Origin of the sequence: Micromonospora sp. NPDC005220, from assembly GCF_040607895.1 — a bacterium.
Taxonomy (GTDB): Bacteria; Actinomycetota; Actinomycetes; order Mycobacteriales; family Micromonosporaceae; genus Micromonospora.
The window spans coordinates 1-55,643 of record NZ_JBEXHP010000033.1 but is presented as its reverse complement, the minus strand read 5'-3'; the positions used below and the strand labels follow the sequence as shown (position 1 = coordinate 55,643).

The following is a 55,643-nucleotide window of genomic DNA, read 5'->3' as shown; positions in this document are numbered from 1 at the left end:
CGCTTTGCCACCGCCTGACCGCCGCGACGCCGCCCAGTCGACAGGCCGGACGACGTGTCACCCAACACCGCGAACGTTCGTGGTCACAGCACTAGGCGGGCGGTGGGGCGAGCCAATCCTTATCTCGCATGACGTCCAGCGCTTTGTGAACCTGGCCTGACGTGAACAGGCGGGCTTTGCGTTTGCTCCATCGACGTACCGCCGAAGTGATGTCGTCATCCGTTCGGCCGGAAGCCTCGGGCTGTGCTGCCACCCAGTGCACCGTCGCTAAAAGTTCCAGGGAGTTGCTTGACTCAAAACCGCTCGTCAACTCCATAACTCGATCGATGCGTTCGAGCGTTGCGTCCCTCTCGTCAAGGATCTCCCATGCCGCCTCCTTGGCGCCCGGAAGTAACCGGAAGGGCTCGCTGACTTCGATGCGTTGACTGCCGTCACCGAACCCCTCAAGGTAGTGCCCCTCAACATCTCTCAGGACGGCTCGTAGGTTGTCCGCGTAAGGACCGTAGAAGTTCCGCTCGTAGCGAAGTCCGAGATCTTCTCCAGCGGCCTGCAAGAAATACATTAGTTTCTGCACTGCGATGGGTGTAGCACCTTCTAATGCCATAAACGAATACCGTCGGATGACCTCGATCAGCGCTGCCCGCCCTGCCGTCATGCGTGGTTTCGGACCTGCAGTGTGCATATCGGCGGCCGTCGGTGCACCTGCCGGCGGGTAGATCCGAACGTCTACGTCACGGAGTGGTTCGAGTTTGGCACGGATGAGAGGCTCCACCTCTGCCCAATCCAAGCCTCCATGGCCACAGCCAAGCGGAGGGACAGCTATCGATTGAATCTGCTCCTGCTTGATCACCGCGACCAGATCGTCTAACCCCGCCTCGATGTCGGCGAGCTTGGAGCCTGCGCGCCAGTGCCGCTTAGTTGGAAAGTTTATGAGAATCCTCGGGCCATCGAGTTGGCCGGTGTGCCAAACATGCATGCGACCAATAGCTACATCGCCACGCTTTGCTGCAGACGCGTAGTCCTTGAACATGGCCGGGTAGGCGCGTTTGAACTGCAGTGCGATACCTTTACCCATGACGCCAATAGTGTTCACTGTATTCACCAGGGCTTCGACTGGAGCGTCGAGTAGGTTCCCATTCGCGACAGAGATCATTGGATCCTTCTCCATGTCCTAGAAGTACCAGTCACGATTGACAATGATCGGCGGGGAATGATGCAGCCCGTCGATCAGTTCTTCGACCGCTGCGCGAGTCTTGCTAGTCTTAGTAACAAGGACTTCTACGGCTTCCCACGGGACCCATTCATGAACGAGAAATTCTGCGGCTCGGAGGTCGGCCCCGTCCGCAAAATCCGGCCAGTACCTGGCTTCGATGACCTCCCAGCTGATGTGGCTTGAGAGTTCATGCTCATCGTCGGTGAACTCCGCCAACTTCAGCGCCGCGTTCCGGTCTGAGGCCACCCACTGACCGCCCAGTGCAATGAGCCTAAGAACGTTTGAGACGAGGTAAACGACTTCGTCGAATCCCTCTTGGAATTCGTAGTTGTTCCGACTGAGCGTAAACATCATTGGGCTGCGTGGGCCGAAGTACCACGGCACGTAGTCACCGACACAGCCACCCGGGCCGACGTTGCCGACAGGTAGCTGCAGTCGCCGTTCCCTGATGCCCGCCGAGCCTACTTGAACTTGCGTAAGTCCTTCCCGTCGACAACTGGCATCCGACCGCAGCCCATCCTGAAAAATTCCTGGGAGGTTGCGGAGGTGGGTGAAGTGGTAGACGTTGATCGGGTCAGGTGGTGCGGCCAAGTGACCTCCAGTCGCTGTTGCCTTCAAGGCGTGTCGAAAGCGGTCCAGTCAGGATCGCCCGTCCCCCCGTGGGGTTAGCATGTCACGTCGGTGTCCGCTAGTGCCGTGACCACGAACGTTAGCGGTGTTGGGATCAGGCTGCGCGTGTGGCGGCTGGCCTAGCGTCGTTGTCGTCGGCTGCGGCTGCGGCTGCGGCTGCGCGCACGTTCGCGGCGTTGGGCGGCCAGGACGTCGGGCTGGTTGGCGTGGGCGTTGCGCCGGCGCAGGTAGGCCAGCAGTTTCAGGTGTCAGCACGGGGTGGTTTCGGGTGGTTCGAGCCGGCGATGACTAAGGTGCGTAGTGGCCCGAAATGGGGCCTCGACGGGGTTGGCCCAGGAGACGTAGGCCGGGGTGAAGCCGAACTCGACCTTGTTCCGAGCGGCCCATGCACGGATCTTCGGGCCGTTGTGCGCGGACAGATTGTCCAGGGATCAGAGAATCTGGCGGGTAGGCGGCGGCTCCGTCTGAGCCGCTATGCGAAGGCTGACAGCGAGGGCGGCACGATACTGCCGATCCGGGACGCCGGGCCATGCGGGTTCAGAGCCGGTGAGCACCGAGGATTCGCGCGAGAAGGACGTCGTGCTCTTGGTACACCGCTGCCGTTGCGGAAGTGAGCGCGTTGGGCGGCTCACCTTCGCGCTGCCTGGGCGAGGGTATAGCCGGCGGGTGATGTCGAGCTTCGGAGGCGGTGTCGTCGTCCATCGCAATCAATTCGGCGCCATAGGTCGATGCGACGACGGCCGCGATCTGTCTGCCCGCGGTGTCGATGTCGCCGGCGTATCGCAGATGCACGCCGTGCGTGAGAGCGAGTTGAAATAGCACATGATCGATCGCGCGTAACTGGCCGCTGGTGCAGGCGATCGGTTGTCGCACTCCGGCCGTGAAGGCGATCTCGATGACCGACGGGTTCTCCACGACCGTCAGGGTTTGCGGTGCGAGAACAGGCGGGTGTTGTACGAGGTCGAGCAGGGTGAGCGCCACCGGGGCCGGTGAATCGCGCAGTCGCCGGTCGATCGGTCCGTCGCCGATAGCCTCGACGTTGAAGAGCAGGACGGTCGCGGAGAGTCGGTCGGCGATGACACCCACGCTGGCCAGCAGCGCGCGTACAAGATCCGGTCGATTCGGCTCGGTTTGGCCGGCGCGTTCGGCGATTGCAGCCACGAGGCGGATACCGTTGAGGGTGGTCAGGTCGAAGTAATGTGGGTCGCCGGTGATGTCGTGGGCGAGCTTCGCCAGAGGTGCCGGCGGCCGGGCTGGAATGCGTCGCAGGGCTGCGGCGAGCGCGGCGATGCTGTGCCGGATCTCGGTATCGTCCTCGCCGACGCCGGTGACCCGCATCCGGGCGACGAGCTGCGGAAGGTCGGGAAGCCCCTCGGTCGCGTACTGCCACAGCTGCGCACGACGGTCCGCCGCAGCCAGCGTAGCGGCGCTACGGTCGATGACCGGTTCCCCCACTGCATTTTCGACCAGCGCGACGAGCGTCTCTTGATCGATGTCGAGCGCGGCGAGGAGTTCTCGCAGCGGGATCGTGGCGGTATCGCCGGACACGGTGACGGCGGATGTGCCGCGGCGTCGGCGTGTGGAGGTGTCGAGCCAGGTCCGCAGTTGCGCGATACCGGCTGTGCTCAGTGCCAGGACCCGAACGGTGTTGATCGCCTCGGGGCGGGTGCCGGCGCAGAGACGTCCGTGGACGGCGCGCCACAGCGGGTGCAGGTCGACGTCTTCGGCCAGGTAGGTGAGGTCAGCCGGCATCGTTCAGTGTCCGGCCGGGGTCGTGTCTGCGGTAGGTGCGGTGAGGGGGAGGGGCGTCGGTTCCCCGCTTCCCTTCCACAACCAGGGGACGGTCACGCGGTGCCGGCCGTCGGTGATGACTTCGTGGACGACGACATGCTGAGCTTCGCGTTTGATCAGCGGGGCGATCGTGGGTGTGGTCGCGAGGACGTCGAAATCCCAGGTTCGCAGCAGGGTGAGGATCTGGCGCAGGTTGCGGTCGTCGAAAGCGGCGTCGATCTCGTCGATGGACAGCAGGCGAGGCCCCTGGTAGGTGTCGCCGGAATACATCGACCAGGCGGCGGCCAGCAGCGGGAGCATCGTCGCGAGTCGGGATTCGCCGGTGGATAGGCCTTTGAGCGGGTTGGACCGGGCGTTTACCGGCTTGAACTGGTCGGCGCCGAAGCTGCTGTGCGTGACGCTGATCTCCCAGTGGTGCCAGGAGCGGTAGTCGAAGGTGTGAGCGACTCGGTCGGCCCAGGTTTCCTCGCCGGCGTCCTCCATCCGTTCCCGCAGGATCTCGTACATCTGATCGAAGACCTCATCGGAGGGCGGCGCTTTGAGCAGGGCGACCATTTGCTGGGAGTTGCCGTCGTCGCGGACCTTCCAGTCGACCTGGACGCCGACGCGGGCCACGCCGGTTCGAACATTCTCGAGGGTGGCCCGGATCTGTCGGACAAGTTCCCTTGCCGCCTCGCGGCGGGTCTGGATGTCACGCCGCAGCTGGGTGAACATCGACGTCTTGAGAGTCGCTTTGACGTCCTGGCGCAGATCTCGTTCGAGGCCTTCGGCTGTGGCGCGAAGTGTCTCGGCGGCTTGCCGCAGGTCCTCGCCGACGGCGGCGTTGGGTGCGGCGAGCGTGATGCGCCGCCACTCGGTGCCCTCGAGGGTGGTGCTGTCGAGCTGCTGATCGAACTCTGCGAGGGCCTGGTTGACGGACCGCATCGTGCTCTCGAGCTGCTTCTGCACCCGTTCCCGAGCGATCCTCAGGGTGTCCAGCCGGGCGCTGGTGGTGGGTTTGCCGGCGAGCAGTTGACGCGACCAGGTGAGTGCGGCGGTCAGGTTGGCCGGCCGGTTGTCGCTATCACGCGGCAGGGTTTCCGGCACTTCGGCGAAGCCGTGGGTGATCAGCAGGCACATTCGATCGAAGCAGTCGGTGCGGTGCTGGTCGGCCTCTCGGCGACGCGGCGCGATCTTGTCGAGCGTGGTGGTGGCGGCGACCGCAGCATTGTCGTGCGTGCGGAATTCGGCCTCGCGTCGCTCGACCTCGGCCAGTTTGTCGGTCAGTTCGTCGGCGAGCCGGTCTTTCGTCTGGCGTAGCTCGGCGTATTCCGCCCCGTACAGCGCTCTGGTCTGCTCCATCCGGGCGTCCAGTTCCTGAGCGGTGAGCCGGATCTGGTCCGCGGCGGCGACCGCTTTCTGGAACCGGCCGGCGACCCGGTCCGCTGTCCGCTGCTCGCGCTGGGCTGTTGCGAGCAAGTCGAGGGTTCGCTGCCCGGCGCTCTGCCAGGCCCCGATCTGCTGCAGCAGGTTAGCGACCAAGTCCCGGTGGCGTCGTAGCACTTCTCGGTCGGTTGGCAGGATGGCGCCGTCGGGCAGCGTCGCGGCGGTATGCAGTGCGCGAAGCGCCGTGCGGACGCGGTCGCTGGCTTGCTGGTGCCGGCGGCGGTGCTCGTCGACCGAGGCGCGGGCGGCGGCCTCGTCCCGTTCGGCGGCGTCCTCCTCGCGGGTGGTGCGGCGCAGCTGCTCCAGGTCGGGGAATCGCTGTTCCTCGGCGGTGCACAGTTGCTGAGCCGTTCGGGCCTCGTTCCGCCGCTCGGTGGCTTCCGCCAGCTCCTCCCGGGCGGTGGTCAGGGCGTCGCCGGCGTCGGACTCGGATTGCCGGGTTCGTCCTAGTGCGCCGGCCGCCTCTTCAAGTCGCCGGCGTGCAGTTTCCACCGTCCTGTCTATGGCGTTGCGGGCAGCGTCGAACTCGGTGAGCAGGCCGGTGAGCTGCGCTGCGGCGGTGGCCAGTGCCTGCGTGGTTTGCTGCTGAGCTTTTGCGACGCCGAGCTGCAGCTGGCTAACCTGCTCGCGTGCCACGGCAACCGCGTCGGCGGGAGGGAAGTCATCCCGCTCCCGGCGGGACGCGCGGACAGCGGCGTCAAGGTGTTCAACGCGCTGTTTCTCAGCAGCGAGATCTTGGCACGCGGTGGCCAGTCGCTGTTCGAGGTCGGCGACGAGCGCGAGCCGGGCGCGTTCGCGGGTGGTTCGGCCGATGAACGTGGCTCGGTAGTTTGGCGGGGCCGACGCGATCACGTTGCCGGTGCGCAGGTGCCCGATGTTGAGGTCGCTGCCGGTCAGGTCGATGGCGACGGCCTGCAGCAGCCATTCGACGTGCCGCGGGTCGGCGCCCGAGCCGTTCTCCGCAACGACTATGTCGGCGAGGCTCTGCCCGGAGGCGGGACGGTCGCCGGCGAGCACAAGGTCACCGTCGCCGACCAGGCCCTCGCCGGTGATCAGCGCGTCGAGCAGGCCCGCGGTCAGCAGGGCACCTTCGATACGGTCGGCCTGCTCCGCGCTGATGTGCTCGGCGAAAGCAACGGCGGCCCACAACGGCACGCCAGCGCCCGGATCGCGTGGTGCCCGCCACGGCGGCGCTTGCGGCACCGGCAGCTGTTGCCGGGCCTGTTCGAGCTCGTCCTCGATCCCGGTGACTCGTTGCCCCGCATTATCGACGGCACGCCCTGCCTCGGATATCGCGCGTTGCAGACCGCTGACGGCCGCCGAGTGGGCCCGTTCCAGATCTAGGAACGGCTGCCGCAGATCGATGGCATCCGGATCGTCGGGCAGGTTCATCGTACGGCCGTCGAGGTGGACGAGCCTGGAGCGCCACCCGGCCACCTGGCGGCTCCACTCCGTTGCTGCCAGGGTGGCGTTCGCTCGGCCGTCCACCAGCTCTTGCTCAGCTGTGGCGGTGATGGCGTGGGCAGCGTCCACGGCGGCGTCATGGTCGGCTCGGGCTTGGTGTGCCTGTTCGTCGACGGCGGTACGGTCGATGTCGGCTTGGGCCTGCGCGTCCTCTAGGTCACGTTGGGCCTGATCGGCGACTTGTTCGGCTCTATCCCGAGCCTGTGCGGCCCGGTGTGCCGCGCTCTCGGCAACCTGCACGAGGCGGGTGCCGTGCACGACGTCCTGTTCCCGGGCTGCCAGGGCGATCCGTTCCCGTGTTGCGGTCCCGGCCTCATGCAGCCAGGCAACCAACTGGTCGGGGTCGAGTCGGTCCTCGACATCAGTCGTCAGGTCCGCCGGTACGGACGGAAGCTGGGCCCGGCGGCTGTCCCACTGGTCCAATTCGTCGAGTAGGTCCTGTTCGGCGGCGCGACGTTCGGCGCGGGCATCACCGGCACGATCGGCGGCACGATCCTGGGCTTCTTCGGCGGTGCGGAGATGCCCGGCTTCGGTTCGTTGCTCGATCTGTGCCATGTCGTGTTCGTGCAGGACCGTGTCGATGCCGTTGAGGGTTGTCGTGCGCGTCTCGATCCAGCCGCGGGGTGTTTCGGCGATCTGGGCGAGGTCAACCTTGGGCGGGTCCTGGTCGAGGCTGTTGGCTGCCGTGACCTGTTCGGTGACCTCGGTGAGACGATCGACGAATGCGTGCGCTCCGACTTCGGCGGCTGTCGCGCGTAGCCGTGAGCCGATCCCCGTCAGATGGCGCTGACTGTTGCGGAACTGGTCCACGGACTCCACCGCCTGCTGGGCGGCGTATTGCGACTCTTCCTGCAAGTCCAGGCCGGCTGCTTCCAGCTCGGATTGCTGCTTGCGTAGATCAGTCAGGCGTTCTTCGAGATGCGGAAGCTCGGCGCCGGCATGGTCACGCAGCGCGTCCTCGGCGGCCTGCAGCCGGCCGCGGACACCGGCGATCTCGCCGCGCAGTTGCTCGCGCCGGGCCTGCACCCGCGCCGCCTGTGCTTGCGCCTCCGCCAACTGCTGCTCGGCGGTACGCGCTTCACGGGCGTGGTCGTCGAAGACCGTCTGGGCATTCGCCAGTCGGGCGGCTTCCTCGGCGATGATCGCGTCGATGTAGCGCTGGTACTGCTGCTCCGATTGTTCCAGCTGCCGAATCTCGGCACGGGCTTGCTTCAGTTGTGCCTCAAGGTCGGCGATGCGTTCCATGGTGTCGGCGATGAACTGCAACGCGCGGGGATCCAGCGCCGGAAGCGCCTCGGTCAGCACCGCGCGCATCTGATTCGGGGAGATCGCCTCTGCGGTGCGGACGCTGCGCAGGCTGCGCAGCACTCCGACGAGAGCGTCGAACTGCACCGAGTCCAACGGCGCGAACAGCGTCGTGCGGATAGCGTCGCGGTACTGGTTCTCCTCGGCAAGGTTCACATAGTCCCGGACCTTTGAGGTGAGACGGTCAGTTGAGGTGAACAGTCGGCCGCTCGCGGCGGCAACCTGCTCGGCGAGCCCTTCAATCGGTACCGGATCCCGCTGTCGGGCGAGGAAGAGGTCGGTGCCGACACGGCCCGGCATGATGAAGAACGCCTTCTGCAAGCCGCTGCTCTGCGAGCGCAGCCACAGGCCGGTCGTCAGGTAGCGAACATCACCGGTGCCGCTATCGCGGTAGCCGTACTCCAGCCACCACGCTCCGGTGCGATCCTCCTTCGGGTTGCGGTCGGTGTGCCGGTCGATCAGCGTGCCAACGGCCTCACCAGACACCGACAGCGCCTTCTGCGACACCTCGCCGTCGAGCAGTACGGTGACCAGCATCGAGGCCGTCAAGGACTTACCGGATCCGTTCGGCCCGGCCAGCGCCAGCCAGCCGTCGGCGAACATGAGCGTCTCGTCGGTCCACGCCCACGAGTTCACCGCACCGGCTCGGGTTGGCTGCCATCTGTCGGCGGCGATCGGTCCGTCGTTCCAATCCGACACCGGGCCGCCGGTGTCGTGGCTTCCGGTTGACTGTTGGCCCGGGTGCGCAATGAGGGTCACGCCGGCCCCTCCCTCGTGTCCGAGTCAGCTTCCGTGCGGTGCCGGCCCGGACGAGCGGGCTGGCCTTGCCGTGCCCGCACGCGCCACAGGTGCACGCCCGGTGTGATTTGCCACCGGTCTTCGTCGCCGGTGACCCGGAGCAGGCCGGCGGTGACCAGTTCCGCGGCAGCGGCTCGAGCTAGGACGGGCAGTTGTTCGGCGTAGCCGGCCGCCCACCGTGGCATATCTCGACGGATCTCTTCGAACAATGTCGTGATCTGATCGGCGTTTACCTCGGACGCGCCGTGGTGCGGCAGGTGCGACAGCAGGGCTAGCGCACCCTGCCGCTCTGTCTTGCGGCCCTGCGGGAAGTCGGAGTCAGAGGCGGTGCCCGTCGGGTCGGTGATCTCCCACCAGTCGCGGCGCACGCTGGCGACCAGCCCCAGCGCGGCGGCGATGTTCAACGCGCGTTCCCGGCCGGTCGAGGTAGCGAGGTAACCAACCGGGTTCGGGTCGTCCTCCGGGTCAGCGGCAGGATCGTCCGCCACTCGCCGCAGCGCGGTCAGCCGGCGCCCCTCCACGCTGGCCTGCCGTTGCAAGACAGCGTCCGGCTCGGCGTCCGGAAGCGAGACCGCTGTCAGCGTGGCGACGTGCTGACTGGGCGCCCGGTCGCTCAACGACAACAGCGTCGGCGACAACGAGGCGAACTTGTTGGCGAGGCTATCGCGGTCAGCGGTGATGAACACCTCCGCGTTCTCGTCCGTCACCGCCCGGTCGAGGTCCGCGTCGACGCCGATCTCCCCGTCCACCTGGAGCAGCTTTATCGCATCCACAATGTTCGCCCGTGCGGCCTGTGCTTCACGCTTGCTGACCCCGTCCGCAGCCACGATCCGGAAAGCCGGTAGCCGACCCGTGGGCGCCTCGGCGGCGCACACCTGAGCAACCGACTGCAACAGCTCGCGCAGGCTGATCCGCGGACGCCGCCACAGCTGTTCACAGACCAGCGCGGCCAGCACCAGCACCTGAGCGGGAGCCAACTCGCCTCGTCCGCTGCGCCGCTGCAGCCGCGGTCCGCGATCCCCGGGAACATCGTCACGGCGCTTATGCAGGCGCACCATTCCGCCAACGTCGTGAATGTGCAGGGTCCACCCTAATTCCATACGGAAGAAGTCGGTGATCTCCCGCCGGCCGCGCAGCACCGCCCGGTAACGAACCGGATCATCGGCCGAAGAGATCCGGCAGGTGAGGATCAGGTGGCGTGCCGCGTCAGCGAGATCCGGGTCGAGAAGCCGCTGGGTCATGCAGCGCCCTCCGTCATCACGACCTGCGGATGCTGGGCGGCTTCGGTCGGGGTCACGGTGATCAAGAGCTCCGGCGCCACCAGGGTCCCTTCGGCAAACCGGATCGGCAGGTGGGTCTCGGGGCGACCCAACCGGACCCGCACGACCACGCTGGCACCCTCGGCATGGACTTCGCCGTATCCGGTAGCGACATCAATCGTGTTGCGCGCTACTTCGATCGCGCCGAGCAGGATCACCAACGCCGCTGTCTCCAGACCGGTGAAATAACTCAGCGGCACTTCGCCATCGGTGGCCAGCAACGCGCTGAAGCGCCGCCGATTCGCCGCAGTGGCGGCGGCCTTCTCCAGAGCGGCAGCCCGGGCAGCACCGGCGTCCGGGACCTTGCGGGGACGGCCGCTGGAGCGACCGGCGCGTTCGTGCTCGCGCAGGATCACATCCACCTGGTGCCGGCTGGTCCCACCGGCTGCCAGGGTGGCGTGAGCGACGTCTTCTTCGGCCGTCCCGACGATCGCATGCACGGCAGGCCATTGGCCGAACGCGGCCGCGTACACCCGGCGGGCAGCCTCGTCGTCCGGCTGGGCGAACAAGCTGTACGCGAGTTCTCGGAAGTCGGCGGCCAGATCCGACCCGCGCCGCAGGGCTGTGTAGCGTCGATCGATGGCCACCAGGAGGGTATGCACGGCGCCGGCCGCCGAGGAGATCAGTCGCTGCACCGAACCCAGAGGTGCGAACCAGGCGGCCAGGTCAGACAGCCGACGCACCCGCTCGTCGATCCAGTCCTGCTGATCCCGGGCGTCAAGCAGGCCGGCGTGCATGGCGGCGGTCTCGACCAGCGGCCGGTGCCCGGCCGACTCCAAGTCGGTCAGGGCCGCCTCGACCCGGCGGAGCGCTCGCCCATACTCGCGCGGAAACTGCCGCAGGGCCTCGATGACACGGTCACGGTTCTCCCCGAACAGCAGGTCATCGGTGACATCGGACTGCACCATCTGCGCCAGCGCAGCGTAGAAGTCGGCGGTGACCCGCTGCATCTCGTCCAGCCTCGTCCGGACGTCATCCAGGTCGGTTGGCAGGAGCCCAGCGTCGGAAGAGAGATGCTCGATCAGATCGCGAACCGTGCGTTCGACGCTGTCGAGAAGACGGCTCGGTAGTTGCAATGCCCGCCGCGAGTCGACGACAGCCGTGCGCACCGCGGCCACCACGGCCCGGCCGATCTTGGTCAGCGCCCAGGCCTCCTGACGGCGGACCACCGCATCCAAACCCGCGTTGAGCGCCGCGTAGTCCCGGAATGGCTCGACGAGATGCGCACTCGTCAGATAGTCGAGCACCGCCCGCAGCTCAAATTCGGTCACCTGGTCGCGGAAGCCGACGTCGCGCATCTGCGCGGCGATGTCGGCCGGCGTCGACATCGGGGCGCGTGTCGCCAACTCCTCCAAGGCTGCCAACACTGCGGTGTTGCGCTCGCGCGCCAGGTCCTCAGGTTGGCCGAAGCATCGCCACACGACCGGATCGATGTCCTGCCACCACAGCCGTGGCGGATTCGGCACGCAGTTCCTCCCGGACGACCGTTACCTACCGCGCCATCGTCGCGGCACTCACCAACACTTCCTCGCTACTCTCCGAGACGCACCAGTGACCGACGCCGCAAGATTACGGTCTTCACGGCCCGAAACGCAGCCCTGGGCACAGGAATCGACAGCCGGACCACCACTACTGGGCTGTCCTCATCGAACGTCACCCGAACTCACTATCGACAGGTTGGGTCCACCTGTCCGCAGGAACCTTGCTATCAGGGACGCAGCTACCGACTCGCGCATCGCCTCACGGTCATCGACGGCTAAGCCCACCTCACCTGACCCGGGCATGTACTGAACGTCCCCAGCCCGCCCTGCGCGCTCACGCTCTTCATGATCACCGAGACCTCGACGCAAATCAGCGACGGGACATGCCACCGAAGGCATAGTGGGACCAGCTCGCGCTGATCCGACCCGCCGGGGTTGGAGGCTGGCCTCTCGTGAGCGCTGCGGCAGCGTTCGATTCAAGCCGACCCGCAGCGTAGCCGCACAGCGGCGAGGGGCGGGGGTGGCGTGCGGTAGCCGGGGTTGCCAAGACCGTCTCGCGGCAACGAAGCACATCGGCTGCGCTTGAGTCTTGGGCAGGAAACGAGTCCTGTTCATCCGTCCCTACATGGGCCGTTCAGCCGTACGCCGACAGGAATCGTCTGCTATCGCGCGTGATCTTGACGTCGGCGGCGGCCGGTGAAGGGCCGGTAGGAGGCGGCCGATCGGATCGTGCCTCAGCATGTACTGCCTGAATGTGATTGTTCGGTCATGACACAACTTATCCGGCCGAAGGAACACCTCGTCGGTCCACTCGTACCTGCTGTCCTGCCCGCGCGTCTGGGTCCAAGCCCGATGCCGATGCCAGCTCTACCTGCCCGGGTCTGTCCGTCGGCGATCACGGACGCGCCCCTGTTGCTGTGGATGGCTCTTCCGGCACGCTGTGGCCGGGTGAGCGCGCAGCACCTCCTGCGCGCGTTGGGCTGGCCCCCGCACCACCGCCTCGACATTCAGCCGCGCCACGGCATGCTCGTTATCTGCTCGGCCAGCGACGGCCGCCATCAGGTGGGCAGCCGAGGGGACCTACCCTTGCCGGCGAATGCCCGGCACATGTGCCGCATCGCGCCCGGTCAACCCGTGCTGCTCGCCGCCATCGTTGCGCACGACCTGCTCGTCGTGCATCCCGTCAGCACCGTCGTACACCTGCTCGCCGACCTGCACACTCACCTGGCGGGAGCCGACAATGACCGCTGACCCCGCCGCCGTCGCTGCCGCACGACAGGTTCTGGCTCACCTGGGCGTCACGGTGACCGATCTGCAATCGCACCCCGCGACGCCGTCCGTTGTGCCGACGGTCGCCGAGTACCTGCCCCGTGTAGTCGCCGCTGCCGGGCCTGGAGCACGCCGCACCTACGGCACCTACTGGGAACGGATGGCCGCCGCGTGGCCCGATCGGCCCTTGGACACCATCACCGCCAGTGATTTCGAGGCTCTGAAGCAGGCGATGATCGCCAGCGCCGTGTCGCGGCGCAACAGCCGCAACGGCCGGCACGCCGGTGAGCACCTCGTCGCCGCCGCCCGCGCGTTCTACCGATGTGCCATCGCCGACGGGCTGATCGACGCCGCCGCCAGCCCCGCGCACCGCGTCGCGAAACCCCGACGCTTACCCGGCACCCGCCGCGCGTTGACCGCACACGAATTGGAGGAGATCAACGCGATGGCCCGCACCAGCGGAAACGACGTCATCCTCGACGCGCTGATCCTGCGACTGCACACCGAGACCGCAGGCCGCCGCGGCGGCGCCCTGGCCCTACGGCTGGTCGACCTCGATGCCACCAACGGACTCGTCCGCCTCACCGAGAAAGGACCCACTGTCCGCTGGCAGCCCATCACCCTCGATCTCGCCGGACACCTGAGAGAGCACGCCGCCGCTCGCGGCGCGGTCCTGCCGACCGATGCGCTCCTGCGCGCGCGCAACGGCCAACCGATCACCAGCCGCCGCTACGACCACCTGTGGAAACGCTTGGGCGAGCGCCTGCCCTGGGTAGCCGTGCATGGCATCTCGACCCACTGGCTGCGCCACACCACCCTGACCTGGGTGGAACGACACTTCGGCTACGGCATCGCCCGCGCCTACGCCGGACACACCGACAGCCCCGGATCCTCCACCACCACCTACATCAAGGCGGATCTGCACGACGTCGCCAACGCGCTGTCGGCCATGACCGGCCAACCCCATCCACTGGCCCGGGTGGCAAATCACGCCGGCACGTGGTCGCAGGCGAACCACGTCGCCTCGCCCACGTCCGAGTAGGAGACAGTCGCCGCGTGCGGTGTCGGGGGAACCAGCCCCGTATGCACCGCACGCGGCGAGGCGAGCGGACCGGCCTTGCAGCCCTCGGTCCCAGCTGAGAGGTTCTACGACGGCACCACCGAACATGCTGCCGTTGTCGACCGCATCGTCGACTGCCCCCCGAATCAGGGCGGAAGCAGTGGTGAAGCCCGCGAGGACCGCCGTCGCACGTGATGCCCTTGCCGACGCTGGCGGCAAAGAACCGCTCCCGAGTCCTCCGCCTGAACATCGGTCGGGGTGAAGCGGAAGGAGTGGTGCCGGTCGTTGTTGTCGGCCGAGAAGTATAGTGCAATGGTGAAACATGCGGCAGTGAACAGTCAGGACCAAGAGGCGCTTAAGGTTGTGGTAGCCCGCTTTCGTGCAGCTCTGGAGCTAGGCGACCTCCCGCTTGTAAGCCTTGCCGCATTTCCTCACGGCTCATGCGGCGATGTATGCGAGCTGCTGAGTCAGTTCTTGATCGACTCCGGGTTTGGTGAATGGCGGTACTGCTCTGGGCAACGGGCTGACCCCTTGTTCACGAACGCCTGGCTGGAGCGGGACGGACTGATCCTCGACATCACGGCGGACCAGATCCCCGACATAGACCAACCGGTGTTACTTACTCGTGACCGCGCCTGGCATAACCAGTTCTCCCTCCATGAGTGTCGACGCGCGGCGAATGTAGATCACCTTCTCTTCCAAGACTTCGCGGCGGATGCTGAGTGGACTTACCGCGAGCTGTATCGCCGTGTCAGTGATCGAGCAGGACTGCCTTGATACGTCGCGACCTCGTTCGCGACGGGCTGTAGGAATCTAGGCTAGATGTGGAAGGGGGCAGGCTCGATGCTGGTCCGCTTGGAGGATCTCCCGGCCGCCGACCGTGACCAGGGCCTCTCCGTCTTCGCGACGCTGCCGGCGATTGCACGGCTTGATTGGCCCAAGGAGGTTGTCGAGCAGTGGCTCTACGACCACGGCCGTCACCTCGAATTTCTCGATGACTACGGCAGCCTTGACCTTAGCCGGATTCGGTGGACGCTTAAGGACGTGGCGGTTGACGACTTGAAGGCCATCCCGACCGGAAGGAGCGACCAGGACTGGCTGGACGAGGTCGCTGCAGAACATCGCCGTTGGCTGAGCCTGCGTCCACAAAGATACCGTGATGCATGGGAGGACCACGGGAGTTGGCTCGTACCACCCATTCTCATCACCCGAGCCCTCCTGTATCCCCAGAGCCCTGGCCTTCAGGTGATCGAAGGCCGTATGCGCGTGGGGATTCTTCAGGGCAGATTGGCTGACGGTCTACACGTTGCTGACATTCACCGGGCTTGGGTGGCTTCAGCCTGAATGGTGCCGAGTCGGAGGGCTGCTTGGGCCGTCCCGTTGGAGGCCCCGCCTCAGCTGACTCTGGTGCGAACTCTGACCAGGCATCTCCCGCACGACGAACCGCAATGTCTTCGCCGATCGAAGAGCCTCGGTTGATCGATCTGATCGGTGCGATCGTACCGCTCCACTGTGTCTGTTCGGTCCACACGCAGTAGACAAGCCGTGACCGCTGACCGGCATAGTCCTTCGCCACAGAAACGGACGCGTTGGAGCGCGAAACCTTCGACCTCGTGGCGACCACCGTCCATCGCCAGATTCCGCGCACGGTACGCGCGCAACGCACCACCCTGGCCCTGCTGCGCGAGGCCGTGAGCCACCAGCCCGACAACATGCACGACCTGCTCGACGAGGTGTTCAGGCTCTCCACCGACGACCAGGACAACCTCAAGACATTGTTAGATCGCACCAGCCTGGCCACGGTCATCAAGACATCTACCAGCGTGTCAGAGGCGGCAGGCGAGACAGAGCCCTTTCAGTCCCGGTTCCGCCAGCACGGGGCCCACGAACTCACGATGGTGACCGCGGTTATCGGCTGGGACTGCCTCGGTTCGGTTGACTCGCGGCGTCGAGTGGTTCAGAGGAAGCGTTGGCCCATGACGAGACCACCCGAGCTGTGATGAGGCACCTCCGCGACGCTCCGATCAGTCCGGCTCTCGCAAGGGCCCACCGCGGGTGCTATCCGCAGCGATCACCGGGCTCTCTGCTCGGTACCCCACCAGGTCAGTAGACGTCGTGCGAAGGCCCGGGTCTCGGTGTTGCTGACGGTGATCCCGAAGTGGTCACGGATCTAAGCCGACAGGTACTCGCTGAGATCGCCCGCGCCGGCACCGTTGGTCAGTCTCGCCAGCAGCGGTGCGATCAGGCAGTCGTACTCGTCGACGTTGGCCCGCGGGTCGTGGACGCCGATGAAGTCCCACGCGTTGAGCAGCCGGCGAAGCCCGCCCGTTTGCTGCTCTGCGCTGCCGTGGGCGAGGCTCGTGAGGTCAATCCCCGGCGAAGCCGACACGCGGGAAATGTGATCACGGCATAGCTGACGAACCGTCGTCGCCAGTTCCTGACTGCCGCGCCCCCAGTCCTGATCCCACTCGTCGACCAGCACGTGCAGGTCGGTGAAGGGGCTGCGCCAGATCAAGTCGAGATCCAGGTGCCGTGAGACGAAGGCCGAGGCGTGCTCGCTGACGGTTCGTCCGTCGACCGCGCTGTTGATCAGCCGTTGCGCCAGCCTGGCCAGCCAGGTGTCCGCCGCTTGCGCTGCGGACGGAACACGCACGCCCACCTCGCTGAGGGCGTCGGGCAGGAGTTCGCCGATCAGTCGGGTGTCGGCGCCGTCGAGTCCGGCCAGTTCACGCAGGGCCGGCCCGTCGTGTCCGTCGGCGAGCCAGTCCGCCGCGTACCAGGGCATCCGCTCGACATCGACGCTGCACAGCGCGTACTCGGCGGCAACCAGTTCCGGCGGCTTACCCAGTGCGTGGCGTGCGGAGCGGCGTACTCGGTCAGTCAGCCGGCTCCGTGGTTGCGGTTGAACCGATACGCGATCGCTTCGGCGTCCAATCGGATGAGGCCGCTGGTGTCGATCGCCTTGGCAGTTCGAGGAAGGCCGCCGGGCGCACAAGGTTCTCTCATGATCTGATGACGGTACCGGCGGCGTGAGCAGCGTGCGACGGCAGCGGACCTGCGGAGACGGTCCCGACCAGCGACGGGACGGGTTGGCGGCGACTCGTGCGGCGACCTGCGGAACTGAGCGGCTGTTGGCAATTCTGTGTCGCGCCTGGTGGACGGCACGAGGGGAGGGGCGATCGCAGGCATTGGCCTGGTTGGGCAAGCGTACGGCAGATGGCTGTAAACTGTGTCAACCAGATGCTCCACTGCAGTCATGTCTATTGATGTTGCTGCGAAGCGACGCTGAGCGACCGCTCGGTCGTCCAGCTGACTCGGGAGTGCAGATGCCAGAAGAGACCGACACCCCGGTCGTTCTCGCAGAGATCGCGCGGATCGCCGGCGTTGGACGCGCCGCCGTGAGCAACTGGCGACGACGGCATCCGACATTTCCTCGCGCTGTCGGCGGCACAGACGCAAATCCTCAGTTCTCGTTGATTGAGGTTGAGTCGTGGCTGCTGGCGAACGGCAAGATCAAGCACATAGGCCACCTCGAGCGACTTTGGCCGCGCTTCGAAGTGCTTGGCGACCGGGCGTTGAGTGGCAGGGCGATTGCGGAGTTCGGCCTCAAACTCCTGCCGCGGGCAATCGAGCCGACATTGGCGCCGTCGCAAGATTTGCCCAGTGCCGCAGTCACGCTAGTGGACCAAGCCGTGGAGATCGCATGTGAGGAGGGGGCCAGAAAGACCTTCGACTTTCTGCTCGGTCGATGGCTCGAAACCTATGTCCGCCAGATGAGCGTGACTTCACCGCAGCTTGCCGAGCTGATGGTGACCGCCGCGATGGCGTCGGTGCCGGTCGGACTGGAAGCCTACGGCACGGTGCTGGACCCGGCGTGCGGGAGCGGCGAACTGCTGCTTGCCGCTGCCAGGCGCGGATGGCGCACACTATTGGGTACTGACATCGATCCCACGTCCGTCGCGATGACGTCAGCGCGGCTGGGCCTCGAGATCAGCAAACGGCATGCCACGTCAGAAAGCGACGATCGCGTCCCCCGAGCGGCGGCTGGCGGTCAGCTGCCTGTGGTTGATGTCCGTCCGGGAGATTCGCTTCGAACCGACACGCACAGCCAAATCAAGGCCAACTTGATCATTTCCGCTCCGCCATACAACGAGCGAGACTGGGGCCATGAAGAACTGGCCACCGATCCGCGGTGGAAGTACGGTGTCCCGCCTCGGACAGAGTCGGAACTTGCCTGGGTCGAACACGTACTGAGCCGGCTGGCGCCGGACGGTGTGGCAGTACTTCTGCTGCCGCCTGCGGTAGCGTCTCGGCGGGCGGGGCGCCGAATCCGGAGTGCGCTATTGCGCGCCGGAACGGTCCGGGCGGTGATCGCACTACCGCCGGGTATCGCCCCGCCGTACAGCGTGGCACTTCACCTGTGGATTCTGCAGGCACCCCCAGAAGAGGCGCAGGACAACGCTGTTCAGGAGATCCTCCTGTGCGACACCTCCGCTTTCATTGCATCGCCAGGCGGCAAGCCGCAGGACTTCGACTGGCCATGCCTTCAAGGTCATATCGGTCAGATGCTCGATGAACTTCAAAGTCGCGGTGGGAGCAGCCGTGGGCCAGGTACGACCAAGCCGCTGCCTAGCGGGTGTGGGATCATCTCAGTGATGACGCTGCTGGACGAGCAGGTCGACCTCACACCAGGGCGTCATGTTCCCTTAAGCGCCGGCGAGCAGGTCGACCTAGGCGAAGCGTGGAACGATTTCAAGAAGATCCTAGTCGAATTGGATGCGCACTCGGGGCGCCTGTCCTCGCTTCAGTTCTCGGCCGAACCTCACCGCACGGTCGGCATGACAAGCGTCAGCGATCTGGATCGTGCTGAGGCCCTCAAACTCCGAACGGGCCAACCCGTCGAAGCAGACGTTGACTCTGAGGATGGCTTTCCCGGGGCGGTCCCCGTGCTGCACGTGAGGGACTTGTTGTTGACCGGACGTCCAGGGGGATGGCTTGAACCGGAGGCTGCCCGCAAGGGGGTAGAGGCCGGCCTGCTAACCATGGCCGTGGCAGGCGACGTCATCGTGGCGGGTGTTGAGCGCGCATATCGCGCATGGGTGCACATGGGTGAGCCGCTGATCATAGGCCCTCAGCTGTACTCGATGCGGGTGAATTCGAAGCTGCTCGACTCGTGGTTTCTAGCAGGCTGTCTCCGAGCTCCAGCTAACGCGCGACAGGCGAGCACGCATGCCACATCCTCAGGCCGCATCGATGTACGCAAGCTACAGGTACTACAGCTGGCGCTCGCTGAGCAGAGCGCCTACGGCGACGCGTTCCAGGCAGTGGCCCGGCTGGAGGAGACGCTACTAGGCCTCCATCAGATCGGAACAGGCCTGGTCACCAGGATCAGTGATCAACTCTCCGCAGGGCGTGCTCAAGTGTACTGAGGCGATCACCCAGACCTTGATCGCGAAGCGGTGAGGTGACCGGTCGTGTGCTTCCGACGCTGGCGCTACAGAGGTTGAAAGGTTGACGTCCGTCGGCGTGTCTGCGTGATTTGAGTCGATGGGTTCGGTAGGCCAGAGGTATAAGGTATCCGGCTGGTGGTCGCCTGAACGCAGCAGCCCGAGGTCCGGCGTGAGAAGGTCCGGATCGAGGCCACGACCATGTTCGAGAAGTCCGTACCGACCGCGCAGATCGCTTCTGAGCTGCGGGTTTCCGAGAAGTCGGTGCGTTTGTGGCGGCGGCGGGGGACTGCTGGCGGCACGGAGGCTCCGGCGTCGGCTGGGCCAGGCGGTTCGGACTGCAACTCTCCGTTGAGCAGTTGAAAAAGTTGGCAGAGCTGCGCTTTGAAGGTCCGACCGTGCACGGTTGGGACGATGCCCGTTGGACCCTCGCGCGGGTGGCCGAGGTGATCGAGCGTCGTTTCGGTGTCTCCTACACGCTGCGTGGGGTGTCCTATCTGCTGCATCGCGTCGGGTACAGCCAGCAGGTTCCCACTCGTCGCGCCGTCGAACGCGATCGGGAAGCGATCGCTGGCTAGCATCGCGGGCGGTGGCCAAGACGTGGGCCTGGCGCGGGCACACGCCGGTGGTCGAGGTGTCCGGCAAGGGCTCCGGCCGGGTCTCGATCGCCGGTCTGGTCTGCCTCTAGCCCGGACAGTGAGGCCGGCTGATGTGGCGAGCCCGGCCGCACCCTGGTCGCGCCGGGGAGCGTGGCAGTTTCAGCGAGGACGACTACATCGCCTTCCTCGACCAGGCCCACCAGCGCCTGCAGGCACCGATAGTGCCGATCTGGGACAACCTGAACACCCACGTCAGCCGCCGCTGCACGCCCTGATCGCCGCCCGGCCGTGGCTGAGCGTGATCCGGTTACCCGCCTACTCCCCGGACCTCAACCTCATCGAAGGCGTCTGGCGTTGGATGAAACGCGGCGTGACCAACACCGCCGCCCACGGCGTCGAGCACCTCGCTGAACTGGTCAACGTCGACTACGCGCTTGTCGGCTACGGACCGATCTTCTCGCCGGCTTCCTCGCCAGCGCCGGCATGACTCTCGAACCCGAACCACCGAGATAGTTCGGACCTTGGCCCTTCAAGCTCTGTAGCTGGCTGAACGCCAGTCAACCAGGGCGTCGATGAACGTCTGGGCCTCGGTATGACCTGCCTCTCGTAGACTCTGTGCGACCGCGATGGCTCGTTCAGCCAGATGGCTGGCGGGTGGCTCGGGTAGCGTGCGGACCAGTTCGGTCATCTCCCTTAGCAGGCCGATAGCGGGTTGCAGGTCCCCGAACGGAATGCGGCATTCGCTCAGTCCGAGGCGGCCTTCCCATACGTCGGGGTGGTCCTCGCCGAACTCGGCGACGGCGATGTCGATCGTGTCCTGATAGAGAGCGCCAGCACGGCCGAAGTCGCCAGCCAACCGCAAGGCATCCGACGCCTGCTGCCGTACGGTGGACACCACCTGTTCTCGTACTCCCCACTGGCGCTGTGCGGCTGCGAGCAGGTCGCAGAGTTCGGCGGAAGCCTCCTGTAGCTTGACCGGATCTGTGCCGAGCCGGGCCAGCGACGCCGCGACTTCTCGCTTACTGAGCCACTGTCGGCCTTCCGCCCGAGGGTGCGACGGCTGCTTCGCCGCGGGCATCGCCCTTTGCGAGGTGTCCGAGGTTCGTACGTTGCGGAAGTACGCTGTCGGATCCGGATTGATCCTCGGCGAAGGGGCGGGATCACCCGGCTTGGGAAGATATTTAGTGAATACTTCCAGTACCGCAAGAGCGCTCTCGGGCCGATCCTCCGGCCTCTTGCCGAGCATTCCCAGGGTGAGGTGCTCGATGTCTGCGGATATTCGGGAGTTGTATACGGTGGGAGGTGCTGGCGCCTCGCGTAGATGCTTCTTCGCCAGGCCGTCTCCCTCAAACGGTGGGCGGCCGGTGAGCATCTTATAGACGATGCAGCCAAGCGCGTAGAGATCGGTGGCAGGGGTGACCTGCTCCTCCAGGATTTGTTCCGGGGCTTGATAGCCCCTGCTGCCCACCGTGGAGCCTTGCCGGGTGTATTGGGTGGCCCCGGGGCTGAGTATCTTCGCGACACCAAAGTCGATCAACTTCACGGTACCGTCGGCGGCGATGAGGATGTTGTGTGGTTTGAGGTCGCGATGGACGACGGGCAGTGCGTGTACGGCGTCCAGGGCAGCGGCTACTTGTACGACGATCGACGCTATCGTGCTGATGCTGGGATTGTTCGTCTCTAGGAATTGATGCAGCGAACCGCCGTCAACGTATTCCATGACGAGATACGGATCGTCGCCGTGTTTGCCGATGTCGAACTGCCTAGGAATTCCGGGATGGCGCAGTTGCTTGAGGAGATTGGCCTCGCGCCGAAAGCGCCGGCGCGCCATGAGCAGGTCGGCGTGGCGAGCATCGTCGCCGGCGTAGGACGCGAGGAACTGGTCCGAACGCAGCATCTTCACCGCGACTAGGCGTGGTTCCCGCCGATCTGAAGCCTTCCAGACCTCGGCCATGCCGCCGCTGCCGAGGCGCTCGACCAGCTCGTACCGGTGGTTCAGCACGTCGCCTGGTTTCATGACCGTCCTCTGATGTGGAGTGGAGTGCTGCACGCGCCGGATCGGCTCCGCGGGAGCGAAGCCCCGTACAGTGAACCACGCTCAGAGCGTTGTGTCAGTGTACTGAGTTTACAGATATCGCCGAGTGTGCTTGAGTGAGTGTCCTGACAGGTCGACCGGCATCGGTCAGCCTCTACGCCGCATCGAGGTTACTTTATGTCAACCTGGCATAGGCCGGACGGAACCGCCGGCGAGATCACCCTTATCCGCACCAACCTCGCCGCGGCGCGGGAGGCTGACGAAGACTGCCCGCTTGGACGCAGCCTCGAGGCGCGGCCGTTGGTGACCGCAGACCCGGAGGCTCCTGAGCTGACCCTTCCGCTGGCCGACTTCGCGCTCGGTCCACTGATGGCGGCCTTGGACCGGATCGAGTTTTCCCGGTTCGGACTCAGCCAGACAGAAGTCCTGAGCCTGATGTGGCAGACGCGCGGGACATTCAGGAACCATCGTCGGGCTCCGGCTCACCCCGGTCTGCTGAAGTGGACCGAGCTGGCGATCTCGCACTACCTCACGGCTCGCCAGGCCGATCAGGCGGCGCGCTTGGCAGCAGGCGAGCCAACGACGCGGGCGGTGGACGTCAAGTGGGTCATCCAGCGGCAGCTGAGCCAGCCCGACGCGCGGGGCGCCAGGGCGTACGAGCAGACGGCATGGGGCCGGCGCTACACATCCGCCGACGGTGAGGTGCGTGAACTGTGGCTGCTCTCGTTCGGCCGCGCCAAGACCGAGCGACCGGCTGGCGAGACCGCGGCGGCCGCGAAGGTGACAATGTTCGGCGGCTCTGCGGTAGGCGGCTGGAAGGCTCCACACAAAATGACTCCGGCGAGGCGGCCGCAAATCGGTGAGCCGAAACATTCCTCGAGAGCCCGGGTCATCGACGTCGGATGCGCCGACGGGTCGTTCAGCGTGCTGGCCGACTGGAATCGTAGGCAGGTAGATGACAACTTCGCTGCCGATGCCGCCCCGGTCTTGTCGCGGGTAGTCGGGGACATGCAGACCAAGCCCGGCTCGAGTTGCCTGGATTGCAAGGCGATAACAGGGTGCACTGTTCTGCCGAGAACACCCGGGTTGCTGTCGCTGACGGCGGGCCACCCGAGCGGACGCCGCATGAGCATGTCGGTGTCGGACCTGCGCTACTACGAGGACTGTCCTGCGAAGTACCACATCCTGCGCCAACTGAAACTCAAGTCGACACGGCCGGAGAGCAACGCGATCAGGAGGGGACGGGCCGTTGACGCGTGGCTCAACGAGCGTCACGCGGACCGCGACCGCACTGCCTGCCGCGCCCAATCCGGGCCGGACGTGAGCATGTGGCTGGCTGACCGGTTCTCGCTGCCGCCTATTGACGCGGACGCGGCCGCACGCATGGCGGCACACCATGGCTGGTTCTGCCCCCTGGACGGTCTCCGCACCTCGGAGAAGGTGCTAATCCAGCCACAGATCACGTGCTTCGATCACGAAGTGAACCTCGTGTTCACGGCCACGCCGGACCTGGTGCACAGCCGCGACGGTGGCTGGATCTGGCGTGAGACCAAGACGTCGGCGAGCAAACTGTTCGAAGGAAAGCCGCTGCTGCGCCAATATCCGCAGCTTGCCTTAGCGGTGCTCATGCTCAACGCGGGCGCACTCGGCGGCATCGTCGCGCACTCTCGGGTGGAGCTGGAATTGCTCACCCCCGACGACGTGACCCTGGAAGAGATCGATCCGGCTCGCCCGGCTGTCGTCGACGAGGCACGCCAGGTCATCGACGACCTGGCGAAGCCGTGGATTCGCGACCTTACCTATGAGCCCCAGCCCGGAGCAGCCTGCGCCAGCTGCGAAGCCCTCGACTGGTGCCAGCCAGGCCAAGATCACCTCGGCGCACTGACGACCTGAACGGGAAACGCTGATGCCCACCACCTTCAACCAACATGAGGATTGGAGCCTTTATCCTCATGTTCCACTGCTGCATACCATCGCCAGCGCAGTGATTCGCCTCGCCGATGTCACCGGACTGGCCGCGTTCACCATGCCCTACCCGGCCGAAGCCCAACGTGCGCTGGACCGGTTGATCCTGGCGTGCCTGCTCGCTGGGGTGCAGGAGACCCCTCGCAGTCTGCCTGACCTGCTCTTCTGGTGCCGGACCCGACCGCTGGAGGACTGGCCACTTGACCTGCCCCCCGACGCGTTCGGCCTCGACGACTACCTCATTGACCCCGACGCGTTCGTGCCCACCCAGTTGTGTCACGAGTGGTGGGTGCAGAGCCGCGACAGTGCCGCCACCAAGTTCGACCGCGATGTCGTCCGAGCGGCCATGCGGCTGTGCTCGCAGGCGTCGTCACCGGAGTCCTATACGGCGTTCCGCAGACTCCTGGTCGCCAAGCCGGTACTCAACAGCGACGAACGATTCCAGGTCGCGACCGATCTGCTCCTCGAGCCAGTCGCCGAACTGATCGGTCACTGCTACACCTCAGCACCTGTGGCCTACCGTAGGGACGGGGCATACCGGACTTGTGGGCGATGCCTCACCCTGCTCACCCCGCTTTCCGGCGGGCGCTGGTGGTGCGAGCGAGACGCCTGCCGCCGTACCGGCACCGCGCCCACGGGCCGAATCCTGGCCGAAGCCGAGGCCGGCGAGGTGCTCCAGCTGGTTCGTCCGTTACGGCAGTTCGTAACCGGGCCCGGCCGCGCCGAGGTCGACCTCGAGAACCGGCTCGGGCAGCTGCGGCATCGCGGCTCGTCGGTGGACATCGGGATGTGGCCGGGATTCGACGCCTACGACCTGCGAGTGACCTTCCCGGACGGGCATGTGTGGGCCATCGACGTCAAGGACTGGAAACACCCAGGCTTGCTCGGACGGGCGGCCAGAGCCGTGCGACCCGATCCACCCTACGACGAAGCGTGCTGGGTCGTCCCTCAAGCCCAGGCCGATGCCCACCGCGGCTACGTGGCCATGTTCTACCGCAACCGCGCACCCGAAGCCGCCGGACTGCCGCTGCTTACCGACCGTGACCTGATCGCCCGAGTACACGCGCGGCTGCGCGGCGAGACAGGCGTACATCTGGCAGCACCTGACCCGGACAACGGAGCCTACGATGCGCAGTAGCAGCAGGTGGTACCAACCCATAGCCAAAGAGCTGGGACGGGTATGGCCCGAGGAGTCGACAGCGCTCAAGCCGGCGGTCTTGTGCCAGGTCGAGTTGGGCCTGCGGCTGCTGGAGCGCCTCCAGGTTGACGTCGACCCGGCGTCGGGCGTCGCCGGCGCGGACGGCATCTACACCCTCTTAGGCGGATACCCGTTCGCCACAGCCACCGGCCTGGCATCCAATCCTCAACAGCTCGCCATGATCGTGAACGCACGTCATCTGCTGTGGAGGCTGCGTCGCCGCCGGACCTGGCTGCAGCGCCTGGCGGCATACCGTGCCCTGCCCGAAAGGCTACGCGCCTACCGCGTCTCGCCCGACCTGAAGACGGCCTACCCGGGCGCCGCCACCATCGTCGTAGACCGCCTGACGCGGTACGACGAGGCGCTGTCGAAGCTTCCCGACTTCGATCGACACGCGTTGCCCCTAGCCCCGGCAGGCCCGAACCTCTTCCGCGATCGCAGACGTCCGACCTCGGTCAACATTCCTGAGCAGCTGCGCTTCCCGGTCATGCCCGGTCACGACCTGTCCGTGATACCCCGCGCCGCCGGCCGGCCTCTGGACATCTCGCGCGACGAGCTTCACGCCACCGCCCAGTGGATGGAGAACACCGAACGCGAGCTCGGGCTCCCGTCCGGCCACTGGGTCAAGCGACTTGAGGACGTCCATCTGGAGACTCTCAACGCAGACGGCAAGTCCTTCCAGCGTTCGGATACCCTTCGCCTAGACCGCATGCTGCACCTCGTCGGCATGGTCGGTGCCGGCAAGAGTACCCTAATGATCATGGTCGCGGCCTGGGCCGCGAGACAGGGTCTCCGCACGACCCTGGTCGTCGGAGACGTCGCCGAACAGCTCACGCTCACCACCCTGTTCCGCAACTTCGGGCTGAGCGCCGCACCGGTCCTGGGTGGGACAACCAGAGAGCGACACACCGGCCGGCTGCACCGCCGGCTCGCTGCCCGCGGCTCGAATTCGCTCCTTGCCCATGATCATCCGGGGTTCGATGACCTGAGCACCGCATGTGTCATCGACGCGCTGCGCGGCCTGGAGGCCGCTGAGCCGCTGCGCTACGCCGACGCGCCCTGCGTCAGCCTTCGGCCAGTCGCCCCGCCGAAGTCACCGGATGGAAAGTCTGAACTGCCAGACACCTATCCCGTGACCGACTATCTCACCAGCGCGCCCGCCCGAGACGACACCGACGAAGAGCGCATCCCGGCGCACGGATGCCCGATCTGGAACCAATGCGCCCGCCACAGCATCGACCGGGACATGGTTGACGCCTTGATCTGGGTCGCCAACCCCGCGAGCCTCCTGCAAAGCGGCGTGCCCTACCACCTCAACGAAGAACGGCTGCGCCGGCTGGAGCTGGCATGCCTACGCAGCGACATCATCTTCGTCGACGAGGCCGATCGCGTTCAGATGCAGCTCGACGCTGCCTTCGCCCCGTCGGCGACACTGGTCACCCGCGGTCCGGAGTCCTGGCTCGACAAACTACACACCCACAAGATCAACGAACTCGCTCGCCAGGGGCGCCTGCCGCTGTCGGACGAGGACGTCGAACGCTGGGCGAAAGCCCTCGACGTCGTCAGCTCCGCGACCAACCGCATCTACGCGATGCTCATTAACGACGAATCACTACGCGACTGGGCCGACACCGACTACTTCAGTGCTTGGACATTGCAAGAAAAGCTCATGGCCGAGTGGTTTCCCGAACAGCACACCGACCCGTCCGCACCCCGGGACGACAAGACCGACAACGACGTCTACGAAACAGCCGACCCGCTGGACCCCGACGAGAACCCCGCTGATCTGCCCACATCCGACACCGAGCCGTGGGCCGGGCGGCGCCGCGAGGTCATCGCCATCTTCGACGCCTTCCGCGACGATCCGCTCGGCGACCACGGACCCCGCGAGCCTGGTACCCAGACCCTCATCGCCGGCGCACATGACCTCATGCACACCCTCGACGCGAGCGCCAGCCGCAAGCGCGTCCGTACTATGCTCGATCTTCTCCTCACCGGCGCTCCGATCCTCGACGACTCGCTCACCCAACCCGCTCCCAAGCCGGGCGAGGCAGAGCTCGACCCGGTCGACATCTGGGGAACCGAGCCCTGGTTCGAACGCACCGCGCTGCGGCTGGAGTTCACACTCCTGCTAGCAACGCTGCATCACCGCCTCAACCGGGTCACATTCCTATGGCCGCAGGTCGAAGCCGCGCTACACCTCGACTCCACCGACAACGAACTTGCCCGGCGGCCGCCGCTGGACTACGCACCCGTCGTGCCCGAAGCCCCCATGGGAAACGTGCTGGGCTTCCAGTACCTGACCGACGATCCTGAACCGGGCAAAGACGACCGGCGTAGCGGCATCCTGCGGTTCTTCCGCTGCGCAGGCGTCGGCCGAGAACTACTGCTGAATCTGTCCGCCCTCGGATCCGACCCCGGCAAGGGCAGATCCGGCCCACACGTGGTCCTCATGTCCGGCACTAGCTGGGCCGGCACATCGACCCGCGCGCACATCCTCGTCCCGGTGAAAGCCATCCTGAAACCTCACGACGACGCCCTGGACGCTATCCGCCAGACGAGTTTCCGGACCCACTTTCTCTACGACGGCGACAGGGCCTTGACATTGTCGGGGGCGTCCACCGAGACACGTCCGGCGGTCTTACGCCAAATGATCACTCGGTTGGGAAAGTCGACCGCTACCCAGTCGAGCCCGCTGGACGACGAACTTCGCCAGATCGGCGATGACAACCGTCGGCGAGCTCTTCTCCTGGTCGGCAGCTACCGCGAAGCGACCATCGCAGCCGACCTGCTCGACGACATCCCACGATGGAATCGGCGGGTCCGGGTCCTGGCCGCCGACGATGCAGAACTAGAAGACTCGGGCACAGCCGACGCAGGCACCGGCGTCGGTGCCGCCCGTGCCAGGGTGTTGCGCCGCGGAGACCTCGCGAGCTTCGCCGATGACCATGAAGCTGAGCTGCTCGTTGCTCCGCTACTGGCCGTCGAGCGGGGCCACAACATCCTCAACAGCGGGCACCAGGCCGCCTTCGGCACAGTGTTCTTCCTTGCCCGGCCCCATCCACGTCCAGACGATCTGACACTGGCGATCTTTGCCATCAATGACTGGGTCGCACGCTTCGTCCGCGATGAACCCGGTCACGAGACCGGCACCTTCAGCAAACTCGTCACCGACGCCAGCCGCCTCGATGCAGCCGGATTGGCCTTCCGCCACCTGGCCCGCAGGGAATGGCGCCGACTACTGAGACGCCGCTACGCTTACTCGCGTCTAAGCCCCAGCGAACGTGAGTCGTTCGCCTGGGACCAGCTGGTCGCCATCTGGCAGGTCATCGGCCGCCTGGTACGCGGCGGCGTCCCAGCAAGAGTCGTGTTCGTCGACGCGGCGTTCGCCCCCGCGCTTGCCGACGCAGGCGTACGCAGCGTGACGACCGAAACCGAACCACAACGGCCTTCCGCCCGGCGCCGACAACGGACCGACCCCGGACTGCTGATCAAGCTTCAAGAAGTACTCGCTCCGTATTTCGACGACGCCAGGGAGCCCGAAAGCTTCCACAACCCGGCCGACCCCGCCCTGGTGCGCAATCTCTACGAGCCCCTGTACGACGCACTGACCCGGTTGCGGGCAGCAGAGGACAAGGCATTGACCGAAAAGCCGAATGCTCAGGATCGCGGAGGTCCGCATGGCACCGAGGTATGACAACATCAGCCGAGCCGCCTACGTCTTCGACGAGGACGCCGCCCCCTGGGTCGGGCAGTACCGCGCGCTCGACTTCCCGGAGAGCTGGCACAGCAGCGTCCTCAAGCTGTGCAACTTGGGCCGGGACCCTGAGGATGAACCCTTCCGCACCGCGCCGACCGCCCGTTTCGACGGCGTCCTTCAGACACTCGCACCAGATCTCGTTGTGCGCGGCCGGGTTCGTGACCGGCTACGGGTGCCGGTGGAGGACTACTGGCTGTATGTCCCGTCCGACGCGCCAAGCCCCCTGCCCGGCGACACCTTCGACCGGCTCTCCGGGGCCTGGCTGCGCGACCTGCGACCCGAGCCCGAGCACTACTCCACTGTGCTGAAGTGCCTGCGCGAACTCCGGGCAACTCCACCGACGTGGCACGAAACTCCCGTGGACCTGCTTGGCTGCGCCACTACGACGGGCGGCACGGCCTCGCCTGCAGCGCGCCAGTACCAGTTGGCCACCGATGCCGTCGCCCGGCGCATCGCCAGGCTCCTGCCCTACGAGTTCGACGGCGGTCAGCTGAAGTTTCGTGCCGTTCCCAGAGGACCGCGCCAGCAAGGTGCTGAGCTCATGTCCCAGCCGCTGCACCACGAAGTCAAAGGGCGCACCTGGTGGTTCTCGATCGTCATCGCGGTCACGCTGCACACGGTGCCGTTCGACCCGAGGCCGCGTATCCATCTTCACGTCAGCGTGCGACGCTGGATAACCCACGTCGACAAGTCCACGGGAGCAGTCCGGCTGCCGTACCGAACCGCTACGTCTGTCTACCTCGCCCCGAGCATCCCGTGGCTTCCCGGCGCGCCGGCTACAGACCGGTACGCGGTGGCGATGCTGGCACGTGACCGGGCCAGTGGCCAGTTCGCCTGGGGAAAAAACGGACCGGCCCGCATGCTCAGCCGCCTCGAACTCAGCCGTCCGTTCCCTGACCCGCAGGATCTGCTGACACGGCCGCTTCACTGGATCGAGGACCATCCAGGGTCGGGTGTCCGTGCGGCCATCGTCCACAGCACCCGGATGGGCTCCCATGGCATCGGCCCAGGCTTGATGTCGCATCAGCGGTCGCAGCTCATCGAATGGGCCGAGCAAGCCATGCCTGAAGGGCTAAGCCGAGTCCGTAGCCTGCGCCGCTCCACCGCAGGCGTCAACACGCCTCGCAATGTTCGGCCCGCGCCCACCGGAGTAGCGGCCAAGGAAGCAGAGCAGCAGCGGGCGGCCGACGCCCGCCGTGCGGCGCTTGCTCTCGCTGTACGAATTAACCAAGCCGCCGAGCCGGCGCAGGGCCGAGAAGACGACGTCCAGGCCGCCCCACTCATCGAGGCACGGCTGCTGTGGCAGACACCCTCACTGCGTGACGCGGCGATTCGGACTCTAGCTGAGACATTGGGACTTCAAGGGGACGGCTGCCGGGCCGAGGATCGTACCGATGACGCCTACTACAACTCCACCCCTGGCAGCCCGGTGATCCACACGTGGCACACGCCAGAGCTGACAGTCCGGCTGCGATGCCTACGGTTGACCGGCGGACTGGCCGACACCCTCGGCATGAACCCGGCGACGCGGCCGAAGACGAAAGCCCTTACGGACGCCATCGCGGCTCGACGGTCAGTCACCGCCGCATTCCTTACATCAGACCTCGCAGACCCGCAGAAACCAGAACTTGCGCTCATCGAGATCGACCGTCGCAGGGACTACGCGCACGAGTGGGACGACCCGAAGTACGCTCTGCGCCTCGGTGCCGCAGACGCCGGAATACTCACCCAGTTCGTGATGGTGCCCAAGAAGGTCAAGGGTTACAACTCAGAGAAGAACATGGACCACCGCCTGCGATCGGGCTGGCAGGACGGGCTCCGCCAACTCGGCGTGCGGGTACTACCCGAACACACACTGGGCGGCAAACTTCCCGCCGGACTACGGTACGCATCCCTGTGGATGGTCAAGCGCCGCAACGACGGCCCTACCAAACTCCCACGGCACCGACCTGTCGCGGTGATGGTAAGTCCTGTCCAGGAGGGCACAGGACTCGCCGTCGTCACCGGCTGGGATGAGAAGGAGGGCGCCTGGGTTCCCTACCCCAAGTTCCTACTCCTGCAGGTCAAGCAAGCCGAGATCCCTGAGATCGACTCCGACGACCAGCAGCAGCCGACCACACAACCATCAATGCCAGAACAGCGTAGCTCCACACCTGCGGCGAGCGGACGCAAACGCGTCACCTACCGCGTCTGGAAGCAGACCATGGACGAACAGCGCCAAGACACGGCCCGCTACCTGCAGAAGATGATCCGATCCCTGCGAGGCCACCCCACGCTCCTGTTCGCACACGCACAGAACAGCAGAATGCACTGGCCCTGGCTCCAGGACGGCCAGGCCGAACCTGACTCAATCAAGACGGGGCACGCTCCGGCCGCAGGACTGGATCCGGACTTGAGACTCGTCCGCATACGAGACGCCGACGGCCGAGAGACGCCTCAGTGGTGGGGCAACGCCGCGCCCGGAGGGATCAACGGCCTGCCACCCGGTCTCTGGGTCGACGGCCAGGACACCGCAACCGAGGAAAGAACCTTCTACAGCACGACCTCAAAAGCCAGCACATTCCGCGATTCGGCGGTGGAGGCGAACCGCATCGCGCCGCGCCCCATCCGTCAAGGCGTCAACCGCGGGGAGCCGACCATCGACGCAGCCATCCCCGCATGGAATCCGGCCCTGGTCGAAATCGTGGTCATGGGATGCCAGGCCGATGATTCGCCGGAGGCGCTTGCATTGGCTTCCCACCAGCTACGCCAGGCTCCCGACTATCTCGATGCCCTGTCAACGCCGCTTCCCATGCACCTTGCCATGCTGGCTCAGCACTACGTCCTGCCGACCATCGGGGAAGCCGGGGCTGGGAGCGCTGAAACCGGAAGCGATGAACCGGGGATCGAAAGCGAGGAGTCGATCAGGGGCCTTGGAATCTCCGCCGGTCATTCAATAGATGCTGACCTTGCATGGGATCCGGAGCTGTCCGACGCGCCTGGGCTAATGCAACCGCCTGACGAAAGCGGGGAGATTTACCTGCAAGAACCGCTATTCGCTCTCGCCGCGACCGCCGAAAGCGCGTGAAATGTGACCGTAAAGCGGGGCGCTTGCTCAGAATCCTATCTGCGGTTGTTCGCCTCGGACATGGAACAGTTGGTGCCGTCGGGGGAGAGGTGCTTCGGGAATCTGCCGTTCCTGTTCAGCGTCAGGGACGTGCGACGGCAAGATGGACAGATCTGACGGCTGCGTGGACGCCTGCACTGTCTTGAGATATCACGATCCGCAGTGTGACGAGTCGTTCCCGAGCCATGGCATTCCTTCTGGGCGCCGTAGCTGAACAAGCCGTACGTCTCTTCACCGTAATGCTTCGGCAAAATCTTGATCTTCGTGACTTCAGACGCAGACAACAGACGTCACAGTGGGCCAGGGGTAGCGACCTCCCGTGTCGGACGCTCTCGGCACCGATCGGCGTCCAGACGAAATTTGCCACTGCATTCGCTGTAACGCTTTAGGGCTGAGGCGCGGGGGAGCCATGAGCGGATGCTGCCCGAGGCCCGATCGAGGTCCCCTCTACTCAGCAACAGCGCATGTTGAGTCATGCACAGAAAGTATCGATCAGAGTGCGCAGGGTCAAGTGGAGTAATGCTTGCGCGAAGCAGGTGCGGGCTGGCCTCGAGGCCTGTCCCGGCCTGGTGTACCAGCCTGCTCGTCAGGGCTTATGCCGTCGCCATGACTGTCTACCCCAGCTCCGACACCGGGGCGGTCCGGTGACTCATCCGGATCCAGACCCTCGCCCTGGCGGTGCGAGCGCAGATCTGAGCGTTGCGGGAACAACTCGTTGCATGGCGTTGGTCGGCGCCGGATGCTCTGGCGCTGTGCGCGGTTGTGGTGAATTTCAGAGTTCGACGAAGGCGGTGAACCTGGTGCGCTCGCTACCGAAGAACGCGAGCGGCACGGGTTGCCGTCAACGCCGGTCGACTGAAACTCACCAGGACCCCCTGCGGTGGGGCTCAGCTTGATGCCTGCACGTTCATTTCGGTCCGAGCTAGCTGGCTGGCAAGATTGGACCATACGCGGCCCGACTTCGATGCTCACGCCCGGTAATGGGCGCGAGGTTGAGCCAACCCTGAACGTGCCGTAATCTATGAGCATGTGCACCCGAAATGGAGCACCGATGATACGTACAAGAGTTCGAATCCCCCCTCGGACACGTTATTTCCCCACGAGGCGTGATTCCTCTTCGCGTTTCGAGCGATCCCCGTCCCGTTGGGCGGGGATTTTTGCTGTCGTGGCGAGGAAGCTCCCCGCCGGGGTGAGCGGGTAGATCGCGGTCTCGGCTTCGATGGTCCACGCGTGGTGGTCACACACAATGATCATGTTGCTGGTGCGTAAGTAGGCGGCCAGCTTTTCCGGGTCGGGGCTGCGCAGTGCGGGATGGCGACGGTGTAGCCCGCGGTTGTGTCGGATGCGGTCGAGCAGGTGGTCTTCCCGGATGTAGAGGATCGTCGGTTGGGCGGGGGTCCTGGTGCGGGTGCTCGTGTGTCCGTGGCGGCAGCGGTAGCCGGGTCGGCCGTGGACCCAGTGGGAGTCCATGATCCGGCCGCACACGCCGCAGCAGATCACTCCGGCCAACACATAGCAGCGGGGGATGCCGTCGGCTGGGGTCGGTGCGGTATGGATTGCCTGGACGGCGACGAAGTGTTCTTCGCTGACCAGCGGAGTATGCGCGATCTCGCGGGAGATGACCCAGTCAGTGGAGGCGCTCCACCGTTGGATCTCGTGGTGTCGATCGAAGGTTCCCTGTTCAGGGAGGGCGTCACGGTCGGTGCGTTGACGGTTCCAGACCTGCCGCCCGGTGTAGCGGGGGTTGGCCAGGATCGCCGCGACTGTGGTGAGCATCCACTGGTGGCCGCTGCGGTGGGGGTTACGGGCTGGGTCGGCGCCGGACGGGCACGGGACGCTGTTGTCGTTGAGGGCGCGGGCGATGCTGGCCACGCTCCGGCCGGCAAGCCGCTGCTCGAAGATCCACCGGACGTGGGGCGCGGTGGCAGGGTCGGGCTCCAAGCGGTGCAGGCGCCGTCCCCAGGCGGCGTGGGCGCGGTTCGGATGAGGGCCGGCGTCGGCGAGCCGGTAGCCGTAGGGTGGTCGGCCGCCGAGGTGTCGGCCCTGCATCTCTGCCTGGGCGCGCATGGCCGCGGTGGTGCGATGCCGGGCCCGGGACACCTCCCGTTGGGAGTGCACACCGAGCAGGTCCAGCAACGCCAGTTGCCGCGGGTTGTCGAAGTCCACCGGCCCGTAGGTTTCCGGAAGCCACAGCTGAACGCCATGCCTGAGCAAGGTGGGGGTCAACTGTTCTAGCTGTCGGCCGTGGAAGGCGCGTTCGTACTCGCCGACGACGATCGCGTCGAACCCGCGTGCCGGGTCCGTCACCGCGGCGAGCAGCCGTGCCGCCTGCGGCCGGTCCGGCCAGGGCACTCGGCGGGAGACGCCGTCGTCGAAGAACTCCACCACGATCCGGCCATGACCGGCGACCAGGTCGCCGGCGTAGTCACGCTGCCACCGGCACGACGACGCCCGATCCTGAAAGTCGACGGTGGACATCCGTCCATAGAACGCGAACCGCAGTCCGTCCGCGGACGAGGTGAACCGTTGTGGCCGTAGCTTCCGCTGCCCGGCAGCCCAGGACGAGAGAGTGCTCCGTCCCGGTTCTGCCGCCGCCCTCGTCGCCATAAGACCTCCACGATCGGTGCATCTACCCCGTCATGGTTCCCACGTCCAGAGTAGGAGGACCGGTTGGTCTATGCAGCTCTGGCACCCTTTTGGGTGGTATCGGCGGCCTCCGGCCGGCTGGCTGGCGGACAGCGATCGAGATGGGCAATAGGGTTCGTCGCATTCGCACACAACGGGGTTGCCATCGACGGAGCGCTCGCTGCTGGCATGTCCACCGGATCAGGGAACGTAGGAGGCTGATCGTGGACGACGAGTTGGTGACACCCTCACTGACCTGCTGGAGCCTCGGTGGACGGCTTGGTCGCGGCCCAGCTGGCGAGCATGCGGAGCGCGTCGCCGGCGGGGGTGCCTGCGGTCGCGCTGTACGCGGTGAGGGTGAGGCCGGGGTCGGCCGGTAGTGGCATCGCCTCGAAGGCCAGCTCGAGCCGGCCGACCACCGGATGCTGGAAGCGTTTGACTCCGGTGTGGTGCAGGCGCACGTTGTGGGCGGCCCAGCGGGTGCGGAAGTCGTCGCTGCGGGTGGCGAGCTCGCCGATCAGGTCGCTCAGCGTCTTGTCGTACGGGTCGCGCCCAGCTTCGGTGCGCAGCAGCGCGACGGTGGTGTTGGCAGCCTCGTCCCAATTGGGGTAAAGCTCGTTGGCGGCCGGGTGAAGAAAGCAGAATCGAGCCAGGTTGACCGGTCGCGTGGTGGCCTCGAAGGCGGGGGAGTAGAGCGCCTCACCGAGCCTGTTGGCGGCCAGGATGTCGAGGCGTCCGTTGCGTACGAATGCGGGGGCCTCGGTCATCGCGTCAAGCAGGCTCTGCACGCCGGGCCGAATCTGCTGCTTGGTCGGCCGGCGCCGGACGCGCGGGCTGCTGTTGGCGGCGCGGGCGAGGTCGTAGAGGTGGGAGCGTTCTGCCTCGTCGAGGTGCAGGGCGCGGGCGATGGCGTCCAGCACGCTGTCGGAGACGCCGGAGAGGTTGCCGCGCTCGATGCGGGTGTAGTAGTCGGGGCTGACCCCGGCGATCATCGCGACCTCAGCGCGGCGCAGCCCGGCGACGCGACGGGTGCCGCCGAAAGAGGGCAGCCCGGCCTGTTCGGGGGTGATCCTGGCGCGCCGGGAGGCCAGGAACTCACGAACGCCGTCCTGGGTTTCCATGACAACCACGCTACGGCCACGCCTTCGTCGCATGGGGGTTCTGTCGTTACCTGTTACGGCAAACCCTCCCATCGGTGTCAACCGGGGCGTTCTCTATAAGTGAACCCATCGCCAGAGGAGGACAGCATGGAACTGCAGCCCGTCCGGCCCACCGTGAAGACGCCCGCCGAAGCGTTCACCGGCGACGTCTACCTGACGCCGATCTACAACGGCACCGGGCCGTCGAGGATGACAGCCGCACTTGTGAGGTTCACTCCCGGTGCCCGATCGAACTGGCACTCGCACGCCGTCGGGCAGACCCTGCACGTTACCGAGGGTGTCGGTCTGGTCGGCATCCGCGACGGATCTGTCGTCCGTATCCACGCAGGTGAGACCGTGATCTGTCCGCCCGACGAGGAGCACTGGCACGGCGCCGCCGCGGACAGGTTCATGAGCCACCTGGCCCTGCTCGAGGCCAAGCCCGACGGCGGAGATCCCACCACGTGGCTCGAGCCGGTCGCTCAGGACCTGTACGAGAAGGCGAACCAGCAGTGAGCGACCTCACTCCACGGCAGCAGGCGACGGCGGCCATCGGAGCCTTCACCGCCGCGGGCCAGCTCCCGCAACTGCGCGACGCCCTTGCCGACGGCCTGGACGCCGGTCTGACGATCAACGAGATTAACGAGATCCTGATCCAGATGTACGCCTACGCGGGCTTCCCGCGCAGCCTCAACGGCCTCGGCACATTCATGGACCTGCTCGAACAGCGCCGCGCGAAGGGGATCACTGACGAGGCCGGCGCGGAGCCGACACCGTTGCCCACCAGTAAGAACAGCGTCGAACTCGGCACGCAGAACCAGACCCAGCTCGCCGGCGCACCGGTAACCGGGCCGCTGTTCGACTTCGCCCCGGCCATCGACCAGTTCCTCAAGGGACACCTGTTCGGTGACATCTTCGGCCGCGACAACCTGGACTGGCAGAGCCGCGAGATCGCCACCGTCGCGGCCCTGGCCAACCTCGACGGGGTCGAGGGTCAGCTGCAGTCCCACTTCGGCATCGCCCTCAACACCGGCCTGACCCAGCAGAACCTGCGGGGTCTGATCACGGTCCTGCACGAGCGGGTCGGCGAGCCCCAGGCCGACCGTGCCGGCGCGGTCCTCGACAAACTGCTCGCGAACCAGCACTGATCCACCGCCCAACGCAACCCTAAGGACTACCAATATGCGTGCCACCCTCATGTACGGCGCGGGCGACGTCCGCGTCGAAACGATCGCCGACCCGACCATCCAGGAACCGACCGACGCGGTTGTGCGTGTCGTACGTGCCTGTGTCTGCGGCAGTGACCTGCACCCGTACCACTCCATGCCCGCCTCCGAGCAGGGGGTACAGATGGGTCACGAGTTCCTCGGCACGGTCGAGCAAATCGGCTCCGACGTGGCAGGCGTCAAGGTCGGCGACCTGGTCGTGGCGTCGTTCTCGTACCAGGACAACACCTGCGAGTTCTGCCGTGCGGGTCTGCAGACCGCCTGCGCACACGCCGAATTCGGCTTCTTCAGCGCCGCGCAGGCTGAGCTGATCCGCGTGCCCCTCGCAGACGGCACGCTGGTCAAGCTGCCCGTCGGCGTCGACTCCGAGCTGCTGCCCTCGCTGCTGACCCTGGCCGATGTGTACGGCACCGGCTACCACGCCGCCAAACGCGCCAACGTCACCGCCGGTGACACCGTAGCCGTCATCGGCGACGGCGCGGTCGGCCTGCTCGCGGTGCTGTCGGCCAAGCAACTCGGCGCTGAGCAGATCATCCTGATGGGCCGCCATAAGGTCCGCACCGACCTGGGTCGCGAGTACGGCGCCACCGACGTCGTCGCCGAGCGCGGCGACGACGGCATCGCCAGGGTCCGCGACCTCACCAACGGCGGCGCGCTCAAGGTCCTGGAAGCCGTCGGCCTCCGGCCCGCCTACGACCAAGCCGTCGGCATCGTCCGCGCGGGCGGCGTCATCAGCCGCGTCGGCGTGCCCCAGTACGAGGAAGCACCGATCGGTTTCGCCAGCCTGTTCGGCCGCAACATCACCCTCGACGGCGGCCCGGCTCCCGTGCGTGCATACATCGTGGACCTGCTGCCCGGCATCCTCGACGGCAGCGTCAATCCGGGCAAGGTCTTCGACCGTACCGTGGCGCTCGACGAGGTCCCCGCGGCCTACCGCGCCATGGACAACCGCGAGGTCCTCAAGGCCCTCATCGCCCTCTAGGCCTCACAACACCTGCATCACAGGGTGCCCTGAGTCTCGCGCTTCGGGCATCCTGTGAGGCGCGGAAGTCGCGACTGCAGCGCTCGCGCCCGCACTCACATCGATCGGCCCGGGGCGCCGTGCTCAGACCGTCACCTGCGGCTGTCCAGCGCTCACGGGCCAAGACCCGACGCCGGCAACTACGGCTCCCTCAACCAGCAGGCAGCGTTGCGTTGGGTGCAGTGCAACACCGCCGGCTCCGCGGCAGGCCCAGTGAGACGTGCCGGTGAGTCCGCTCGGTCTCCACCCAGTCGGCGAGCCATTCCTGGATGTTGCCGCGGGACCCGACCCGCGTCGGCGGCAGCCGGTCCCGGGCGGTCAGTATCTGGACGCGGTAGTTGGCATCCACGTTGAGGACTTCGGCGGCCCGTGCGACGCCATTGAACAGGTCACGCAGGATCTGGTTGTCCATCGTCGGCCCCGCGCACACGCTGGCGTTCGTGTGATGACGCAGCTCGGGTGAGTTCGACGGATTGGTGACGAGGTAGCCGAGCGTCGGGTGGCTGACCAGCGTGTCGAGGAAGAACTGGGCAGCGCCTTTCATGGCCGGGTAGTTGGCGCGCAGGAACTCGACGTCTCCGGTGAACTGGTAGTGGTCCCAGATCATGGTGGCCAGCCAGGCGCCGCCGGTTTGCCACATTCCCCACAGGGCTTCGTCGACCACCGACGAGCCGCGCCACGCGTCGGTGTTGTGGTGGGTGACCCAACCCCCTGCGCCGTACTGCACCTGAGCAGTGCGGGCGCCGGTCACCGTCAGATCTTTGATCATATCGAAGACCGGCAGGTAACACTCGGCCAGGTTGGTGGTGTCGGCCGGCCAGTAGTTCATCGGCAGGTTCGCGTTGATGGTGTACTTCGAATCCCATGACGGGGCCATCTGGTCATTCCAGATCCCCTGCAGGTTCGCCGGCTGGCTGCCCGGCCGTGAGGAGGAGATCAGCAGGTAGCGACCGTACTGGAACAGCAGCGCGGAGAACTGCGGATCGTTGACGCTCGCGTGCTGCGCGATTCGCACGTCGGTGGTTTTGTCGGCCGCCGTCGTGCGTCCCAGATCGATCGACACCCGGTTGAACAGCGCTTGATAGTCGGCCACATGGCGACTGCGCAACTGGTCGAAGCCGATGGTGCGGGCCGCGTCGAGGTGCCGCCGCGCGATGCCCTGGTAGTCGCCGTTGACGGTCCGGTAGTTGACGTAACTGGAACCGATCGACACCAACAGGGTGACGCTTGTCGCGCCGGAGACCCGCAGCGTGCCACCAGAGCTGCTGACCGTGCCGCCGCTCACGGCGGCATTGGCCAGAGCAAGGAACCGGACCTGCCCGATGATGCCCTCCATGTTGCCGGAGACACCGTCGAGGCCGATCGTGGCGGCGTCCGGGCTGGACACGGTCGTCCGTTGCGGGCTGCCGAGCGTGGCGGTGAACGTGATCGCGTTTGCCCGGTCAGCGGTCAGGCGGATCACGATCACCTGGTCCGGTGCGCTGGCGAACACCTCACGCTGAAACCGCACCCCGTTGAGCACGTAGCTGGTGGTAACGGTGGCCGTGGTCAGATCGAGGGTCCGCTGGTACTGCGACGCCCCGCTGGCACTGCCAAAAGCCAGCCGCAGGTCGCCGACCGGCTGGTAGGCCAACTGCCCCACCGGACTGCCCAGCATGGTCTGGTTGATCAGATCCTGCGCCTGCGTCCACTGATCGGCGAAGACCCGCCGCCGAATCTCCGCCAGGTTGGCCGCACCACGGGTGTTGGCCGAGTCATACGGGCCACCGGCCCACACGGTGTCCTCGCTCAGCTGCAGCCGATCGGTGTCGACATTCCCGAACACCATCGCGCCTAACCGGCCGTTACCAATCGGCAGAGCCCGTAACCAATCCGTACCCGCCGGCTCGTCGTACCACAACGCCATGTCGTTGGCTGCCAGCACCTGTGGGGGTGCAGTCGACCCGGCCCGAGCGGCTGCGGTCCAACCCGCCGGCAGCAGCATGACACCAGCCCCAGCCGCCCCGGCTCCGAGAAGTTTCCTTCGTGTCACTTCAGGCATGTTGTCTCCTTTATGCAGCCGAGCGATGCAGCGGCGGCCCCAGTCGCTCCGGTCGTGACGATCGCAGGCAGGAGGAGCGGAACGTTGACGAGGACTGAGATAAAAAACGATCAATGCGTTGCCGCAGGACCACATGCGCTGCTGTCGTCCCGACCGTCCAGGGCTCGTAAACCCAGCCCACACCGTTCGCGCCGTCGCCCTGCGGAGTCGGCGCGCATGAGGCGATCGACTGACGGGTACTCCTCTAAGGTCAGACGTACCCTCTGGGCCGGGCCGGTCCCCACGGCCGACCCGACGCTGCCGCCGTACCCGGACCACGCACGCCGGTGGCCGAGACCCACCCGGCGTGGCGGCGCTTGACGGGGCACAGGTACTGGCGGCCGTCAACGAGGGCGAAGACTGGCGGGCACCAGCCGGAAGTCTGGCGGCCCGTCGCCCGGGGCCGCCGCGACCAGCGCCTCTGACCTCCCGCCTCAGGCATCAAGGATCTGCCATTCCTGGCTGATCTCGCCGCTGACCGGTTGCTGGACCGCCCTGGCGCCGTCCGCGGTGGAGCCGCCTTCGACCCCGACACACCAGCCATTGCTCACGTTGACGAACCGGTAGTATCCGCTGGTCGTCGCCGGGACGAAATTCCACCACTGGTTTCGTCCGCCGTTGTCGGCCCATTGAACGAGCGCCGCGCCCTGGCCCGAGCCACCTGGACTGTCCAGGACTTTCCCGCTTTTGACACCGGACAGCCGGAATGAGCCATCGCTGTTGGGTAGCAGCCGCCACTGCTGGTTGGCTGCGCCAGTCCACGGCCACTGGATGACAGTTGCCCCGTCCGTGGTGGAGCCGCCGTTGACGTCCAACACCTTTGCGCTGCGCCGGTTGACCAGTCGAATGACGCCGCCGCCGGCGGCGGCTGGCAGACCTACGACAACCTGTGTCTGTTGCCCGGCCGTCAACGAGATCACCCGGGCATGCGGGCCGAGCGGCGAGGGGGTGACCGTTGCGGACGTGGTGATGGATGCCATCCCGCGCCGGCTGATGAGGGTAATCGCCTGGGTGATCGTCGAGGTGAGTGCCACGGTTACTGAGCGACCAGGCAGATCCCAGGAGAGGCTGTGAATGCGGACCTGGTTGCGTCCGCGGACTCCGGTGATGGTGCCCCTGGCGAGCTGGCCGGGCACGGCGGGCAGCAGCTCGATGACGCCGGGCCTGGTGTACACGAGCGCTTCGCTGAGCACGGCCGGCAGCGTGTTGGCCGCATCGGCGTTGTAGGTCTCCAGGTTCGGGTTGTGTGCTGTCATCAGCGACCGGAAGATCATGTTATTGCCGATGATCTTCCGGAGGTTGTTGTAGACGCCTGCGGCGTCCTTCAGCCGAGCGGAGGCAAGGGCTCGATGCAGGCTGCCGTGCGCTGAGGTGTTCTCGTCACCGCGCAGCGCCAGGGCCCTGAGTGCGGAGGTGACCAGCCCGGGCGCGTCCTCGGGATTGATCTCGTGCAGGGGCCACGCGCCGTACAGGTGATGGACGTGCCGATGGTTGTAGCGATCCGTGAGTCCCGGCCAGGACCATTCGGCGAGGGCGCCGCTGCCGTTGATGGTGTAGGGCGGGAGCTTCGCCAGCAGGGCCGTCCAGCGGGCGACGCCTTGGCCGGCGCCCTGTTCGACACCGAGCGCGTTGGCGGCCTCGACGGCCGCCCGCAGGGCGTGTCGGCCGGCCTGGATGTCGCCGGTGGCGTTGATCGCCAGCAGGACGTTCGTGCTGGCCGGCGAGTTCTCCATCGAGAACGACGGCACGAACACCACACGACCGGCCGAGTCGGTGCGGGTCAGGAAGTCCTCGTAGAACAGCGCCAGCTCCATCAGCGCCGGTCCCAGCTTCTCAGCCAGGAACGTCCGGTCCCCGGTGACCTGGTAATACTCCAGCAGCGGGTAGAGCAACCAGTCCGCGCCACCGGTCCAGCACTGGCCGGGGAAGCCGGGGTCGAAGTGCAGCATGTATCCGTACTCGCCGTCGGTTCGTGATGGGGCCAGGAAGCCGCGGGCGCCGTACAGGTTGCGCGCGTTCGTGCGCCAGTGGGCGAGCTGGCCGAGGATCAGGTTGAAGTAGCCCTGCATGGCATCGGTGAGGTCGAGAATGTTGCCACCGGCGACCTGCAGGTTGATGTTGGCATCGGTGGTGAAATCGTCGGCCCAGGCGCCATTCCAGGTGCCGGCCCAGATTCCGGTCAACCGCGGCGGCAGCACGCCGCTGGAGCTGATGAACAGGTAACGGCCGCTGTCGTAGAGGCGCTCCAGCAGGGCCACATCGATGGTGGTGCGGTTGGCGTTCTGCCGGGCGATCAGCTCGGTGGTCGACAGCTGCCGGTCGGCGACGGAGACGTTCAAGTCCAGGCGGGAGCGATCGTACATCGCCGAGTGCAGGGTGACGTGCCGGGTGCGCAGCTCGGCGTAGTCGGCGCGCACCGCGGCCAGCGCCGCATGCAACGGCTTGCTGTCCCAGGCCGTGGGTGACTCGTAACGGTCGAGTTTGGTCAGCAGGAGGAGCCTGGTTGCCGCGGCGACGACGATGCTCGACCCGTTCGCGGCTACCGTGCCACCGGTGGCCACGACCCGGGTGACGCCCTCGAAGCCGAACGCGCCCTGCCCGGACGGGTAGGTGCCTCGCAGGTTCAGGTAACCGGAACCGTCGATGACGCTGGCCAGGGTGGTGAAACGGACCGAGCCGGGGACGCCCGCGAGGGAGGTGTTGGCGCTCAGCGTCGCGTCGATCGATCGGCCGGATGCCGGGGTCAGTTCGTGTACGACGACGTTGTCGGCCCGGGAGGCGAAGGCGCGGCGAGTCCAGGTGCCGTTGCTGTCGGTCCAGGTGGAGGTGACCTCCCCGGTCCGGAAGTCGGTGATGCGGGCGTACCCGTTGGCCGTGGTCATGCTGGGAGTGCTGATCTGCAACTCGAAGCCGGGGTGGTAGGTCTGGGTCCAGCGCAGGCTCCAGCCGGCCGCGAAGTCCGTGTTGGCTCCGCCGTAGTTCCCGGCCAGCGCCTTGTCTCGCACGCCGGCCAGCCGCCCTGAGATTACCGGCGGGGTCACGCCCCGGCTGCCGTTGGGCATCACGAAGCGGTGGTGATTGAAGATCACCTTCTCGAGGGTCGGCGTTCCGTACAGGACGGCGCCGTACTCGCCGTTCCCGACGAGGAACCCGTCCGTCCAGGTTGTCGCCGCGGTCGCGTCGTAGATCCCGCGCTCGGGCAGCGTGACCTGAGGCGCAGCGGCGGCGGCCCGTCCGGCGCCCACGGCCGGGATCAGGGCCGCCGAGCCGGCGGTCAGCGCGGCAGTGGCGAGGAGGCGCCTACGGCTCACGGGTAGGTCTGTCATCCGAAGTCCCTTGTCGACGCCGAGGCTGGAGGGTTGTGCTTCATGTCGTCCGGCACCCGCAGCCCGTCGGTCCTGGGCTACGGACATCGGCTGTGCGTTGTCGAATCGATTCGGCGAGAATAAAGATTACGTTGATGTTCGTCAATTCCATCGAGATCGGATCGTGGTCTTCTCGGGCGCGGGAACCCCACGCCCGAGCAGACATCTCAACGATGGGTCAGCTGGTCGCCGGAAGTCGGACTTGTCAACCACCTCTGCCACTGGTCAGGCGGGCACGAATTGCCACTGTTGGTTCGTCCCGCTGTTGGCGGTCCACTGCACGACCTGCGCGCCGTCACTTGTCGCTGCGGCGTAGACGTCGGCCGCCAGTCCGCTGGCCTGGCTGACGATGGTGTAGTAGCCGTCACCGGTGGGCCGCAGGTACCACGACTGGTTGGTGCCGCCATTCGCCGACCACTGCTGCAGTTGCAGGCCCGTCGTGGTGCTGCCGCCGTTGACGTCGAGCACCTTTCCGGAGGTGGTGTAGCGCAGGGTGTAGGCGTCCTGGGTGGCGCTGATCGTCCAGGTGGGGGTGCCGCTCTGCTGGACCGCTTTGGCGCCGTCGGCGGTGGAGTTGCCGGCGATGGCGAGGGGCTTTCCGCTGTTGCGGTTGACGATGCGGTAGGTGCCGGGAGTGGGCCCGGTTCCACCGCTCCCACCGAGGGTGAGGTACTCGGCCGAGTCGGTGAAGAGGGTGCTGCCGGACTTAGCGGTCGACAGTTGCAGGTACACGCGGCTGCCGGTGGCGGGGGTGGTGAAGGACACCGGTTGGGTGACCCGTGAGCCGAGTGGGATGGTCAGGTTGCTGTTGCCGGACGCGACGACCGTGCCGGTCGGGCTGTCGAGCCGGGCGGTCCAGGTGAAGCCCACGGAGGTGTTGGTGAGGTCGTCGTTGAACACTGTGATGTTGCGGGTCACCGTGGCGTTGCGGGCGTAGCTGGGTACCGCCTGCGGCAGCGGGAAGGTGCCGTTCGAGTCCGAATTGCCGGAGGCGGACCAGTAGGGGAGGTCGACCGCGGCCACCGGGTTGAACGCCGCCTGCACGCGCTGGATCTGTGCGTTGCTCCACGGGTCGGGCAGGTTGTCCGCACCGTAGACCGGGCGAGTGTTCTCCTCCGTGGTGAAGTCGGTGGTTCGCACGCCCGGCACCACGCTGGCCCAGGCAGACAGCAGCGTGTACGGGCGCAGGTCGCTGGCGTCCTTGCCGCGCTTGGCAGCAGTTGCGGTGGCGAACCACGTGAAGCCCTGCTTGGTGCTGCAGGCAGGCCAGATGTACTCGCCCTCGCCGTCCGGGCGCCCGGAATGGCGATTCAGGGCCTCGCCGTAGCGGCCGACGCCGTCCAGGTAGTGCGCGAAGATGGCGAAGTTGGGGTAGTTCATGGCCGGGTACCGGCTGGGCGAGTCCGCGCCAATGCCGGCGTCGATGCTGATCGGCCGAGTGCCGTCGTTGCCGTTCATCGCCGCGTACAGGTCCTGTTGGAACTGCTGCGAGTCGTTGCTGTTGGAGCTGGGCTCGTTGATCTGGCTCCAGCGGATGATCGCCGGATGGTTGCGGTCGCGCAGGGTCAGCGCACGAGCGTGGGCCACCATGTTGGTGCGTCCGGACACGAAGTCCTGGGAGCCACTGCGGATGGCGGTCTCGTCGATGACCATCAGGCCCATCTCGTCGGCCACGTCGAGCATGTACGGGCTGGCCGGTTCCATGTGCATGCGTACCACGTTGTAGTGGAGACGCTGGTAGTTGTTCACCGCCGCGGGCCAGCCGCCGTTGCCGGACGACGGCGGCAGGAAACCGGGCAGGGTGTCGTACGCGTCGCCCTTACCGCCGTAGTTGACCCGGTCGTAGTCGGCGCCCTGCAGGCTGTCGCCACGGAAGTTCACCCGCACGCCGTTGAGGTAGTAGTACTCGCCGTTCTGCGTGCTCTCCCGGAACCCGAAGCGGTACGTGGCGTCACTGGTGCGGCCGTCGTCAGCTGTGGCGTGGATCGCCAGGCGGTGCAGTTGGGCCCGGTACCCGGACCGGTACGGCACATTGGGCCACCAGTACGAGGTGGTGCCGAGGTCCCACGCCACGGGGCCCACCGTGACCTTCGCCGTCGAACGGGCCGCCACCGTCACGGTCTGCTGCGGCAACTGCGGGTAGCTGAAGGAGCCCGCGCCGTCGGACGTGATCGACCCGCTCAGGGTGACGGTTCTGGTCGCGGCCGAGGAGTTGGTCACCGACACGTCGTAGCTGAGGGTGCGGTTCGCCACCGAGGTACGGACGAACGCGTCGCTGACGTACACCGCCGGGTACACCCGCAGGGACGCGGACCGGTAGATGCCCTGCGGTATCGCCTCGGACCAGTCGGCCGCTATGGGGACCAGGTACTTGCCGTCGGACGACCTCAACGCGCCACGGCCCTTCACCTGCACGCTGATCGTGTGGGTGGTGCCCGGTGCGGCGTAGCTACTGATGTCGAAGTTCGACGGGGTGAACGCGGTGGTCTGGGTCGCCACCGCCCGGCCGTCGACGGAGAGTGTCGCCTGGTGGTTGACGGCGCCGAACTCGATCCAGGTCGACTGCGGCTGCCCCGAGTCCGGCACGGTGATGCTGCGCGAGTACACCGCCTCGTTCACGTCGGTGAAGCCCTGCTTGTACCAGCCGCCACCGGGCACCGCGATCGAGGTCGTTGCCCGGCCGGAGGGCGTGAAGCTCCACGTCCCGTTCAGATCGACCGAGGCGATGGCGCCGTTACCGGCCGCCACACCGTCAAGTCCGGCGGCCGCGACACTGTGCGTCGCGACCGGCACGGCCCGGGCCGACCCGGGAGTTGCCAGGGTCACGCCACCCAGCGCCAGGGGCAGGCCGAGCGCCACGATCGCGGCCAACCCTCTGACCGACGCCGACACTCGACCACCCCGGCGGACGTTCGTACGATGCACGGTAACCTCCTGCGACTCACCCGACAGCCTTCCGACTCCGGGCCAAGGCTTCGTTGCTGACGGTAGTCGAATCGATTCGACGACCCGCCGGCGTCGTCGGCCACCCGGGAGGGTGAACACAGCCGACACGTAGATGTGATTAACCGGCAACATGGGCACTGAGTCAAGGATTTGGGCTCATCTATCTTGCATCGAAGCCTTAAATTCTATTAATTCCGACAGAAGCCGCAGCAAAGGTAGGATGAAAGGCCCGCCGGCATCACGGTTGACGCTGCAGAAAATCTCATGGTCGCCTGACGACGCCGGTGCCTATCGCGAAGCTCGCGCAGCGCCTGATCCTTCTGGCTCGTGACGAGCGCCCGCTGACCGCGCGCCAGGAGCGCCGACACTAGTTGGCGATCGTGTGCGTCTTGCCGGTTCCCGGCGGCCCCAGAACCACGACCCCCGTCTCGGCGCGAAGCAGCTCGATGACGTGCATCTGCTCATCGTTCGTCGCCTTGCAAAAGAGAGGGTCGCCACCGAGCACGTCGCCGTTGACAGCACCCTGACTCCCCAGTCACCCGTTACGCTGCTCGGGCTCCGTGTCCACCACAAGCTGAGCAAGCGCAACGGGAACCCGAGCGTCAGGTTGGCGCAGCGCCTCTCGGATGTGCTGATAAGTCTCGGCAAGGAGCACCCGGCTGCGCCTACGTACCAACAGCGCCGGCGACAAGCTGACCACCGGGATGCGCTGCAACTCATCACCCGCCACCGCGGGGTGGGCTTCCTCGTGCACCGCCGTATCCAGACATTCCTCAAGAAGGCCGACGATCGGAGGCAGCAAAGCTAGTACTCAGCAGGAGATCTGTTTCAGGGCTCGGTGAGGGCTTGTCGGGCGTAGTGGCTGATCTTGGCTGCGGCTTGGCGTCGACGTCGGAAGATGGACCAGGCGATGACGTCGGCGACGCGTCGGGTGGGTTCGAGGATCAGGGCGTGGAACAGCCGGCGGAGTTCGTTGACGGTGATCGGGATCAGGCCGTCCGGGGTGGTGGTGCTGGCCGCTGCGGCGGCGGCGAGGAACGCGTGGGCGGCGATGACGAGGGTGGTCCAGCGGTGCCAGGCCCGCCAGCGGCGGTGTTGGTGCTGGTCCAGGCCGAGCCCGGTCTTGGTGGCCTGGAACGATTCCTCGATGCTCCACCGTCGGCCGGCGACAGCGACCAGGTGGTGCAGCGGGGCCGGTTGGGGTGACCAGCAGCGGTAGAACGCCAGCTCACCGGTGGTGCGGTTGCGGCGGATCAGCAGCCAGTGGTGACCGTCGTGCTCATCGGCGGCCAGGGGCAGGGTGACGAACGCCCAGTCGTAGTAGCGGTGGCCTTTCGCTCCCTGGCCTGCGGAGATCCGCTGCCACGCCCGCGTCGGCGGGTCGGCGGCGATCTGGTCTGCTCGCTGGACGCCAAGTCCGGTCGGGGCTCGGTGCGAGCAGGCGACCGCGAGGACATAGCCGAGTCGATGGCCACGCAGAGCCGCGGCCAGGTGCGGGTCACCGCCGTAGGCCTCGTCGCCGGCAACCCACCGGCAGGGCAGCCCACCGGAGACGGCGGTGTCGATCAGCCGCCGTGCCAGCTGCGGTTTCGTGGCGAACCCGATCGTGTCGGGCACCCCGGCCTCCGCCCGTCGCGCGGGATCGTCGGTCCAGGATTTCGGTAGGTAGAGAGCGACGTCGACCAGGGTGTGCCCCGCCGGTGAGGCATAGGACAGGTGCACCGCGAGCTGACAGTTCTCGATCTTTCCGGCGGTGCCGGAGTACTGCCGTTGCACCCCGACCGTGTGCACACCCTTCTTCAGATCACCGGTCTCATCGATCAGCAGCACACCGTCGGGGTGCCCAAGCTTGACCGCGACGAAGTCCCGCACCTCGGCACGCACCTGCGCGTCGTCCCACCGGGCCCGACCGATCAGATCCTGCATCCCGCCCGGACCGTCATCGCCGGCGTGCTCCGCGATCGTCCAGCAGTTCTTGGTCGGCAACGGCGCCAGCAGCCCGGCCATGAAGTCCCGCACCCGCCGGCGGGGCTCAGGCCGGCCAAAGCACGACCCGACCACGTCCATCAGCTCGTCGAACAGCCCCAACCATCGCTGGACGTCTACTCTGTAGGCGGCAGCCACCGCCGTATCTTGGGTCCACACAACCACGAGACTCAGCGGTGGCTGCTCCACGCTCACGGACAAAACCACACTGCTACAGCAGGTCAGAACGGATCTCCTGCTGGAGTACTAGTACCGTACGTGGACGAGCGGCGCGAATAAGCCAGTAGAGCAAGTGGGCTACTGAATCAGTCGGTGAAGGGTGGGCTGCCGAAGTGGGACAGACGGCAGCTTATCGATGGGATCAGGTGGCGGATCCGGATCGGGTCGCCCTGGCGTGACGTCCCGGCCGAGTACGGACCCTGGCGGACGGTCTACGGCCTGTTCCGCCGCTGGCAGCGCGACGGTACCTGGGACAGGATCTTGACCGCGTCACCGGCCGCCCGCGATGCGGAAGGCCGGATCACGTGAACGGTCAGCGTGGACTCGATGACCAGCGGCGCGCACCAGCACGCCGCGGGCGCAGGTCCAGCAGGCTGTCGGTGATGGTGAAGGTCGGGATGTACTGGAACTCGATCTGCGCCACGTCGGGAGCACCGATGCCGGCCTGCAACGCCGTGCGCAGCTTGGTGTACTCCGGGGCGCCCTGATCGGCGTTGACCACCTCGACCTTGACGGCCGGGTACTTCTGTTCGAACAGCGCCACCTCTTGCGCGATGTCCGGCCCAGGCCCAGAACGTCAGCTCGGTCGCAGTCGACATCGCCTTGTCGATGTCGGCCTGGCTCACCGCCTCGGCGGCGGAGGTACCGCCGCCGCACGCGGCCAGGCGGCACTCAACGACACCGCTCCGGCCGCGGCGAGCAAGGTTCGACGGCTTACCGGGAACTGTGGGGACGATGTGGCCAAGGCGAACTCTCATCAAAAGGGCAGGGGGACCGGCGCGCCGGGCAACGGAGTGCTGGGGACAGGGGGTATCGAGAGAGGTGCGCGTCCGCGCGGGTGCTACCGCCGCTCGTCAGCGACGGCCGGTGCGGGTCTCGGGTGACGTGCCGCCGTAGGTGGACAGATCGACGCTGATCAGGGCTGGGTGGATGGGACTTCGCTGCCGGCGGGCTGACCGTGCGGGCCACCGTGGGCATGGGGGATCGCTCGGCGGCCACGTCACGGGATCGGCCGGGGCGGTGGTGGCGCCGTCGAGGCGCGGACGACGAGCTCGACCGGTTGGTCGGCCGCCGGTGGAAGCTCGACGTCCGGCTTCTCGATGACCTGTACCAGCAGCGCGAGGCCCTGCCGCGTGACCTCGTCGAACGGCTGCCGCACGGTGGTGAGCGGGGGAGTGACGTAGGCGGCGACCGGGATGTCGTCGAACCCGACGACGCTGATGTCCTCGGGCACGCGGCGCCCGGCCTCGAGCTGCGCGCGGATGAGACCGATCGCCATGTCGTCGTTCGCGGCGAACACCGCGGTCACGGTGCCGTCGCTGGCCAGTTCCCGGCCCGCCGCGTAGCCGGACGCGGCCGACCAGTCGCCCTCGACGACCGGCGGCTCGTCCGCGCCGTGGGCTCGCAGCGCCTCGCGCCAGCCGGCGAGACGGTCCCGTGCCGAATACCACCGCTGCGGGCCGGCCAGGTGATGGACGGTCGCGTGCCCCAGCTCCAGCAGGTGCTCGGTCGCGGCCCGCGCGAGCCGGCCCGCGCCGACCCTGGCGGTCACCACCTGCGGCGCGGCGAAGGTGGGCGGCGCGCCGAGGACCAGGACCGGCACGTCGACGCTGATGAGGCCGACGCCCTCGTCGATCGGCTCGGAGATGACGACGCCGTCCACGCCCTGGCCCAGCAGCGACGCCAGGGCGCTCGCGATGCCGCCCGGGTCGCCCTCGATCGTGGCGGCCACCCGCAGCGTGTAGCCCACCTCCCGGACCGCCCGCTCGATGCCCATGAGCCACGACGCCGGCCCGTACAAGGCGCTGCCGAGCGTCACCACGCCGATCGACCGGGTCCGCCCGGAGGCCAGCGCCCGGGCCGCCTGGTTGCGCCGGTAGCCGAGCTCCTCGGCGGCGTCCAGGACCCGCCGGCGCACGTCGGCCGAGACATACGGCTCGTCGTTGAGGACCCTGGACACCGTCTTCTGGGAGACGCCGGCCAGCCGCGCGACGTCCACGCTGCGCGGCGTCGGAGGGCTTTCACCCGGCCTCGCCAGTCGCGTCACGGCACCTCCCATCGCCGGCCATCGTCCTGTATGATTGCGCAGTCATGTCTACGCAATCAGACACTCGCCATCAAGATCACGTAACCCGCCCGTGACGCTGGCGAAGCACGTTTCTTACCAGCACCCTAACTCCAGTTTCGAACCGAACAAATCAGGCCGGGCCGCCCGCCGACTTCACCGAGGACCACAGTGCTGTCCACGCCTTCGGCCTGTCACGCGGCCGGGCGCCGCGGAGGCGAACCGGTTCGCTATTCGATCGGCACCGCGTCGGTGGGCCGGCGACACGGAGTGCCTGAGCGCGATGCCCCAGCACTCCGGAAGGGGTCGTACTTATCGGCGGCCACCCGAAGCTTGCGAGGCGTCAGGAGCAGGAAGAGCCGTCTTGAAACCTTGACTTCACGCTCGATGCACCCATTAATACATACCTATGTATTTGGGCCGCAACCAGCCTTCCCGGCTGGTCGGCGACGCCGGCAGATTTGTCGAATCGATTCGAGTATCGGCCTTGAGGCTGTGCCCTGAACCGGTCTTGCGGAGCTGGCGGATGAGTCACAGGAGGTAACCGTGCATCATACGAACGTCCGCTGGGGTGGCCGATTGTCGGCGTGGGCCAGAGGGTTGGCCGCGACCGTGGCGCTCGCCCTGCCCCTGACGCTGGGTGGGCTGACCCTGGCGACCCCCGGGTCGACCCTGGCCGCGCCGGTCGCGACGCAGAATGTCGCGGCCGCCGGACTTGACGGTGTGGCGGCCGGCAACGCCGCGATCGCCTCGGTCGATCTGAGCGGGACATGGAACTTCACGCCCGCGGGTCGGGGGGCGACCACGATCGCGGTACCCGGTGGCGGCTGGTACAAGCAGGGCTTCACCGACGTGAACGAGGCGGTGTACTCGCGCAGCATCACCGTGCCGGACTCGGGGCAGCCGCAGTCGACCTGGATCGAGTTCGGCGCCGTCAATCACCAGGCGACACTGTCGGTCGACGGCCGCGTGGTCGCCACCCAGACGACGGCGTTCACCCCGTCGAACTTCGACATCAGCGCATACGGGGCGCCCGGCACCACCCACACGATCACGGTGAACGTGAAGGGCCGCGGCGCGTTGAAGGCATCCAACGGCCGGTACCTGGTGCCCGACGCCGCCACGTGGTCCGAGGCGATACCGCAGGGGATCTTCGGGTCCGCGTTCCTGCGGGTGTACCCGGCGGTGTACGTCAGCGACACATTCGTGCGTACGTCGGTGGCGAACAAGACGCTGACCTACGACGTGACGGTGCGGAACACGTCGGGCAGTTCCCGGTCGGTGACGTTGACCGGGTCGCTGTCGTCCCACAACGGAACGGCTTTCAGCTACCCGGCACTGCCCAGCCGTACGGTCACCGTGGCGGCCCGCTCGACCGTGACCGTGACCGTCGGGCCGGTCGCGTGGAACCTCGACAGCACCTCGTACTGGTGGCCCAATGTGCCGTACCGGTCGGGGTACCGGGCGCAGTTGCACGGGCTGACGGTGCATGCCGTCACCGACGACGGGCACACCAGCGACGCCACGTCCCGGTTCGGGTTCCGGGAGGCCACCCAGAACGGTGACTACTACTACCTCAACGGCGTGCGCGTGAACTTCCGCGGCGACAACCTCCAGGGTGGCGACTATGACCGGATCAACAACGGCGGCAAGGGCGACGCGTACCACACCCTGCCCGGCTTCCTGCCCCCGTCGTCCGGCAACGGCGGCTGGCCGCAGGCGGTGGACAACTACCAGCGGCTGAACTACAACGTGGTGCGCATCCACCAGGAGCCCGGGAGCCCGTACATGTTGGATGTCGCCGACGAGATGGGCCTGATGATCATCGACGAGGTCGCGATTCGCGGCTCCCAATCCTCGCAGGAGTGGCAGAACTCCGTCGGGCGCGACAACATGGTCAACCACGCCCGTGCGCTGGTCCTGCGCGACCGCAACCACCCCGCGATCATCCGCTGGAGTCAGAACAACGAGCCGAACCAGAGCGGCCAGGATTCCGAACAGTTCGAGAAGGACCTGTACGCGGCGATGAACGGCGCCGACGGCACCCGGCCGATCATTGTCGAGGTGGGCGTCGGCGGGAATGTCAGCCTGTATCCCGGGATGACGTACGCCAACTTCGCGGTGATCCCGCACTACGTCGACGGCTTCGGCAGGTACGGGGAGGGCCTGATCACCGTGAATGGGCGGCCCGACGGCGAGGGCGAGTTCATCTGGCCGGCATGCAACAACAAGCAGGGCTTCGAGTGGTTCGCCACGGCAACCCTGGCCAAGCGCGGCAAGGGCGCCACCGACCTGCGCCCGTACACGCTGCTGTCCGCCTGGGCCAGCGTCGTGCCCGGCGTGCGGTCCACCGACTTCACCCCGGAGGAGGGCGGTCACCCCATCTACGGCGCGGACAACCTGCCCGACCCGTGGAGCAACCCGCAGATCCAGCGCGTGCAGGCGGCGTTCAACCCGGTGGCCGCGGTCGACCTCCCGTACTGGTCCGCCTCCGGCAATTCGGACTCGAACGGCACCTTCCCGCTGCCGCAGGCGGTACCCAGCTACGCCCGCAACGCCACGGTGACCCGCAACATCACAGTGTTCAACGACGACTTCACCAACACCTCGGTGGGCTTCACCTGGACCGCCCGGCTCGACAGCCCGACCGGCGCGGTCGTCGCGTCCGGCAGCACCACCCTGACCGTCCCGCTCGGCTCACGGGTCACCCAACCGGTGTCCTTCACCGCCCCCACCACCGGAAGCCGCGTGTACCTGCAACTGTCGACCGCTAAGTCCGGCAGCACCCTCTTCACCGACTCGGTCGAGTACCTCAACCTCAGTGGAAGCGGCGGAACCGGGCCCGCAGCAGGCACCTACCGCATCGTCAACCGCAACAGCGGAAAGCCCCTCGCCATCGCCGGCAACTCCACCGCCGACGGCGCCAAGGCGGTCCAGCAGAGCGGCACCCCCACCTGGACGATCAGCACCACGCAGGACGCCTACACCCTGCGCTACACCGCCTCCGGAAAGGTGCTCGACGTCAACGGCGGCAGCACCACGACGGGCCTGCAACTGCAGCAGTGGTCAGCCAATGGCGGCACCAACCAGTCGTGGTACCTGCGGCCCACCGGTGACGGCTACTACACCATCGTCAGCCGCAGCAGCGGACTGGCAGCCGACGTCTCCGCCGCCTCGACCAGCGACGGGGCGCAGGTCGTGCAGTGGACCGCCAACGGCGGGACCAACCAACAGTGGCAATTCGTGCCCGCCTGACCAGTGGCAGAGGTGAGTGCCAAGTTCGGCCGCCGGTAACGGGCTGCCGATTGTCGCGCCGACTCGGGGGCACGGTTTGTGCCTCCGAGTCGGGCGCGATCCCATCACGGTGGGACACGAGCTACCGATCCGGACAGACGCGGGCCCGGTCCGCTCGCTACCCGTACGTGAGCCAGGCCCGGGCGTCGCGGCTGAGTGCACGGACGGTCGAACGCGCGTACTGGCAGTTAGAGTCCGCTGGCTACTCCCGAACCATCTTGCGGACGCAGCTGAGCACCGAGATCAGCGATGACTACATGCTCTACATCTGGCGCGCTCAAGAGGGACGGCCTCTCGGCGTACTTGACACACCTCGTGGGGTAGTGCGCAGCATGTCGTGGCAAGACGCCCTCATCATCGCCTACGACGACGGCACGATCATGAGCTGGGACGTACGCAATAACCCCGCGCAGGTTCCGGCTGAAGGCAGTGAGCACCGTGCGCTCAACAGCGAAGAACGCGAACGATATGGCTTGCCGCCAAAGCCAGTCGACTAAAAGTTCACCAGCGTGCAAAACGGCTCTCGTGGTGGCCCGCCGATGTCAGACAGAGAGGCCGTAGCGGACTGAATCCAACTTGATGGCTGCACACTTACACATGGTTATGGCGGTCAGTCTTGAGTCAGCCCTGGCCGTACCGTAACCTATGAGCATGTGCACCCCAGGTTGGTACACATATGATGCGTACAAGAGTTCGGACACGTTATTTCCCCACGAAGCGTGATTACTCTTCGCGTTTCGAGCGATCCCCGTCCCGTTGGGCGGGGATTTTTGCTGTGCGGGGCAGGACGCTCGTCGGGGCGGTGAGCGGGAAGACCGCCGTGTCAGTTTCGATGGTCCAAGCGTCGTCGTCACACACGATGACCATGTTGTGGAGCCGCAGGTAGCCCGCGACGCTGCCTGGATCCTGGTCGCGCATTGAGCTTCCCCCGCTTTGATGGAGGGGTGGTTACCTGCTGCCGGTCGGTGCAGGGGTGACGATATCTGGCTCGGTCTGGCTGGTCTGTTGGTGGTGCCAGGCGGTCTCGTACTCGTCGGGGCTGAGGTCGCCCAGTTCTTTGTGGATGCGGCGGGTGTTGTACCACCCGTCGATGTAGGCGAAAATCGCGTTCTCGGCCTCGTCGCGGGTCCGCCAGCTTGTGCGGTAGACGAGTTCGATCTTCAACGTGGACCAGAAGTTCTCCATCAGGGCGTTGTCGTAGGAGTCGCCGACGGAGCCCATCGAGGGCAGGATCCCGTTGTCCTGTAAGCGTTGCGCGAAGCGGAAAGACGTGTAGTTCGATCCCCTGTCCGAGTGGTGGATCAAGTGGCCGTCGCGGACGTCGCGGGACCAGATGCCGTATTCGAGGGCGGCGAGGATCAGGTCGGTGTCGCAGCGGTCGGAGGTCTTCCACCCGACGATGCGGCGGGAGAAGACGTCACGGACCGCGGCGAGCCAGAACACTCCCTGACCGCAGGGGATGCGGGTGGCGTCGGCGACCCAGAGCCGGTTCGGTCCGGCCGCGGTGAACTGCCGGTTGACCAGATCCGGCGCCGGCGTGTGTCGTGGATCCTGCCGGGTGGAGCCGCCCCGCCAGCCGCGACGCAGGAACGCACCCTGCCAGCCCTGCTGCGTCATCAGCCGCTCGACGCGTTTGCGGCCGACGTGGATGCCGTCACGGCGCAGCTGCCGGTGGATCCGGTCCGCGCCGTAGGTGCGCCCGGAAGTAGTCCAGATTTCGTGGATGTTGGACAGCAGGCCCAGGTCGACCACGTCCCGGTCGCAGGGCTGCTCGGCCTGCTTGACCCACGCGTAGTAGGTCGAGGCGCCGAT

General features: G+C 66.6%; 37 protein-coding genes and 2 pseudogenes. 20 read left to right on the top strand and 19 right to left on the bottom strand.

The genetic code is table 11. The features are described from left to right. Nucleotides 1-91: 91 nt before the first annotated feature. The 7 genes and pseudogenes from ABZU52_RS15485 to ABZU52_RS15455 all read right to left on the bottom strand — a co-directional run bounded on the left by ABZU52_RS15485 (nt 92) and on the right by ABZU52_RS15455 (nt 11,411). Entirely contained in the window at nt 92-1,168 is a 1,077-nt protein-coding gene (locus ABZU52_RS15485; protein ID WP_354971700.1) for a macro domain-containing protein, read from the bottom strand. Nucleotides 1,169-1,171: 3 nt separating this feature from the next. Then, on the bottom strand, nt 1,172-1,804 hold the full coding sequence (locus ABZU52_RS15480; protein ID WP_354971699.1) for a DUF4433 domain-containing protein: 633 nt from the start codon (nt 1,802-1,804) through the stop codon (nt 1,172-1,174). A 158-nt stretch (nt 1,805-1,962) separates the two neighbouring features. Continuing rightward, a pseudogene (locus ABZU52_RS15475) lies at nt 1,963-2,271 on the bottom strand (transposase); the annotation flags it as partial. A 109-nt stretch (nt 2,272-2,380) separates the two neighbouring features. Continuing rightward, nucleotides 2,381-3,595, bottom strand: a complete 1,215-nt coding sequence (locus ABZU52_RS15470) for a TIGR02679 domain-containing protein (RefSeq protein ID WP_354971698.1) — start codon at nt 3,593-3,595, stop codon at nt 2,381-2,383. Nucleotides 3,596-3,598: 3 nt separating this feature from the next. After that, nucleotides 3,599-8,587 (bottom strand): SbcC/MukB-like Walker B domain-containing protein, encoded by a 4,989-nt coding sequence (locus ABZU52_RS15465; protein WP_354971697.1) that lies wholly within the window; start codon nt 8,585-8,587, stop codon nt 3,599-3,601. Continuing rightward, the gene (locus ABZU52_RS15460; protein ID WP_354971696.1) at nt 8,584-9,867 is read right to left on the bottom strand and encodes a DUF2398 family protein; all 1,284 of its coding nucleotides are present in this window, start codon (nt 9,865-9,867) and stop codon (nt 8,584-8,586) included. The genes ABZU52_RS15465 and ABZU52_RS15460 overlap by 4 nt, the downstream gene beginning before the upstream one ends. Next, a complete protein-coding gene (locus ABZU52_RS15455; protein WP_354971695.1) occupies nt 9,864-11,411 on the bottom strand; it encodes a DUF2397 family protein in 1,548 nt (515 codons plus the stop codon). Before ABZU52_RS15455 ends, ABZU52_RS15460 begins: the two co-directional genes overlap by 4 nt. A 963-nt stretch (nt 11,412-12,374) precedes the next feature. Between ABZU52_RS15455 and ABZU52_RS15450 the strand changes: the two genes are divergently transcribed. The 5 genes from ABZU52_RS15450 (at nt 12,375) to ABZU52_RS15430 (ending at nt 15,755) form a co-directional block, all read left to right on the top strand. Continuing rightward, the gene (locus tag ABZU52_RS15450) at nt 12,375-12,677 is read left to right on the top strand and encodes a hypothetical protein (RefSeq protein WP_354971694.1); all 303 of its coding nucleotides are present in this window, start codon (nt 12,375-12,377) and stop codon (nt 12,675-12,677) included. Continuing rightward, on the top strand, nt 12,667-13,737 hold the full coding sequence (locus tag ABZU52_RS15445; protein ID WP_354971693.1) for a site-specific integrase: 1,071 nt from the start codon (nt 12,667-12,669) through the stop codon (nt 13,735-13,737). The genes ABZU52_RS15450 and ABZU52_RS15445 overlap by 11 nt, the downstream gene beginning before the upstream one ends. 276 nt (nt 13,738-14,013) lie before the next feature. Continuing rightward, nucleotides 14,014-14,532 (top strand): hypothetical protein, encoded by a 519-nt coding sequence (locus ABZU52_RS15440; protein ID WP_354971692.1) that lies wholly within the window; start codon nt 14,014-14,016, stop codon nt 14,530-14,532. A 66-nt stretch (nt 14,533-14,598) separates the two neighbouring features. Then, on the top strand, nt 14,599-15,099 hold the full coding sequence (locus tag ABZU52_RS15435; RefSeq protein ID WP_354971691.1) for a hypothetical protein: 501 nt from the start codon (nt 14,599-14,601) through the stop codon (nt 15,097-15,099). Between the two features lie 245 nt (nt 15,100-15,344). Beyond that, entirely contained in the window at nt 15,345-15,755 is a 411-nt protein-coding gene (locus ABZU52_RS15430; protein WP_354971690.1) for a hypothetical protein, read from the top strand. A 170-nt stretch (nt 15,756-15,925) separates the two neighbouring features. Here the strand turns inward: ABZU52_RS15430 and ABZU52_RS15425 are convergent, their stop codons facing one another. Beyond that, nucleotides 15,926-16,540, bottom strand: coding sequence for a hypothetical protein (locus ABZU52_RS15425; RefSeq protein WP_354971689.1), 615 nt, complete (start codon nt 16,538-16,540; stop codon nt 15,926-15,928). Between the two features lie 541 nt (nt 16,541-17,081). Here ABZU52_RS15425 and ABZU52_RS15420 point away from each other — a divergent pair. The 4 genes from ABZU52_RS15420 to ABZU52_RS15405 all read left to right on the top strand — a co-directional run bounded on the left by ABZU52_RS15420 (nt 17,082) and on the right by ABZU52_RS15405 (nt 20,288). Beyond that, nucleotides 17,082-19,184, top strand: coding sequence for an N-6 DNA methylase (locus tag ABZU52_RS15420; RefSeq protein ID WP_354971688.1), 2,103 nt, complete (start codon nt 17,082-17,084; stop codon nt 19,182-19,184). Between the two features lie 290 nt (nt 19,185-19,474). Then, entirely contained in the window at nt 19,475-19,780 is a 306-nt protein-coding gene (locus tag ABZU52_RS15415; protein ID WP_354971687.1) for a winged helix-turn-helix domain-containing protein, read from the top strand. A gap of 131 nt (nt 19,781-19,911) precedes the next feature. Beyond that, the gene (locus tag ABZU52_RS15410) at nt 19,912-20,076 is read left to right on the top strand and encodes a hypothetical protein (protein ID WP_354971686.1); all 165 of its coding nucleotides are present in this window, start codon (nt 19,912-19,914) and stop codon (nt 20,074-20,076) included. A gap of 23 nt (nt 20,077-20,099) precedes the next feature. Next, a complete protein-coding gene (locus ABZU52_RS15405; protein WP_354971685.1) occupies nt 20,100-20,288 on the top strand; it encodes a transposase in 189 nt (62 codons plus the stop codon). Between the two features lie 42 nt (nt 20,289-20,330). Here ABZU52_RS15405 and ABZU52_RS15400 read toward each other — a convergent pair whose 3' ends face one another. After that, entirely contained in the window at nt 20,331-21,818 is a 1,488-nt protein-coding gene (locus ABZU52_RS15400) for a serine/threonine-protein kinase (RefSeq protein ID WP_354971684.1), read from the bottom strand. A gap of 195 nt (nt 21,819-22,013) precedes the next feature. Here ABZU52_RS15400 and ABZU52_RS15395 point away from each other — a divergent pair, with 195 nt between their 5' ends. From ABZU52_RS15395 to ABZU52_RS15380, 4 genes are read left to right on the top strand one after another with little or no spacing between them, the layout of a single operon-like run. Further along, a complete protein-coding gene (locus tag ABZU52_RS15395; protein ID WP_354971683.1) occupies nt 22,014-23,729 on the top strand; it encodes a PD-(D/E)XK nuclease family protein in 1,716 nt (571 codons plus the stop codon). 13 nt (nt 23,730-23,742) lie between these two features. Continuing rightward, entirely contained in the window at nt 23,743-24,939 is a 1,197-nt protein-coding gene (locus ABZU52_RS15390; protein WP_354971682.1) for a hypothetical protein, read from the top strand. Continuing rightward, on the top strand, nt 24,929-28,696 hold the full coding sequence (locus ABZU52_RS15385; protein WP_354971681.1) for a signal recognition particle: 3,768 nt from the start codon (nt 24,929-24,931) through the stop codon (nt 28,694-28,696). Before ABZU52_RS15390 ends, ABZU52_RS15385 begins: the two co-directional genes overlap by 11 nt. Further along, nucleotides 28,680-31,826 (top strand): DUF3962 domain-containing protein, encoded by a 3,147-nt coding sequence (locus tag ABZU52_RS15380; RefSeq protein WP_354971680.1) that lies wholly within the window; start codon nt 28,680-28,682, stop codon nt 31,824-31,826. The genes ABZU52_RS15385 and ABZU52_RS15380 overlap by 17 nt, the downstream gene beginning before the upstream one ends. Before the next feature lie 1,128 nt (nt 31,827-32,954). On the opposite strand, the gene ABZU52_RS15375 is transcribed toward ABZU52_RS15380, so the two are convergent. After that, on the bottom strand, nt 32,955-34,472 hold the full coding sequence (locus tag ABZU52_RS15375; RefSeq protein WP_354971679.1) for a recombinase family protein: 1,518 nt from the start codon (nt 34,470-34,472) through the stop codon (nt 32,955-32,957). Between the two features lie 266 nt (nt 34,473-34,738). Continuing rightward, nucleotides 34,739-35,611: a helix-turn-helix transcriptional regulator gene (locus tag ABZU52_RS15370; protein WP_354971678.1), complete on the bottom strand. Its 873-nt coding sequence runs from the start codon at nt 35,609-35,611 to the stop codon at nt 34,739-34,741. A 126-nt stretch (nt 35,612-35,737) separates the two neighbouring features. Between ABZU52_RS15370 and ABZU52_RS15365 the strand changes: the two genes are divergently transcribed. The 3 genes from ABZU52_RS15365 to ABZU52_RS15355 are packed head-to-tail and all read left to right on the top strand — an operon-like array spanning nt 35,738 to nt 37,837. Beyond that, entirely contained in the window at nt 35,738-36,145 is a 408-nt protein-coding gene (locus ABZU52_RS15365; protein ID WP_354971677.1) for a cupin domain-containing protein, read from the top strand. Further along, a complete protein-coding gene (locus tag ABZU52_RS15360) occupies nt 36,142-36,777 on the top strand; it encodes a carboxymuconolactone decarboxylase family protein (protein WP_354971676.1) in 636 nt (211 codons plus the stop codon). Before ABZU52_RS15365 ends, ABZU52_RS15360 begins: the two co-directional genes overlap by 4 nt. Nucleotides 36,778-36,811: 34 nt before the next feature. Continuing rightward, nucleotides 36,812-37,837 carry an alcohol dehydrogenase catalytic domain-containing protein gene (locus ABZU52_RS15355; protein WP_354971703.1) on the top strand — a complete coding sequence of 342 codons (1,026 nt, stop codon included), beginning with the start codon at nt 36,812-36,814 and terminating at the stop codon, nt 37,835-37,837. A gap of 190 nt (nt 37,838-38,027) precedes the next feature. On the opposite strand, the gene ABZU52_RS15350 is transcribed toward ABZU52_RS15355, so the two are convergent. From ABZU52_RS15350 to ABZU52_RS15340, 3 genes are all read right to left on the bottom strand, one after another. Next, nucleotides 38,028-39,917, bottom strand: coding sequence for a glycoside hydrolase family 95 protein (locus ABZU52_RS15350; protein WP_354971702.1), 1,890 nt, complete (start codon nt 39,915-39,917; stop codon nt 38,028-38,030). 473 nt (nt 39,918-40,390) lie between these two features. Further along, the gene (locus ABZU52_RS15345; protein WP_354971675.1) at nt 40,391-43,282 is read right to left on the bottom strand and encodes a glycoside hydrolase N-terminal domain-containing protein; all 2,892 of its coding nucleotides are present in this window, start codon (nt 43,280-43,282) and stop codon (nt 40,391-40,393) included. Nucleotides 43,283-43,546: 264 nt separating this feature from the next. Then, on the bottom strand, nt 43,547-46,246 hold the full coding sequence (locus tag ABZU52_RS15340; RefSeq protein ID WP_354971674.1) for an RICIN domain-containing protein: 2,700 nt from the start codon (nt 46,244-46,246) through the stop codon (nt 43,547-43,549). A 472-nt stretch (nt 46,247-46,718) separates the two neighbouring features. Between ABZU52_RS15340 and ABZU52_RS15335 the strand changes: the two genes are divergently transcribed. After that, on the top strand, nt 46,719-47,075 hold the full coding sequence (locus ABZU52_RS15335; protein ID WP_354971673.1) for a hypothetical protein: 357 nt from the start codon (nt 46,719-46,721) through the stop codon (nt 47,073-47,075). A gap of 20 nt (nt 47,076-47,095) precedes the next feature. Here the strand turns inward: ABZU52_RS15335 and ABZU52_RS15330 are convergent, their stop codons facing one another. Next, nucleotides 47,096-48,334 (bottom strand): IS701 family transposase, encoded by a 1,239-nt coding sequence (locus ABZU52_RS15330; protein ID WP_354971701.1) that lies wholly within the window; start codon nt 48,332-48,334, stop codon nt 47,096-47,098. Nucleotides 48,335-48,562: 228 nt separating this feature from the next. Here ABZU52_RS15330 and ABZU52_RS15325 point away from each other — a divergent pair. After that, nucleotides 48,563-48,778, top strand: a pseudogene (locus ABZU52_RS15325) (transposase); the annotation flags it as partial. Nucleotides 48,779-48,785: 7 nt separating this feature from the next. Here ABZU52_RS15325 and ABZU52_RS15320 read toward each other — a convergent pair. Continuing rightward, the gene (locus ABZU52_RS15320; protein WP_354971672.1) at nt 48,786-49,016 is read right to left on the bottom strand and encodes a hypothetical protein; all 231 of its coding nucleotides are present in this window, start codon (nt 49,014-49,016) and stop codon (nt 48,786-48,788) included. 456 nt (nt 49,017-49,472) lie between these two features. Beyond that, a complete protein-coding gene (locus tag ABZU52_RS15315; protein ID WP_354971671.1) occupies nt 49,473-50,519 on the bottom strand; it encodes a LacI family DNA-binding transcriptional regulator in 1,047 nt (348 codons plus the stop codon). A gap of 564 nt (nt 50,520-51,083) precedes the next feature. On the opposite strand from ABZU52_RS15315, the gene ABZU52_RS15310 reads away from it, so the two are divergent. Next, nucleotides 51,084-53,792, top strand: a complete 2,709-nt coding sequence (locus tag ABZU52_RS15310; protein ID WP_354971670.1) for an RICIN domain-containing protein — start codon at nt 51,084-51,086, stop codon at nt 53,790-53,792. 296 nt (nt 53,793-54,088) lie between these two features. Beyond that, on the top strand, nt 54,089-54,328 hold the full coding sequence (locus ABZU52_RS15305; protein WP_354971669.1) for a hypothetical protein: 240 nt from the start codon (nt 54,089-54,091) through the stop codon (nt 54,326-54,328). A 226-nt stretch (nt 54,329-54,554) separates the two neighbouring features. Here the strand turns inward: ABZU52_RS15305 and ABZU52_RS15300 are convergent, their stop codons facing one another. Both ABZU52_RS15300 and ABZU52_RS15295 read right to left on the bottom strand, forming a co-directional pair. Then, on the bottom strand, nt 54,555-54,749 hold the full coding sequence (locus ABZU52_RS15300; protein WP_354971668.1) for a hypothetical protein: 195 nt from the start codon (nt 54,747-54,749) through the stop codon (nt 54,555-54,557). A gap of 30 nt (nt 54,750-54,779) precedes the next feature. Next, on the bottom strand, nt 54,780-55,643 hold an 864-nt coding region (locus ABZU52_RS15295; RefSeq protein ID WP_354971667.1), incomplete at its 5' end, for an IS3 family transposase.

Coding starts and splice junctions, on each gene's coding strand:
- ABZU52_RS15345 (WP_354971675.1), bottom strand. CDS start 43,282: ATGACAGACCTACCCGTGAGCCGTAGGCGCCTCCTCGCCACTGCCGCG.
- ABZU52_RS15375 (WP_354971679.1), bottom strand. CDS start 34,472: ATGGCGACGAGGGCGGCGGCAGAACCGGGACGGAGCACTCTCTCGTCC.
- ABZU52_RS15385 (WP_354971681.1), top strand. CDS start 24,929: ATGCGCAGTAGCAGCAGGTGGTACCAACCCATAGCCAAAGAGCTGGGA.
- ABZU52_RS15410 (WP_354971686.1), top strand. CDS start 19,912: ATGTGGCGAGCCCGGCCGCACCCTGGTCGCGCCGGGGAGCGTGGCAGT.
- ABZU52_RS15355 (WP_354971703.1), top strand. CDS start 36,812: ATGCGTGCCACCCTCATGTACGGCGCGGGCGACGTCCGCGTCGAAACG.
- ABZU52_RS15390 (WP_354971682.1), top strand. CDS start 23,743: ATGCCCACCACCTTCAACCAACATGAGGATTGGAGCCTTTATCCTCAT.
- ABZU52_RS15460 (WP_354971696.1), bottom strand. CDS start 9,867: ATGACCCAGCGGCTTCTCGACCCGGATCTCGCTGACGCGGCACGCCAC.
- ABZU52_RS15330 (WP_354971701.1), bottom strand. CDS start 48,334: ATGGACGTGGTCGGGTCGTGCTTTGGCCGGCCTGAGCCCCGCCGGCGG.
- ABZU52_RS15435 (WP_354971691.1), top strand. CDS start 14,599: ATGCTGGTCCGCTTGGAGGATCTCCCGGCCGCCGACCGTGACCAGGGC.
- ABZU52_RS15370 (WP_354971678.1), bottom strand. CDS start 35,611: ATGGAAACCCAGGACGGCGTTCGTGAGTTCCTGGCCTCCCGGCGCGCC.
- ABZU52_RS15420 (WP_354971688.1), top strand. CDS start 17,082: ATGCCAGAAGAGACCGACACCCCGGTCGTTCTCGCAGAGATCGCGCGG.
- ABZU52_RS15365 (WP_354971677.1), top strand. CDS start 35,738: ATGGAACTGCAGCCCGTCCGGCCCACCGTGAAGACGCCCGCCGAAGCG.
- ABZU52_RS15380 (WP_354971680.1), top strand. CDS start 28,680: ATGGCACCGAGGTATGACAACATCAGCCGAGCCGCCTACGTCTTCGAC.
- ABZU52_RS15395 (WP_354971683.1), top strand. CDS start 22,014: ATGTCAACCTGGCATAGGCCGGACGGAACCGCCGGCGAGATCACCCTT.
- ABZU52_RS15485 (WP_354971700.1), bottom strand. CDS start 1,168: ATGGAGAAGGATCCAATGATCTCTGTCGCGAATGGGAACCTACTCGAC.
- ABZU52_RS15305 (WP_354971669.1), top strand. CDS start 54,089: ATGCTCTACATCTGGCGCGCTCAAGAGGGACGGCCTCTCGGCGTACTT.
- ABZU52_RS15445 (WP_354971693.1), top strand. CDS start 12,667: ATGACCGCTGACCCCGCCGCCGTCGCTGCCGCACGACAGGTTCTGGCT.
- ABZU52_RS15300 (WP_354971668.1), bottom strand. CDS start 54,749: ATGCGCGACCAGGATCCAGGCAGCGTCGCGGGCTACCTGCGGCTCCAC.
- ABZU52_RS15470 (WP_354971698.1), bottom strand. CDS start 3,595: ATGCCGGCTGACCTCACCTACCTGGCCGAAGACGTCGACCTGCACCCG.
- ABZU52_RS15400 (WP_354971684.1), bottom strand. CDS start 21,818: ATGAAACCAGGCGACGTGCTGAACCACCGGTACGAGCTGGTCGAGCGC.
- ABZU52_RS15425 (WP_354971689.1), bottom strand. CDS start 16,540: ATGCCCTGGTACGCGGCGGACTGGCTCGCCGACGGACACGACGGGCCG.
- ABZU52_RS15350 (WP_354971702.1), bottom strand. CDS start 39,917: ATGCCTGAAGTGACACGAAGGAAACTTCTCGGAGCCGGGGCGGCTGGG.